Origin of the sequence: Flavobacterium cauense R2A-7, assembly GCF_000498475.1 — a bacterium.
GTDB lineage: Bacteria > Bacteroidota > Bacteroidia > Flavobacteriales > Flavobacteriaceae > Flavobacterium > Flavobacterium cauense.
Genome location: NZ_AVBI01000018.1, coordinates 1 through 57671 on the forward strand (window position 1 = coordinate 1; position 57671 = coordinate 57671).

54 protein-coding genes (1 of these 54 running past the window's edge) are annotated in these 57671 nt (G+C 40.2%); 35 read left to right on the plus strand and 19 right to left on the minus strand.

The window, feature by feature from the left end:
• Window positions 1-163: OmpA family protein (locus FCR2A7T_RS15370; RefSeq protein ID WP_165551940.1), on the plus strand; the 163-nt coding region annotated here is incomplete at its 5' end.
• A gap of 574 nt (window positions 164-737) precedes the next feature.
• Here FCR2A7T_RS15370 and FCR2A7T_RS09360 read toward each other — a convergent pair.
• From FCR2A7T_RS09360 to FCR2A7T_RS09370, 3 genes are read right to left on the minus strand one after another with little or no spacing between them, the layout of a single operon-like run.
• Window positions 738-2102 carry a DUF5689 domain-containing protein gene (locus tag FCR2A7T_RS09360; RefSeq protein ID WP_023571038.1) on the minus strand — a complete coding sequence of 455 codons (1365 nt, stop codon included), beginning with the start codon at window positions 2100-2102 and terminating at the stop codon, window positions 738-740.
• 6 nt (window positions 2103-2108) lie between these two features.
• On the minus strand, window positions 2109-2741 hold the full coding sequence (locus FCR2A7T_RS09365; RefSeq protein WP_023571039.1) for a hypothetical protein: 633 nt from the start codon (window positions 2739-2741) through the stop codon (window positions 2109-2111).
• 10 nt (window positions 2742-2751) lie between these two features.
• Window positions 2752-5550 (minus strand): TonB-dependent receptor, encoded by a 2799-nt coding sequence (locus FCR2A7T_RS09370; RefSeq protein ID WP_035118169.1) that lies wholly within the window; start codon window positions 5548-5550, stop codon window positions 2752-2754.
• A gap of 418 nt (window positions 5551-5968) precedes the next feature.
• Between FCR2A7T_RS09370 and FCR2A7T_RS09375 the strand changes: the two genes are divergently transcribed.
• The 3 genes from FCR2A7T_RS09375 (at window position 5969) to amaB (ending at window position 9355) form a co-directional block, all read left to right on the plus strand.
• Window positions 5969-7069: an endonuclease/exonuclease/phosphatase family protein gene (locus FCR2A7T_RS09375; protein ID WP_023571041.1), complete on the plus strand. Its 1101-nt coding sequence runs from the start codon at window positions 5969-5971 to the stop codon at window positions 7067-7069.
• Window positions 7070-7138: 69 nt separating this feature from the next.
• On the plus strand, window positions 7139-7675 hold the full coding sequence (locus tag FCR2A7T_RS09380; protein ID WP_023571042.1) for a 3-hydroxyanthranilate 3,4-dioxygenase: 537 nt from the start codon (window positions 7139-7141) through the stop codon (window positions 7673-7675).
• 129 nt (window positions 7676-7804) lie between these two features.
• Entirely contained in the window at window positions 7805-9355 is a 1551-nt protein-coding gene (amaB, locus tag FCR2A7T_RS09385; RefSeq protein WP_023571044.1) for an L-piperidine-6-carboxylate dehydrogenase, read from the plus strand.
• 75 nt (window positions 9356-9430) lie between these two features.
• Here the strand turns inward: amaB and FCR2A7T_RS09390 are convergent, their stop codons facing one another.
• From FCR2A7T_RS09390 to FCR2A7T_RS09400, 3 genes are read right to left on the minus strand one after another with little or no spacing between them, the layout of a single operon-like run.
• The gene (locus tag FCR2A7T_RS09390) at window positions 9431-10003 is read right to left on the minus strand and encodes a PhnA domain-containing protein (protein WP_023571045.1); all 573 of its coding nucleotides are present in this window, start codon (window positions 10001-10003) and stop codon (window positions 9431-9433) included.
• A 48-nt stretch (window positions 10004-10051) separates the two neighbouring features.
• Window positions 10052-10600, minus strand: a complete 549-nt coding sequence (locus FCR2A7T_RS09395; protein WP_023571046.1) for a DUF3575 domain-containing protein — start codon at window positions 10598-10600, stop codon at window positions 10052-10054.
• Between the two features lie 28 nt (window positions 10601-10628).
• Window positions 10629-11357, minus strand: a complete 729-nt coding sequence (locus tag FCR2A7T_RS09400) for a metallophosphoesterase family protein (RefSeq protein ID WP_023571047.1) — start codon at window positions 11355-11357, stop codon at window positions 10629-10631.
• Window positions 11358-11533: 176 nt separating this feature from the next.
• Here FCR2A7T_RS09400 and FCR2A7T_RS09405 point away from each other — a divergent pair, with 176 nt between their 5' ends.
• The 9 genes from FCR2A7T_RS09405 (at window position 11534) to FCR2A7T_RS09445 (ending at window position 19864) form a co-directional block, all read left to right on the plus strand.
• A complete protein-coding gene (locus FCR2A7T_RS09405) occupies window positions 11534-11743 on the plus strand; it encodes a hypothetical protein (protein WP_023571049.1) in 210 nt (69 codons plus the stop codon).
• A 527-nt stretch (window positions 11744-12270) separates the two neighbouring features.
• Window positions 12271-13845 (plus strand): tetratricopeptide repeat-containing sensor histidine kinase, encoded by a 1575-nt coding sequence (locus tag FCR2A7T_RS09410; RefSeq protein ID WP_158634625.1) that lies wholly within the window; start codon window positions 12271-12273, stop codon window positions 13843-13845.
• A 33-nt stretch (window positions 13846-13878) separates the two neighbouring features.
• The gene (locus tag FCR2A7T_RS09415; protein WP_023571051.1) at window positions 13879-14541 is read left to right on the plus strand and encodes a response regulator; all 663 of its coding nucleotides are present in this window, start codon (window positions 13879-13881) and stop codon (window positions 14539-14541) included.
• Window positions 14542-14675: 134 nt separating this feature from the next.
• On the plus strand, window positions 14676-15212 hold the full coding sequence (locus FCR2A7T_RS09420) for a hypothetical protein (protein ID WP_023571052.1): 537 nt from the start codon (window positions 14676-14678) through the stop codon (window positions 15210-15212).
• A 58-nt stretch (window positions 15213-15270) separates the two neighbouring features.
• Entirely contained in the window at window positions 15271-16410 is a 1140-nt protein-coding gene (locus FCR2A7T_RS09425) for a hypothetical protein (RefSeq protein ID WP_023571053.1), read from the plus strand.
• 28 nt (window positions 16411-16438) lie between these two features.
• Complete coding sequence (locus FCR2A7T_RS09430; RefSeq protein ID WP_023571054.1) at window positions 16439-17611, plus strand: carboxypeptidase-like regulatory domain-containing protein; 1173 nt, start codon at window positions 16439-16441, stop codon at window positions 17609-17611.
• Window positions 17612-17633: 22 nt separating this feature from the next.
• The gene (locus FCR2A7T_RS09435; protein ID WP_023571055.1) at window positions 17634-18242 is read left to right on the plus strand and encodes a hypothetical protein; all 609 of its coding nucleotides are present in this window, start codon (window positions 17634-17636) and stop codon (window positions 18240-18242) included.
• A gap of 8 nt (window positions 18243-18250) precedes the next feature.
• Window positions 18251-18694 carry a hypothetical protein gene (locus tag FCR2A7T_RS09440; RefSeq protein WP_023571056.1) on the plus strand — a complete coding sequence of 148 codons (444 nt, stop codon included), beginning with the start codon at window positions 18251-18253 and terminating at the stop codon, window positions 18692-18694.
• Between the two features lie 24 nt (window positions 18695-18718).
• Window positions 18719-19864, plus strand: coding sequence for a hypothetical protein (locus FCR2A7T_RS09445; protein WP_023571057.1), 1146 nt, complete (start codon window positions 18719-18721; stop codon window positions 19862-19864).
• 65 nt (window positions 19865-19929) lie between these two features.
• On the opposite strand, the gene FCR2A7T_RS09450 is transcribed toward FCR2A7T_RS09445, so the two are convergent.
• Entirely contained in the window at window positions 19930-21087 is a 1158-nt protein-coding gene (locus FCR2A7T_RS09450; protein ID WP_023571058.1) for an ATP-binding protein, read from the minus strand.
• A gap of 122 nt (window positions 21088-21209) precedes the next feature.
• Here FCR2A7T_RS09450 and FCR2A7T_RS09455 point away from each other — a divergent pair, with 122 nt between their 5' ends.
• From FCR2A7T_RS09455 to FCR2A7T_RS09495, 9 genes are all read left to right on the plus strand, one after another.
• Window positions 21210-22019 carry a DUF4382 domain-containing protein gene (locus FCR2A7T_RS09455; protein ID WP_023571059.1) on the plus strand — a complete coding sequence of 270 codons (810 nt, stop codon included), beginning with the start codon at window positions 21210-21212 and terminating at the stop codon, window positions 22017-22019.
• A gap of 152 nt (window positions 22020-22171) precedes the next feature.
• Window positions 22172-23176 carry an AAA family ATPase gene (locus FCR2A7T_RS09460; protein WP_023571060.1) on the plus strand — a complete coding sequence of 335 codons (1005 nt, stop codon included), beginning with the start codon at window positions 22172-22174 and terminating at the stop codon, window positions 23174-23176.
• Between the two features lie 91 nt (window positions 23177-23267).
• Window positions 23268-24134, plus strand: a complete 867-nt coding sequence (locus FCR2A7T_RS09465) for a DUF58 domain-containing protein (RefSeq protein WP_023571061.1) — start codon at window positions 23268-23270, stop codon at window positions 24132-24134.
• 2 nt (window positions 24135-24136) lie between these two features.
• Complete coding sequence (locus FCR2A7T_RS09470; RefSeq protein ID WP_035118106.1) at window positions 24137-25741, plus strand: hypothetical protein; 1605 nt, start codon at window positions 24137-24139, stop codon at window positions 25739-25741.
• Entirely contained in the window at window positions 25741-26742 is a 1002-nt protein-coding gene (locus FCR2A7T_RS09475) for a vWA domain-containing protein (protein WP_035118176.1), read from the plus strand. The genes FCR2A7T_RS09470 and FCR2A7T_RS09475 overlap by 1 nt, the downstream gene beginning before the upstream one ends.
• 6 nt (window positions 26743-26748) lie before the next feature.
• Entirely contained in the window at window positions 26749-27789 is a 1041-nt protein-coding gene (locus tag FCR2A7T_RS09480) for a VWA domain-containing protein (RefSeq protein ID WP_023571063.1), read from the plus strand.
• On the plus strand, window positions 27789-28538 hold the full coding sequence (locus tag FCR2A7T_RS09485) for a tetratricopeptide repeat protein (protein WP_035118108.1): 750 nt from the start codon (window positions 27789-27791) through the stop codon (window positions 28536-28538). The genes FCR2A7T_RS09480 and FCR2A7T_RS09485 overlap by 1 nt, the downstream gene beginning before the upstream one ends.
• A gap of 22 nt (window positions 28539-28560) precedes the next feature.
• On the plus strand, window positions 28561-30369 hold the full coding sequence (locus FCR2A7T_RS09490) for a BatD family protein (protein ID WP_023571065.1): 1809 nt from the start codon (window positions 28561-28563) through the stop codon (window positions 30367-30369).
• 10 nt (window positions 30370-30379) lie between these two features.
• Entirely contained in the window at window positions 30380-31123 is a 744-nt protein-coding gene (locus FCR2A7T_RS09495) for an SH3 domain-containing protein (protein ID WP_023571066.1), read from the plus strand.
• Between the two features lie 22 nt (window positions 31124-31145).
• Here FCR2A7T_RS09495 and FCR2A7T_RS09500 read toward each other — a convergent pair whose 3' ends face one another.
• Window positions 31146-31679, minus strand: coding sequence for a CvpA family protein (locus FCR2A7T_RS09500; protein ID WP_023571067.1), 534 nt, complete (start codon window positions 31677-31679; stop codon window positions 31146-31148).
• Window positions 31680-31879: 200 nt separating this feature from the next.
• On the opposite strand from FCR2A7T_RS09500, the gene FCR2A7T_RS09505 reads away from it, so the two are divergent.
• The 4 genes from FCR2A7T_RS09505 to FCR2A7T_RS09520 all read left to right on the plus strand — a co-directional run bounded on the left by FCR2A7T_RS09505 (window position 31880) and on the right by FCR2A7T_RS09520 (window position 36746).
• A complete protein-coding gene (locus tag FCR2A7T_RS09505) occupies window positions 31880-32236 on the plus strand; it encodes a hypothetical protein (protein ID WP_023571068.1) in 357 nt (118 codons plus the stop codon).
• Between the two features lie 100 nt (window positions 32237-32336).
• Entirely contained in the window at window positions 32337-33356 is a 1020-nt protein-coding gene (gene pheS / locus FCR2A7T_RS09510; protein ID WP_023571069.1) for a phenylalanine--tRNA ligase subunit alpha, read from the plus strand.
• Between the two features lie 84 nt (window positions 33357-33440).
• Window positions 33441-33848 (plus strand): hypothetical protein, encoded by a 408-nt coding sequence (locus tag FCR2A7T_RS09515; RefSeq protein ID WP_023571070.1) that lies wholly within the window; start codon window positions 33441-33443, stop codon window positions 33846-33848.
• A gap of 102 nt (window positions 33849-33950) precedes the next feature.
• Window positions 33951-36746, plus strand: coding sequence for a GH92 family glycosyl hydrolase (locus tag FCR2A7T_RS09520; RefSeq protein WP_035118110.1), 2796 nt, complete (start codon window positions 33951-33953; stop codon window positions 36744-36746).
• 69 nt (window positions 36747-36815) lie between these two features.
• Here FCR2A7T_RS09520 and FCR2A7T_RS09525 read toward each other — a convergent pair whose 3' ends face one another.
• Entirely contained in the window at window positions 36816-37790 is a 975-nt protein-coding gene (locus FCR2A7T_RS09525; RefSeq protein WP_023571073.1) for a TerC/Alx family metal homeostasis membrane protein, read from the minus strand.
• A 55-nt stretch (window positions 37791-37845) separates the two neighbouring features.
• Window positions 37846-38841 carry an NAD(P)H-dependent glycerol-3-phosphate dehydrogenase gene (locus FCR2A7T_RS09530; protein ID WP_023571074.1) on the minus strand — a complete coding sequence of 332 codons (996 nt, stop codon included), beginning with the start codon at window positions 38839-38841 and terminating at the stop codon, window positions 37846-37848.
• Window positions 38842-39308: 467 nt separating this feature from the next.
• Here FCR2A7T_RS09530 and FCR2A7T_RS14795 point away from each other — a divergent pair, with 467 nt between their 5' ends.
• Window positions 39309-40856: a T9SS type A sorting domain-containing protein gene (locus tag FCR2A7T_RS14795; protein WP_023571076.1), complete on the plus strand. Its 1548-nt coding sequence runs from the start codon at window positions 39309-39311 to the stop codon at window positions 40854-40856.
• A 34-nt stretch (window positions 40857-40890) separates the two neighbouring features.
• Here FCR2A7T_RS14795 and FCR2A7T_RS09540 read toward each other — a convergent pair whose 3' ends face one another.
• From FCR2A7T_RS09540 to FCR2A7T_RS09575, 8 genes are all read right to left on the minus strand, one after another.
• Window positions 40891-42057 (minus strand): iron-containing alcohol dehydrogenase, encoded by a 1167-nt coding sequence (locus FCR2A7T_RS09540; protein WP_023571077.1) that lies wholly within the window; start codon window positions 42055-42057, stop codon window positions 40891-40893.
• Window positions 42058-42121: 64 nt separating this feature from the next.
• Window positions 42122-42901 (minus strand): type 1 glutamine amidotransferase domain-containing protein, encoded by a 780-nt coding sequence (locus FCR2A7T_RS09545; RefSeq protein ID WP_023571078.1) that lies wholly within the window; start codon window positions 42899-42901, stop codon window positions 42122-42124.
• A gap of 102 nt (window positions 42902-43003) precedes the next feature.
• Window positions 43004-43567 (minus strand): Crp/Fnr family transcriptional regulator, encoded by a 564-nt coding sequence (locus FCR2A7T_RS09550; protein WP_023571079.1) that lies wholly within the window; start codon window positions 43565-43567, stop codon window positions 43004-43006.
• Between the two features lie 6 nt (window positions 43568-43573).
• Window positions 43574-44155, minus strand: a complete 582-nt coding sequence (gene nadD, locus FCR2A7T_RS09555; protein WP_023571080.1) for a nicotinate (nicotinamide) nucleotide adenylyltransferase — start codon at window positions 44153-44155, stop codon at window positions 43574-43576.
• A 65-nt stretch (window positions 44156-44220) separates the two neighbouring features.
• Window positions 44221-44793: a guanylate kinase gene (gmk, locus tag FCR2A7T_RS09560; protein ID WP_023571081.1), complete on the minus strand. Its 573-nt coding sequence runs from the start codon at window positions 44791-44793 to the stop codon at window positions 44221-44223.
• 45 nt (window positions 44794-44838) lie between these two features.
• Window positions 44839-45699 (minus strand): YicC/YloC family endoribonuclease, encoded by an 861-nt coding sequence (locus FCR2A7T_RS09565; RefSeq protein WP_023571082.1) that lies wholly within the window; start codon window positions 45697-45699, stop codon window positions 44839-44841.
• A gap of 87 nt (window positions 45700-45786) precedes the next feature.
• Window positions 45787-46713 carry a DMT family transporter gene (locus FCR2A7T_RS09570; RefSeq protein WP_035118113.1) on the minus strand — a complete coding sequence of 309 codons (927 nt, stop codon included), beginning with the start codon at window positions 46711-46713 and terminating at the stop codon, window positions 45787-45789.
• On the minus strand, window positions 46713-47063 hold the full coding sequence (locus FCR2A7T_RS09575) for an arsenate reductase family protein (protein WP_023571084.1): 351 nt from the start codon (window positions 47061-47063) through the stop codon (window positions 46713-46715). The genes FCR2A7T_RS09570 and FCR2A7T_RS09575 overlap by 1 nt, the downstream gene beginning before the upstream one ends.
• Window positions 47064-47173: 110 nt before the next feature.
• On the opposite strand from FCR2A7T_RS09575, the gene FCR2A7T_RS09580 reads away from it, so the two are divergent.
• Genes FCR2A7T_RS09580 through FCR2A7T_RS09590 form a run of 3 tightly spaced genes read left to right on the plus strand, consistent with a single transcriptional unit; the run spans window position 47174 to window position 49277 of the window.
• Complete coding sequence (locus FCR2A7T_RS09580) at window positions 47174-47611, plus strand: acyl-CoA thioesterase (RefSeq protein ID WP_023571085.1); 438 nt, start codon at window positions 47174-47176, stop codon at window positions 47609-47611.
• A 17-nt stretch (window positions 47612-47628) separates the two neighbouring features.
• Window positions 47629-48084 (plus strand): DinB family protein, encoded by a 456-nt coding sequence (locus FCR2A7T_RS09585; RefSeq protein ID WP_023571086.1) that lies wholly within the window; start codon window positions 47629-47631, stop codon window positions 48082-48084.
• A 32-nt stretch (window positions 48085-48116) separates the two neighbouring features.
• Complete coding sequence (locus FCR2A7T_RS09590; RefSeq protein ID WP_262493735.1) at window positions 48117-49277, plus strand: cystathionine gamma-synthase; 1161 nt, start codon at window positions 48117-48119, stop codon at window positions 49275-49277.
• A 52-nt stretch (window positions 49278-49329) separates the two neighbouring features.
• Here FCR2A7T_RS09590 and FCR2A7T_RS09595 read toward each other — a convergent pair whose 3' ends face one another.
• Window positions 49330-50112, minus strand: coding sequence for a THC0290_0291 family protein (locus FCR2A7T_RS09595; RefSeq protein WP_035118115.1), 783 nt, complete (start codon window positions 50110-50112; stop codon window positions 49330-49332).
• Between the two features lie 209 nt (window positions 50113-50321).
• Here FCR2A7T_RS09595 and porZ point away from each other — a divergent pair, with 209 nt between their 5' ends.
• The 5 genes from porZ to FCR2A7T_RS09620 form a co-directional block, all read left to right on the plus strand.
• Window positions 50322-52643, plus strand: a complete 2322-nt coding sequence (gene porZ, locus FCR2A7T_RS09600) for a type IX secretion system anionic LPS delivery protein PorZ (RefSeq protein WP_023571089.1) — start codon at window positions 50322-50324, stop codon at window positions 52641-52643.
• Complete coding sequence (gene recO, locus FCR2A7T_RS09605; RefSeq protein WP_035118117.1) at window positions 52643-53356, plus strand: DNA repair protein RecO; 714 nt, start codon at window positions 52643-52645, stop codon at window positions 53354-53356. The genes porZ and recO overlap by 1 nt, the downstream gene beginning before the upstream one ends.
• A gap of 102 nt (window positions 53357-53458) precedes the next feature.
• Window positions 53459-56917, plus strand: a complete 3459-nt coding sequence (gene ileS / locus FCR2A7T_RS09610) for an isoleucine--tRNA ligase (protein ID WP_023571091.1) — start codon at window positions 53459-53461, stop codon at window positions 56915-56917.
• Between the two features lie 8 nt (window positions 56918-56925).
• Complete coding sequence (locus FCR2A7T_RS09615) at window positions 56926-57306, plus strand: TraR/DksA family transcriptional regulator (RefSeq protein WP_023571092.1); 381 nt, start codon at window positions 56926-56928, stop codon at window positions 57304-57306.
• An 84-nt stretch (window positions 57307-57390) separates the two neighbouring features.
• Window positions 57391-57671: the 5' portion of a lipoprotein signal peptidase gene (locus tag FCR2A7T_RS09620; protein WP_023571093.1), read on the plus strand. Its footprint extends 313 nt past the window's final position; 281 of the gene's 594 nt are visible here — the first part of the coding sequence; its start codon is at window positions 57391-57393; its stop codon lies beyond the right edge, outside the window.

The window sequence follows — 57671 nt, forward strand, 5'->3', positions numbered from 1 at the left end:
TGCCAAAGCAACGGTGCAGTATGTAATCTCGAAAGGGATTGCCAAGGACCGCATCGAAGGAAAAGGCTACGGAGAGAGCGAACCGAAAGTACAGTGTGATAAGTGTACGACTGAGGAACATGCTAAAAACAGACGTTCAGAGTTCATGATTGTGAAGAAATAAACAATCGGAAAGAACATATTTAAAACAAAAAGCGCTCCGTTATGGGGCGCTTTTTTTATGCTTTTAACGATCTTAATAAAAACGCTTCAGTCTAAGAACAAAGGGTTAGGTTCTCTCACAAAGAACTGTTGGATTTGATTCAGAATTCAACAGGTTAAAACATTCCGATTTCACCTCTTTAAATTCGTAAAAGGAGAAGCTGTTTTTGTATTTACGGGAAGAATTAGAATTCATTTTGAGAAGCATTTGGTTTTAAATTTGAATCCTAAATCTTTGCATGGTGTTTTTTTGTTGTTTTCTTCTAATTTAAGGAGGTTTTATGATGGAATTATGGATTTAGTTGTGAATTCGTTTTTCTTTGTTTTAAATTGAATTATGGCTTGTGGTTTGGATTCGTTTACAGGTAGAAAAGAGATTGTGCCCATGTTTAATTAAAATTCCGATAGTTTTTGATGTTAGGTATTTTCTTTTAAGCTAATGCTTTAAATGGTTTTGGATTCTCTTTTACAGTTGCGTTTATCCCATAAAAAAACCACCCTTAAAAGAGTGGTTTTTTATTAAATCAGCAGAGAGACTACTGAAATCTGATATTGTCAATCTGAATACCTGGACGTGTTTCGGCATTTGTGGTAGACGTAGCAGCCACATCGTATGCAAAAATGATATGTCCCTGACCAGTCACGCCTGTGAAGGTGTGAACTCCTGAACTTGTGAAAGAAGATGCCCATCCTGTACCGGTGTGGTTAGAATAAGTGAAACTACTTGTAATATCTACAAGGTTTGCCGTTGGATTGGCTTGGTCAAAACTTGTTGAATAGTACACTTTCATGATAGGAGTAGTCGTTTGCGACATGTATCCGTATAAGGTTTGGAACGAAACTTTAGTAAAACTATTGAAGTCGTAAGGCATTACAAGGAAAATTTTTGTAGCACCAGAGCTGGATCCTTTTCTAGCCTGTAAGTATTTATTACTGTTGAATGAACCTACAAACCAATCATTGGTTCCCAGAACTTTTATATTGTAATAGTTAGGGAATGTAGCAGTATTCGTCGCATACGATTCGAAGGTTTCAATAACCGGATGCAATCTCGGGTTGTCCAGTTTCACATCGTTAAGCGTGCGAATCATGAATTGGTACCCACTGTTGTATTTGGTAAGTACCCCTCTGATTTTACCGTTGCCAGATGGAATGATTGCGCTCTTGAACGTAGCAAATTCACTTACACGAACATCGATTGTTGTTCCGTCTTCATCAGTAATGCTGTGGTTTGTTGCGCCTCCGATGTTATTAACACTTGGATCAAAGTATTTTTTGCCAGAAGACAAGTCGGAAAACTGAACATTATCAAACTCTATAAGTTTGTTAATATTTGCGTCGTTCTTTGCTTGTGCAACCGTCATGTGGTTTACTAAAAGGTCTTCGTCAATTTTTTGATCGTCACAACCTCTGGCGATGATTTTTTCAAATTCAACACCTGATAAACGGCCAATTTGGTTGCCATTGTATAGATTTCCTAATTCAACAGAAGCGGTTTGTGTTCTGAAGTTGTAATACAAACTGTCTAAACGAACAAAAACTTTTCTTCCTGGTTCGAATTTTGTATACAGGTTGTAGCTGTCTACCGGAATGGTAAACCCTTTTTGACCGTCTACTGAAACCAAAGAAAGGGATTTGTAGAAGTTTCCGCCTTCGTCGCTTGAGGTAACATACGCTTCAATAACGCCTACTTGTGTCTGATTGCCTTCTGCATCACGAGGATCGGCATAAAGTTGCGGATTATTATTAAGAGCAGCTCCAGAAATTTCAGCTACTTGTTTCGTTACTTCTAAGGTTGTACATTTCTCAGATAAATCCGGAGAGTTGTAATCATCACCATTAACACATCCTGCTAAAAGAGCAGAAACAAATGCGATTGAGTAAATGCTTATTTTTTTCATAAAATACTAATTTTCGTTGTAAATGAAGAAGTCATCAACCTGGTAAGCACCGTCAAGTGTTAAATCTGTACCAGAACCGGTGAATTTAAATGCGATGTGAACGTTGCCAGTGTAAGCTGAAAGATCGATAGTCGAAATTTTGAATTCATACCAAGGATCGCTTTTTACCGGAATATTAGCCTGTAAAGGTGTCCAAGTGGCCGCTGTAACATTTGTTCCGTCGTAATCCGTTGAAATTAAAACCTGCAATGAATTGTTAGGCGAATCTACATCCAAATGGTGTTGTGCCACTTTAAAGGTCAATTTTTCGTTTGGATAGTCATCCATACTAATCGCAGGCGACACTAACCAAACTTTGTTCACGGCAGCTCCCGAACCGAAAGCACTAAATTCCGCATATCCGTTTGTTACACCATTGCTTGTGAATGTTTTTTCTCTCCAAAGCCATGTTCCCGCTTCAGCAAAATTGGTCCATCCCGCAAGGTCAAGATTGGTATTGTTGGTAACCGTTTGAAAATCTTCTCTAAAGAAAGGATCTCTTACAGTTGGAATGTCATAATCGTCTTCCTTTACACAAGAGGTGAATAAACCTGCTGTTAAAGACAGGATGAAAATTGGTTTTATCAATATATTTTTCATAGTCTTATGATTAGAAGTTAATGTATAAGTTCACAAAATAGGTTCTTCCGTATCCGTAGAAATATTTAGAACCAAAAGCTGGTGTTCCGTTAACCTGATCTTGCTGTAAAGCGGTATAGGACGCTTTACGGGATTGTTCGAAACCTCCTGTTTTATATTCAACATCCAATACGTTGTTTACAGAAGCGAAGAAACCAATTGTACTTCTTGTTTTGCTGTTAATCATCCATGATTTTCCACCGGTAAGGTTCAATAAAGTGAAGGCGTCAAATTTTTCTTGCTTAAGCACTTTTCTAACGTTTTCTTCACTAGCGCCAGGATAAGATACACCTGTTGATTCGTCAATTGTAAAATTATTTGTTCTTAATATATTAGAAACATCCAAATAATTATCTGCTAAATGATTTACGTTAGCGCCAACCCACCAAAATTTAGGATCACGATATTCCAAACCGAATGAATAGGCTTGTTGTGGCATGCCCGCCTGTCTGTATCCTTTTAGATAAGTAGTGCCAAAATCTGTTAACGGATTTGTATTGGTAGCACTTGCTTGTGCATCATCGTTTACTGTTAAATGAGGATTGTTTGAGTAAATGTATTGTCCGTAAGAAGCCGCTCCAGTGACTTTAATTGTTGATGTAATTTGATATTCAACACCTAATTCAGCGCCAATATTCTTTTTGTCAATACCCGTCACGATTTCAGTGATAAAAGAATCTTCGTTACCACTTCCAACACTGGCTTCGTCAAAAAGATCTTCTGCATAGAAGAAGGATATGTCTGTAGAATTTTGAATTTTGGACATAAATCCTGTTAAACGTGCTTTAACTTTTGGTGTTCTTAATACATAACTTGCATCGGCACTGAAAATTCTTTCGCTGTCCAAATCCGGAGTAATATTGTTGTTGATTCTCGCATTAGAGAAGGTGTTTCTCATTGTTGGCGCTTTGGTCATGTACACTCCGTTGAAAGTCAACAAGTGATTTCCGGTAATTTTATAGGTTAAACCTCCTTTGAAACCAAAGTTTTCGAAAACCATTTTTGCACTTTCTCCATACGAGTTGTTTGCATAAATTCCGTTGCGGAATAATCCTTCTCTTTGGTATTGGGTACGGGAGAATGATTGTGCCAAATAGAAATCCGCTTTCTTGTAGTTGAATTTGAATTGTGTGAATCCATCAAAAACAATAGCGTTCAGGTTGTAGTTGTATCCGTAAGTATCGCCTTCTCCAACTTGTCTGTTTGGATTGTTTAAGTCGGATTGTGAAGCGTTTCCGTCATAGAATGGATCGATATCGTTAAAGAATTTACCACCCATTAAGTCCAATAGGTTTTGGAAGTTGTGTGATTTTAATTTTTTAAACGTTGCTCCTGCATTAAGGTTGATGTTGTCTGTCAATTCAGAAGTTAAGATTGAATTGGCAGTGATTTGTTTGTCATCGGTACGGTCTTCGTAAAGAACATAAGCACTGTTGCCGGATACTGTAGATTGATTGGCAACATACATGGCTGTCCAGTCAATTTGGCTGTGGTTTAAGAAATAGTCTTTTGCATTAGCCGCTCCCACATAATCGGGTTGCCAAACGTTTCCGTTGTGGTAATTTAAATAATAACTTGGTAAGTTTCTGTAGTAAGTAGGATCAGGGTTGTTTGCCAATTGGTAATCCAATCTTGAGTTTCCAACAGAACCTGACTGATACGCAACATTCGTATTCAAGGTGTTTTTAGTGTTGATTTTCCAGTAATGGCTCAACATCATGATTGGCTCCTGAATGTCTTTGTCTCTTGAGTTTCTTTTCTTTCCGTCTTGCCATCCCCAGTACGAGTTGTATTTAACGCCCATAAGATCGTTAACTTCTTTGGTGTTAGGGGAAGTTTTTCCACGGCTGTTTTCGGCGTAGATCGATGTAAAGTTCAAACTGTGTTTGTCGTTGAATTTCTTTTCAACACTTGCAAAAAGGGAGTTCGCACTGTAGTCGGTTCCTTCGAAGTAGCCTTCTTCTGCCCATCTTCTGGAAGCCGAAACCACGAATGCCCATCCTTTTTTATTCATTCCGGAAGCATGGGTTCCCATGGCTCTCCAGCTGTAATTTGTATTGGTTCCCGAGAAAGAAACTCTGTTTCCTGGTCGGTAAAAAGAAGCTCTGGTATTGATTTCTTGCGTTCCTAAAATCCCTCCGAAAGTATAATCGGATGGAGTGGAACCCATAGTGAATTCCTGATTACGGGTAGCGTCGTTTAATCCGCCCCAGTTACTCCATTGTGGTCTTCCGTCATACAGTTTGTTCATAACGATACCGTTAATCATGGTGGTACCGTATTCATTATCCAAACCTCGGATTCTGAAACGGGACTGACCCCAGTTGAATGCGGCAGCTTGTTGGTACGTGTCACGGGAAGCCTGTAAAAGTCCCGAAGTACTTTCCGAACCGCTGTTGTCGTCACCCAAATCGTTTTCGGTGATGGTTACTAACGATAACTGCTGCTCTGAAGTAATGTCTTCTTCCAAAACAACAACTCCAAGATCAAGAGTTTCTCCTTTTTTAATTTCAATTGCAAAAGTTTGCGAAGTGTAACCGCTGCTGCTGATTTGCAGTGATTGATTACCTCCGGGTAGGGCAGCAAAAGCAAATTCCCCCAATGCATTGGTTAATGCCGATTGGTTCGTGCTTTCAATGGTTGCTACAACATTTCGTAATGGTTTCTGAGTTTTTGAATCCACAACTTTACCTTTCAGGGAAGGATTTTGTTGTGCCCAGGCAAAAACGACTTGCATTACAAGTAAAGTACAAATTACAAGTTTTTTCATAAATAAAATTAAAGTTAATCCTCTGTTTATTAAAGAATAAGAGACAAAGGGGCGCAAATTTACATGATTTAAAACAACAAACAATGCTCTGACCTCATATTTTTACAAAACTTAATCATAACTTAAACATAAAATTGTATGAACGTAGAAAATTTAATGTGTCCTAAAAAATTAAAACGTTGAAAATCAAATATATAAAATTTTTTTAAATTCGAATTCTCTCACAGTTTTTCTGATATTAATTTATTAACTAAATAAAAGTAAACATTTTAGCATTATTATTTTACATTTGTTGCCCCAAATCAAAAATGGGTTGTTTTTTTCCATTTTGGTCTGGTATTTGTGTAATTGAAATCTAACAAGCCCTCTACGGCTGTTAAACCTAACTGGATTAGTAATAAAAAGGATAATTTTACTTATGAAAAATAGAATCGTAATTTTATTTGTATTGTTTTTTTCAATGACGTCACTAATGGCGCAGCAGAAAAAATTTGTTGTGCATACTGTAGCGTTTTACAATTTTGAAAACCTGTTTGACACCATCAACGGTCCTAACTTTGATGAAGAGTGGCTTCCGGATGGTGCACAAAACTGGACCGGCAAGAAGTACAAGAAGAAACTTGACAATTTAAGCCGTGTTTTGGCCGAATTGGGCACCAGCGATGTACAAAAAGAATCTCCTGTTTTAATCGGCGGGTGTGAAATCGAAAACCGTGGGGTGTTGGAAGATTTGGTGAAACATCCTACCCTGGTTAATAAAGGATACGGAATCATTCATTTCGATTCTCCGGACAAGCGTGGTATCGATGTGGCTTTGTTGTACAAGAAAAAACATTTTCAACCGTTGAGCTACAAAAACATTCCTCTGATTATTTATGAAGGAGTGGGGGACAAAAAAGATAAAAAAGATGCCGACGAAGACAAAGAAGAAAACGTAAACGTTGATAAAACAACCAAACGTATCTATACCCGCGATCAGTTATTGGTTACCGGATTGCTAGACGGTGAAGAAGTTAATATTATCGTAAACCACTGGCCATCGCGTTCCGGAGGTGAAAAGAAAAGTAGCCCGAATCGTGAGGCAGCCGGAAGATTAAACCGAAAAATTATCGATTCGTTATACGCCATCAATCCTAATGCGAAGATTATTTCCATGGGAGATTTGAACGACGGCAGTTTCAACAAAAGTGTTAAAGAAGGTGTTGGAGCTAAAGGAAAAAGAGCCGATGTGAAACCTTTGGGTATTTACAACCCGATGCAGCAAATGGCGGAAGAAGGAATCGGAACACTGGCGTATAGAGATGCCTGGGATTTGTTTGATATCATCATGGTGTCGGAACCGTTAATCCGCAACGATTACTCCTCTTGGAGATATTGGAAAGCGGGCGTGTACAACAAACCGTTCCTAGTTCAGAAATCCGGACAGTACAAAGGCTATCCGTTACGAAATTCGAATGGCGAAGTTGGCTTTAGTGACCACTTCCCGGTATACATCTATCTGATAAAAGAAGGAAAATAAAAATAATAAGGTCGGCGAAAGTCGGCCTTTTTTATTTTCGTAAATTAGCCATGCTAAAAAAATACAATTATGGGTATTTCAAAACCATTCAACCTCAATCAGTGGATTGACGAAAACCGTCATCTGCTGAAACCACCGGTAGGCAATAAAAATGTATATGTGGACTCCGAAGATTATATCGTCATGATCGTCGCCGGACCCAATGCCCGGAAAGATTATCATTACAACGAAACCGAAGAGTTGTTTTACCAGCTGGAAGGTACTATTAAAGTGGTTATTCAGGAAAACGGTGAACGTAAAGAAATGGAAATGAAAGCCGGAGACATGTACCTGCATCCCGCGCGTGTGCCGCATTCGCCGGTGCGTAGCGAAGGCTCTATCGGTTTGGTCATCGAGCGAAAAAGAGCCGGGAAAGGGTATACTGACGGCCTGCTTTGGCATTGCGACAACTGCAATCATAAATTGTACGAAGTGTATTTTGAATTGCACGACATTGAAAAGGATTTTCTGCCGCATTTCCGGCACTTTTACAATTCGAAGGACTTGCGTACTTGTTCCCAGTGCGGCACCGTAATGGACACCGATCCGCGATTTGTGGCAAAATAGGCGTATTGTACTTTTTAAATCGTAACCATCTAATTTTCTTTATGTTAGATTTAACTATTGAAGCTGTTATGGATTTAACAAAAAACAGTAACTTTGCAAAAATTTTAAAAACAGACTTAAACTAAAATAATGGCAACAACAGCAGTAGACCAATTTGGTATTCAGGAAGCCTTACAACAATTAGGCTTAAAAGAAATAAATGAAGGAACTTCTACAGGTTCCAACTGGTTTTCCAACGGAAAAATTATCGAGTCGTATTCACCGGCTACAGGCGAATTGATCGGAAAAGTAAAATCTTCTACAAAAGAAGATTACGAAACCGCAATGAGCGCAGCAGAAGAAGCCTTCAAAACATGGCGTTTGGTTCCGGCTCCAAAACGTGGCGAAATTGTTCGTCAAATGGGTGAGGAACTTAGAAAACATAAAGAAGCTTTAGGTAAATTGGTTTCCTTTGAAATGGGGAAATCGTACCAAGAAGGTTTAGGAGAAGTGCAGGAAATGATCGACATCTGTGATTTCGCAGTAGGTTTGTCCCGTCAGTTACACGGTTTAACGATGCACTCGGAGCGTCCAATGCACAGAATGTACGAGCAATGGCATCCGTTTGGCGTAGTAGGAATCATTTCTGCGTTCAACTTCCCGGTAGCGGTTTGGTCATGGAACTCAATGTTGGCTTGGATTTGTGGAGACGTTTGTATCTGGAAACCAAGTTCAAAAACACCTTTGTGTGGGGTTGCGTGTCAAAACATCATCCAAACGGTATTGGAAAGAAATAATCTTCCGGAAGGCATCAGCTGTTTAGTAGTGGGTAACGAATCAGGAGATTTAATCAATAACGACAAACGTATTCCATTGGTATCGTTTACAGGTTCTACACGAATCGGTCGTCACGTATCACAGGTTGTTGCTTCTCGTTTCGGAAACACTATCCTTGAGTTGGGTGGAAACAACGCCATCATCGTTTCAGAACATTCTGATCTTTCCATGGTATTGGTAGGAGCAGTGTTCGGAGCAGTAGGTACAGCTGGACAACGTTGTACGTCTACGCGTCGTTTAATCGTTCACGAAAGTGTGTACGACAAAACCTTAGAAGTATTAAAGGGCGCTTACGGACAGTTGAAAATCGGAAATCCATTAGACGAAACCAACCACGTTGGACCGCTAATCGATAAAGGTGCTGTTCAGGATTACTTAAATGCTATCGCAAAAGCGAAAGCTGAAGGCGGACGCGTAATCGTTGAAGGCGGTGTTTTAGAAGGCGAAGGCTACGAAAGCGGCTGTTACGTGAAACCATGTATCATTGAAGCGAAAAACGAATTCGAAATCGTACAACACGAAACATTTGCTCCGGTATTGTATGTGATGAAATACAGCACAATCGAGGAAGCAATTGCATTGCAAAACGGTGTGCCTCAAGGATTATCTTCATCAATTTTCACGAACAACATGAGAGAAATGGAATTGTTCCTTTCTGCAGCAGGATCCGATTGTGGTATCGCGAACGTAAACATCGGAACTTCCGGTGCGGAAATTGGTGGTGCTTTTGGTGGTGAAAAAGAAACCGGTGGAGGCCGTGAGTCAGGATCCGATGCTTGGAAAGCCTACATGAGAAGACAAACCAATACGATTAACTACGGAACAGCGCTTCCGTTAGCACAAGGAATCAAATTTGATTTTTAATCTAATTAAACCATATAAAAAAAAACCCGTTCCGAAATCATCAGAACGGGTTTTTTTATTTATCAGAAGTTAAACTTACTTAGTTTTCTTCACATACTGTGTAAGGATCACAATATGCTGTCCTTCCACGCGGCCTTCAATCTGTTCGGCATTGTCCCAAACCAGTTTGATGTTGTGCACTGCGGCACCACGTTTAGCGGTGAAATTAGCGCCTTTTACGTCCAAATCTTTAATTAAGACTACAGAATCCCCATCTAACAAAATATTGCCGTTAGAATCCTTGTGCACGATTTTGCCTTCGTCGTCGTCACCTTCTCCTGTTGCTTTTGCCCATTCCAAGGCTTCTTCATCCAGATACATCATTTCTAACAGGTCGTTTTTCTTTAAACGGGTCAGCATCCGCCAGGAAACAATCTGTACCGGTAAATGCTCGCTCCACATGCTGTCGGAAAGACAGTGCCAATGGTTCGGATCGGTAGTTTCCGGGTTTTCAATCTGACCCACGCAGGTTTTACAGGCTAAAATACTGTCGTTTAAGGTGTCTTTCGAATCCGGCGGAATATTGTATACCACTAAATCGTGCGGGTTGCCACACAATTCGCATTTGGAATCACTTCGGTCTTTTAGTTTTTTTTCAATTACGCTCATAATAATGTGTTTGGTGTTTATAAAAAATTATTGTGTTTTGGTGTTTATTTAAAATCGATAACCGAGGCTCAATCCGGCGTTTAGTTCCACCGCCCAGAAACGGTCGTTCACGTCTTCACTGAAATTGCGGTTAATGTTGGCATAAGGAGCGAATGCAAAATGATCGTTCCACACCCATTTGTAACCCATACCCACGCCTAAAATAAAACTGTCCAGGTCGGTTTTTTTAATATAATCGAGTTGCGTTACCTCGTCGGTCTTTTTTTCTTCGAAATCCCCAAAGCGGTATTTCAGCATGGGGGAAATGTAATACCCGCTGCTGTTCGCGCTGAAATAAAAATTGGCGTTCACAGCCACACTGTTGGTGTTGAATTTGTACCCGTCTTTTTTGATTTCCGGCCAATACGAGTAGCGATCGTTGATAAAAAGTTCGCCTCCTATGGAAAAGCCGTCTTCGATGAAATGTTCATACCCCACTTCAACCGACTGAATTACAAGGGTGTTGAAGAAGTTCATCTTTACCTCGTTTTTCTTTTGTGCGTGAACAGAAAACAGTCCGACAAACAACATTCCGAACAGTAAGCATTTATTTTTCATGGCTTCAAATTTTTTGTAAAGATACGGATTAGTTGCGACCCCGCTCCTCCGGATACAATTCCGGTAACGGTTTACTTTGCCAGAACTCTTTGGTATCCACATCCATAATGGTCAGTCGGCCTTTGAAGGCGGCACCGGTGTCGACATTCCAAACATTGGCGCGGTTTACCGGAACCGAATACCCAATGCGGGTTACAGGAGTGTGTCCGATAAAAATCTCGTCGTACAACGCCATGCGTTTCGGGTAGAAAAGATCCTTTCGCGATAAAGTTTTGTCCATGGATAAAGCGGCTTCCCATAAAGTACGGTCCCAACAGAACATGCCTTTAAAATATTCGTATTCCACCCCTTTCAGGTTGGTAAATCCGGCGTGTACAAACAAACGGTTCTGTTCGTCCAGATGATAGTCGTTCAAACGTGACAAAAATTCGATATGCGCTGCAATTTTGTCGGCTTCAACGTTTTGGTAGACTTCCACGGTCGACTGTCCGCCGTGCAAACGCCATTCGTCGTTGTCTTCCCCGTCGGACAACCATCGCAGTACCATTTCCTCATGATTCCCGCGAATAAAAAGACAATTGTGGGTTTTGTCCAATTCAATCAAATGATCAATAACGTAAGGCGTGTCGTTCCAGCCGTCTACAAAATCTCCTAAAAAAATGAGTTTGTCGTTCGGAGTCACTTTGGCCCGGTCCAAAACCTGTACTAAGGCTTTCAGTCCGCCGTGTATGTCCCCGATTACTAAGGTTCTGCTCATGAGTTGCGCTTAATTTTAGTCAAATGTCCAAAAAACAATTGGGATTATCAAACCTATCGGAAACGAATTCCGGAATTAACATTTTTTGATAAAAACCCGCAAGAGAACAATTGGCCGGGGAGATAGTTTTGCCCTGAATCTAAACCACTTCAACTAACTAAACCCACCATAAAAAAATGAAAACAATTGCTACATTATTCGCTGTTTTTCTAGTGCTTCTTTTACTTGCATCGTGTTCCAACGACGACATGCAACCGCCACAACCGCCATTGCCAAACGTTGTTCTTGAGAATACCGCAACCGATGCGATGATGCAAAGGGATTCGATTTCTAAAGAGGAGGATATTGATCCGCCAAAATTACCGACTCCTCCGATTAAAACTTAATAAATCAAATTATCTTTTTATAAAGTAGTTTAGTATTTTTGACAATATTTTACTTACAAATGAATTTTATAAGAAAAATCTTCTTAGTTATTTTATTGCTGTTAGTTTCAAATAGTTGTGTCAAAAGAGAAAGTAAATTGGCTACTAACTCTAAATTGGCAGCAATAGATAGTTTATTTCATAACATTGCTGTTGAAAAGAATAACAGACATAAAGTAGTATATCTTAAAGAGTTAAAAGATAAAATAGATTTTTTAAAATATGATACTTTGGTTAGAAAACGCTATGTAGATCTAGCGTTGCTATATTTTCAGTTAAATAGTTTAAATTCTTTTAAAAAAACATCTGAAAAAATTGAGAAGAAGGCGACTTTGAGTAGAGATACATTAGGAATAATCCAGTCGAAATGTTTTCTAGCAACGTATTACGTGACAAAATTTAAAAATGATAGTGCTTATTACTATTATTCAAAAGCTGAAAAGCTTTCTAAAAATTTTAAGGATAAACCCTTTCTTGGTTCAATATTGATGAACAAAGCAGAACTGTTAACTTACCAAAAAGATTTTACAGGTGCTGAAACATTGGCCACACAAGCACTTAGGATTGGGAGTGAGAAAAAAGACAATTCTTTGGTTTATAATTGTTATTTGATTTTAGGAAAATCATTGAAAGGATTAAATAATGATGAAACGGCTTTAGATTATTATTTAAAAGCGCTAAAGAAAACAGATGAATTGAAAGGTGACTATCAATTTTTATCTCTGAAGGCTCAAATGTATAACTATATCGCTCTATTAAAATTAAAACAAAGAGATTATAATGCTTCTATATATTTTGCGAATCAAGGATTATCATTAGATGATTTTAAAAAATCTCAACCGACAATTTACTGTTATTTGAAAAATTCATTGGCTTATTCGCAGTTTAAGCTTGGAGACAATAAAAGCTACTCTGTTTTTGAAGAAACATTGAATTTAGGGAATGATTTGAAAAATTTTCAGATTCAATTAAATTCTAAGTATAATCTTTCAGAATATTATTTATTCAAAAAAGATACTCTAAAAGCTATGCAGTATGGTACTAGTGTTTTAGCATTAGCCCATACCAACAACGTTTTCGAAGACGAACTCAAAGCGTTGGAATTGCTGGCAAAAATTGATCCGACCAACGGTGCCAATTATAATCAGCGCTATATTACGCTCAACGACAGTCTGCAAAACGTAGAGCGTGCCACGCGTAATAAATTCGCCCGAATCGAGTTTGAAACCGACGAAATCACGAATCAGAAAAATTTAGCCGAAGCCGAAAAGGATAAAATATCAGCACAACGCTGGATGATTCTTGGTTTCAGTTTGTTTTTTATCGTTTCGCTTTTATTGTTGTATGTTTCCCGTTTGCAGCGTTCCAAAAGCAGGGAGCTGCAATACCTTCAGAAACAACAGAAAGCCAGTGAGGAAATCTACCGTTTGATGTTAGACCAGCAGCAAAAAATTGAAGAAGGGAAGCAAATCGAAAAACGTCGCATTTCCAAAGAATTACACGACGGTATTATGGGCAAGCTCACCGCCATCCGTCTAAATCTCTTTGTTTTGGGTAAAAAAACCGATCCCGAAACCATCACCCGATGTCTGGAACATGTAGCCGAAATTCAGAACATCGAAAAAGAAATCCGGAAAATATCCCACGACCTGAACCAAAATCTCTTTACCGATGTGTCTGATTTTACGTTGATGGTCAATAATTTGGTCGACAATATTAAAGAACATTCCGAGATTCGTTTTAAAATCGTTGCCGACGAGAAAATCGACTGGAACAAGATAAACAGCTTAGTGAAAATGCAGGTGTACCGTATCCTCCAAGAAGCTTTGCAAAACATCGAAAAATACGCTCAAGCCAAAAATGTCGTAATCAGCATACTTGAGAAAGAGGAAAAGTTGAGTGTTACGATAACCGATGACGGCATCGGATTTGAAGTCAATTCGGCGAAAAACGGTATCGGACACAAAAATATGCGCGAACGGGCTGCCGAAATCAACGGAGAATTCACGATTTCTTCAATTGTAGGAAAAGGAACAAAAATTAATTTGATAATTCCAACATAGTTTTATACTTTCACGCGAAAATATAACACGAAAATGCCTGTTAAAATTCTTTTTGTAGATGACCATCCTTCCCAAATCCTTGGTTATAAAACCATTCTAGCCTACAATAACCGAAATCTCGAGCTTGAGTCGACCGAATGCTACAATTGCAAAGACGCTTTTTCCATACTAACAGACATGGTCAACCCGCCGGATTTCGACTTAGTTTTTTTAGACCGCAGCATGCCGGCGTTTGAAGAGCAAGGTATCTTTTCCGGAGAAGATTTGGCTGTTTTATGGAGAAAGAAATTTCCGGAAACTAAAATTGTCATTCTCACTTCGCATGCCGAATCCTTTATTATTTATGATGTTGTAAAGAAAGTTCACCCGGCAGGATTGTTAATCAAAAGCGATTTCAGTGCCGATGAATTATTGCAGGCATTCGATTTAATTATGGATGACGAAACGTATCACAGCGAAACCGTGCGCAAAGCCATTAAAGAATTACTGTCCCGTGAGGATTATCTGGACAGTATTAACCGGCAAATTATCATGCTCATTTCCCAAGGGTTTAAAACCAAGACCATTGCGGGGGAAATCAATCTGACCGAAAGTGCCGTAGAAAAGCGAAAAGCCAAGATAAAGGACTATTTCTGTATTGACAAAGGCAATGATGAAGACATTATCCGGGAAGCTAGAAAGCTGGGATTTATTTGATTTTAACATTAATTGCGGAAAAACCACAACACCGTCTTTTTTCATGAGATTACTTTTACCACATCAAATTACTGCAGAAAAATTTGAAGTTTAAAAAGTAAAAAAATCAAGAATTATTAAAAAGTAAAAAAATCATGAAAAAATTATTATTTGGGTTTGTTGCCGTTATTGCTTTTGGATTCAATGTTAATGCTCAAAAATTTACAAGTGAAGAAGTTAGAGTTGAATTAGCCAAAGGGATGGTCTCGTTTGTTGAAGGAGTAAAACCAGCATATGTAAAAGGTCAAACTTATGAAACTTTTGAGAAAACAATTATTGGTAAATGGCAAAATACCGAGAATGGAACAGCCCTGTTAAAAAAAGCATATACTTACATAAATTCATCCGTTTCTTCTGATGCTATTATAAAAACGGATTCAGGTATAGAAATTGGTAATGCGTTGTCATTTGTATATACACTACAACAAAAAAATCCAAAGGCCGATGGAGTAGAATTATTTGGAGGAACCACAGGAGATTACAATCCATATTCTTCTTTAAAAATGGCAAGTTGTAAATGGTATCAGCTTTTATGTCATTTAAATAACCTTTTAAATTTTATTGAGGATCATCAGCAGACAATTTGTGGTATTTTGTATGCATTCAATGTTCAATGTCCTAAACAACCTTAGTTATATATACAAGAACCATGTCATTGAACATGGTTCTTGTATCTTAAAAAAGTTAAATATGAAAACAAGTGTTTTATTCTTAGGATTTGGGCTCCTTTTGTGCAGTAGTTGTAAATTAATATCAGTCATCAACAACGAAAGCGTTACCACAAAAGCGGGAAGCATCAAAGTTGAAAATGTGAATTTGCCTATCGTGAGAATTAATATTGCAACAGCCAAAGAAAAAGCATTTCTTTTTGATACTGGAGCCAGTTTAAGTTTTATAAACAGTGATTCTATTTTAGATGAAAATACCGTCAGAAAAGCTTTTGCTTTCGGAACAATTAAAACTCCAGATGGTGGTAAAACCAAAAATAAGTTGTTACCGGTTCATATCGAGACCCCATGGTTTGAATCAGATAATAAAGTTGTAGGCTTTTTTCCGATTTCAAATGGGAAATGTAATTATAGGATGCCTTTTGATGGTGTTGTCGGATTGGATGTTTTTATCAATTCTGATTTGATATTAGAATTAAATAGTCAAGAGAGTGTAATTACCTCTCATAAAACTGAAAATTTTGACAAAAATCAGTTGCTGGGGTTTGAAAAAATTGATGTTGTTTTCGAGAAAAAAAGTATAAAAATACCTTTAACAATTAACGGGGAAACAAACAATTATTTGTTGGATACTGGGAATAGCAGTACATTAATCTTGCCTTATTCAAGCCACTTAGATTCTCTTTCGAACAAAAAAATAATCATTGAGGGTAAATCTCTTAGCTCATTGAAAGGCAAGTTCGGTGAAGAAGCAATTATGTTTTACGATGCTAAGATTGGATTGGGAAATCAAATTTTTAAAGCACCAGTTTTAACCCAAAAAGAGGGAAAAATATGGAATATGGGCATGGAAGCAATAAAGCAATTTAATTGGTTTATTAATTTTTCGACACAAGAAGTTTACATTAAAAGAAATTTGTTGTTACCACAAGAAATTGTTTTAAAGAAAATGTATTATTCAAGCATTGAGGGTGATAAAATTGTAGTGATGACTAAAGTAAAAGGTTCGAATCGATACAAACTTGGAGACGAAATCATTTCCGTTAACAACGAAAAAGTAACCCCTGAAAACATTTGTAAAGTGCAAAAACTCTTAAATGAAACAAATGATTGGGAAACGTTGAAAATCGAGGTTAAGCCACAGGCAAAACCACAAAGTTGATTGCTGAAACACTTTTAATCCATTCCCCATGAAAAAAGCACTGACTCTCTGCCTACTGTTTCTTTCCGTTATAACTTTTGCGGCTCCGAGAGTGGTAAACGGAAACATAAAAGACGCCACTACATTGTTACCCATTGAAAGTGTCTCCATTAGTGTTGAAAATTCCAATTTGGGAACGATTTCTAATTCGGAAGGGAAGTTTAGGTTGGTGTTTTCCGCGGATTTCAGTACGATACGATTCAGCCATCTGAATTATCAAGTCTATAGTTATACCTTGAAAACAGGGGAAACAGAAGTCGAAATTTTTCTGGAGCCAAAATCGTTCCAACTCTCCGAAGTTATTGTTCGGGCGAAACCGGTTAAGGAATTGTTGTCGGATGCTGTTAAAAATTCTAAGGAAATGCTTGAAAAATCAATTGTGTTAAATACTTATTATAGAGAATTTGTCAAAGTCAATGAAGAGTATACCAGTTTTTCTGACGGATTACTGGACTATAACATCAAACGGAAAAGCGGTGCATCGGATTTGTACGTGAACCAATGCCGGGCTGTAAAGCTGACGGATGCACCTTCGGATGAAAGAGAAAAAAATCGGGAGTCATTCTATCTTTTTGATGTCAGGAATGCGGTGTCTGAAGCCTATAATTTTAAGAATATAACCCGTATTTTAAACAGCAAAAGTTATGATTTTGAAATTGAAACGAAAGCGGATGACAAAGGGAATTCGATCGAAATAGTTACGATTCTTCCCAAAGAAGGTGTAGAAATGGATTTGTATACCGGAACCGTGGTTTTCGATGCCAAAACGAAACTGATTCTGGAGATGGACATTAAAAAATCTCCTAAGCACAAAGTTTTTGCAATGGATATTAACATTGTCATTCTCCGTTTCAAAATACATGAAGATGCCCGAAAGGCCGGTTACCGAATTGACGGCGAAAAGTACATTCTGGTTTACAATCAGAATAAACTAAATGTATACATCGACTGGAAAGAGAAATTTAACGAAACTTTCGAGTTCATGAGTGACATGGTGGTTTTCGATTACAAAGAAGGCGAATTCGAATTTGACCGCAGCAAAAGACATAAAGAGCGAAGTTTGTTCAGTGCCGGAAATCATTTTACGGAAGAGTTCTGGAAGACTAAAAACAGCCTTCTTTTAAATGAAGCGGAAGAAAAAATTCTAAGTAGACTTAACTGATTTTTGTTGTATAAGTAGGTAAATGAAAAAAAAGATTATAGCCGTTGCATTCTGCAGTTTCTTTTTTAGCTGTAAATCAACGTTAAAAACCATTAAAGGAATCAAAGATCCAAAAATAGAGAGCTACAGCGCTACCCAAAAGTATCTGCATAAAAAAGATATGGATACGGCAAGAGTTGTATACTTTAAAGACTTTAATTCTTTTGCTCAGGCTTCTAAAAAGAAATTACTGCAGGTTCCCAACGCTCTTTTTTTTGATAAAGACGGAAATTTTGTCGATTACAGAAAGTCGGCAACGGACTGTAACGCCAAAGTAGATGATTTTATTCAGGATTTGAAGACTTTTAACGAAGCCAAAAAAGATGCTACGAAAACGATTGCTGATTTGAAACAGTTAGTAGTTGGCGCAAATAAAAATCTGTTATCCGAAAAACCGGGAGAAATTACCGTTTTTATTACCTGGGCAAAATTCGCAGGAACCTTAAATAAAGAAAAAGCCTTCGATTGGGTTAAATTGCTGGAAGCGGCCAAACGAAAAGGCCTCAACGTAAATTACTATCTCTTGAACTGCGATTTCCAGGAAAACTGGAACCTGACAAAAGAAGAAAAAGAAGCGCTGGGCGTTAATTAAAAAATCAAATGAAAAACAACTATTTTTTGGCAGCAGTCGTGTTGCCCGTCTTGTCTTTTGCCCAAACCGAAACCAAAACCCTTGAGTTGGATATTCGCGGCAGAAGTTGTATCGGAGGATTGGGTGTCTGCTCAACAACAGCACCGGAACTTAATAAAACCAGTATGAAAAATTTTAACATAACGAAACAATCGCCCAATACCCTTGAACTTCAAATAGAAACTGACAAGCTTTCCGTGGAAGAACAAAAGCTGTTTTTCGGAAAAGAATATTCAAAAATCACCCCAAATGAAGTCCTGGAATTCATTCAGGATGAGGATTTTATTTTTGATACCGACACCCTGCTTTATCTGGGATTTGATGTCAAATACCGCCTGCTCAAAAAAGGCAAGTATCCGATTGCGATCACAAAAGATAAAGTCGCTGTAACCCTTACTTTATCGGAAGGTTAAAAACAAAATAATGCTGCTATCCGCATGAAAAAAATCCAATATTCATTCGTTTTTCTGCTGTTTTTTCTGCTCCATCAAATGCAGGCGAATGTTGTTTACGATGCTAAAAACGAACCGAATGAAATTGTTGCCGAAATGACAACTGCCATTCGACGTGTCCAAAAAGAACACCATAGCAAAAACGAACAACTGAGCCGTCAATTAACAGCCCTGAACAATCAGTTAGCGGCAGAATCCAACCGGGATCGGAAACTGGATTTTCTGATTCAAAAAGACGAAATCAAAGAACAAATGCGGTTGCTGCAGTTGGAAACCAATAGTGAAATATCCAAAATCCGTTATCTGAAAGGATTGCAGGTCATCAAAACCTTATACGAAAAAGTGCTGAGCCTGGACCATCATTTCGCTTCGGTGCGGACGCTGAATGAAATCAATAAAATATCAAACCCTAATCAGTACCCCGAATACAGCAAGTTAAAAGAAGTAGTAAACGCCAAAAAAGACAAGAAAACAAGCCTTGATTTAACTTCTGTATTGGGTACTAATACCATTGTTTCGGTAGTGCAAACGTTTACCAACATGATTGCTTCGAGTCTGACCAAAGAGGAAAAGGAAAAAGAACTGGCCAATGTGGATTGCATACTCGATTTCACCCTTCGGATGCAAAACGATTTGAATACCATTTATTTTGAAACGGCTTTCTTGCAAACCAGTAACGAAAAAATAAAACAGGAAATTGAATTGCTTTTTAAGGATTATACCAAACCGATTGGTTATGTTGCCACGCTGGAAAATTGCCGAACCAATGACGATTGGGAAACCATCACCCAAAAAATGGAAGAGTATCTCACCAAGATGAAAACCACCACCGGAACTTCACAATACAAAATGCAGGTCAACATGGAATTTCCCATTGACCGTTTGTTGCAGTTCATAAATCAGTACAATAATTTCATCGATCAGGGCGGAAAATTCTACGAGAAATTCAAAATCATCCTCAACAGTTACGAAAACGCCAAACAATGCGAAACCAAACTGCCGCTCGAATACAAAAAACTAAAAGCCGATATCGATGTGGCGATTAACAAGTTCAACGTGGCCTACAAACCGGTGGAAGTCAACGGCACCAAAATGAAAGAAATCCTATACGGACTCAACGAATTCGATTAAATGATACAATTAATTATCACTTTTATTGTCTATACGCTAAACCTGTTGCTGCGTTGTTTTGCCGTTTAGTTGTATTTCACTTTCCGCAAAATACGCATCACTTCCTTAAACGACACATAAACCGAGGAATGCTCGCGTGCCTTTAAAAACGGTTTCGCGTCAATCAGTTTCTGCTTGGCCTCCTCAAAGCCGTTGAGGTAACAAATCATCAGCGTCGAAGGTAGGTTTTCTAGGTCTTTTTCTTCCCGTGCCGATAAAACCAACCCTTTTTGCAGCTTCGCAATAAGCGTTAAGTTCGTATTGTAAATGTGGTACAGCATTTTCCGGTTGTATTCCGGCGGTTCAAACAACATTTCCGTGTCCATTTTGTAATACCCGTTTTCATAAAAATGAAGTGTCACCTTCTCCAGCGGATAATAACTCGTTTTATCGTTCAGCCCCAACGGAACATATTCGGTAATCGTGAAATTGTTTTCGGTATACTCTACTGTAACTTCGTCTAAGGCCGAGTAAAACAGTTTCACCTGTTCGTTAATCAGCTCGATGTCCACGCGGGAAAAGAAGGTTTTATCGCGCACTCGCTTTTTGTTGCCCGCCCAACACACCACGAAAAGTTCCTTAAACACCTTGTACTTTGGGTTCATGTCCTTGTGGCGGTTGTTCATAAAATCAATTACGCCTTCCAAGGTATGGGCAATGCTGTTGCGTGAGTTGTTTTCAATACTGATAACGGTTTCGGTATTCAGGTTTTTAGCCTTAATCGACATCGGAATCTCGTTGGTCGTTTCCACCGGAATCGTATTACTGCCCCGGCGCACAAAAACGCTTTTCGCGGCAATCGTGTGAATCCCTTTTTTAAACGACGAAATTTTGTTGTTCGGTTTGATGGTAACCAGTCCCACCACCTTGTCTTTGGGTAAATTCGGGAACGGAACGTTTTCGTATTGAATTTTCGGCGGATTTTCCAAAAAGGCATTCACCAGATTCTGAATCCGGCTGTCGTCAAAAAAATCATCGCCCACGATTTCATTGTCCTGATCTTCCACACCCACCACGATATACGAATTGTTCATTGGATTCGAATTCGAAAGCGCACAAATGTGTTTCAGAAACTTCGCTTTGCCTTCTTTGGTGTGTAAATTAAGCTGGCGTTTCTTGTCATAAAAACTGCTTTCATCATTGTGAGCCAGCAGGTTTTTAATAAGAAGACGCTTGTTGATCATCTCGAAAAAGGGTTAAATCTTAAACTGTAAAATTTTTATAAAGTTCGTTAATTTTTGTTAACGTTTGTAAGATGCGCTTTAAAGGGAACGTTATGAAAGTACTAATTTTAAAACAGATTCTCATGAAAAATTTAAAAAAGTATTTGATGCTTGTTTTGATTATCGCCTCGTTCTCTACCTTCCTGATAGGCTGTAATGATGAGGATGATACTAGTACGCAAGGCACTTCAAAAGTAACGGTGCGTATGACCGATGCCCCTGGTGATTATGATGAGGTGAATGTTGAGGTTTTAGATGTGATGATTAAAAACAATTCCGACGCCTCGGAAGACGGATGGGTAAGCATCGGAAATATCCAGCCCGGCATTTATAACCTGTTGGATTTAACAGGAGGAATTAATGTTTTATTAGCGGATAACGAAGTGCCGTCCGGTTATCTGGGACAGCTTCGTTTGGTTTTAGGCGATGAAAATACCGTAGTAAAAGATGGCGTAACTTATGCTTTAAATACCCCAAGCGCCCAACAATCCGGATTGAAATTACAGATCAATCAAACCCTGCAGGCGGGAGCCACCTATAATTTCCTTTTGGATTTCGACGTAGAACATTCCGTGGTAGTGGAAGCCGGCGGTTCCGGGAATTACAACCTGCATCCGGTAATCCGAGTGACTACAGCAGCCACTTCAGGCGTTATTAAAGGAACGGTTTTGCCAATTACAGTGCAAACCTTAGCGTCGGTTGAGGTAAACGGAACGGTGGTTTCGGCCTATACCAACGAGCAAGGCGTGTTTCAGTTAAGCGGAATTCCGTCCGGAACGTATACCGTAACCTTAACTCCGGATGTTGCTTCGGGACTGGCAGTTTTAACCGTGGATAATGTAGTGGTGGTTAACGGAGAAGTAACCAATATGGGAAGTCTCAACCTGCCATAAGTTAAAAAGAAATAAAAATTTTATTAAAAGACAGCTAAAACCAAGGCTGTCTTTTGTTTTTTAACCAATTATTAACAACTAAAGACTAAATTAATTATCAATTTGCATTGTTAAAATATCTTATTAATTTCACGGCTCAAAAAAACACACAAATGGACGATACAACAACTACTCTGGACATTAGAGCAATTAATGAAAAAATAGAGAGAGAAAGTGCTTTTATTGACCTTCTGACCATGGAGATGAACAAGACAATTGTAGGTCAGAAAACGATGATTGAACGTTTACTTATCGGGCTTTTGGCTCAGGGGCATATTTTGTTGGAAGGGGTACCCGGATTGGCAAAAACTTTAGCCATCAATACTCTGTCACAAGCGGTACACGGCTCTTTCAGCAGAATTCAGTTTACCCCCGATTTGCTTCCTGCCGACGTGGTAGGAACCATGATTTACAATATGAAAGTGAACGACTTTTCGATTAAGAAAGGTCCGATCTTCGCGAATTTCGTCCTTGCCGACGAGATCAACCGTGCTCCTGCAAAGGTACAATCCGCTTTACTGGAAGCGATGCAGGAAAAACAAGTCACCATTGGCGACGAAACCTTCAAATTAGACAAACCGTTCTTGGTTATGGCGACGCAAAACCCGGTGGAGCAGGAAGGAACCTATCCGTTACCGGAAGCGCAAGTCGACCGTTTCATGCTGAAAGTGGTAATCGATTACCCTAAAATGGAAGACGAGCGCATGGTCATCCGTCAAAACCTAAACGGAGGATTCGAAAAAATCAATCAGGTCGTTTCTTTAGATCAGATCTTACGTGCCCAACAAGCCGTTCGTGAAGTGTATATGGACGAGAAAATCGAAAAATATATTTTGGATATCATTTTCGCCACGCGTTACCCTGAAAAATACAAGTTGGCCGACTTAAAACCGTTAATCAGTTTCGGTGCTTCGCCTCGTGGAAGTATCAACCTGGCTTTGGCGGCGAAATGTTACGCGTTTATCAAACGTCGCGGCTATGTAATTCCGGAAGACGTACGCGCCGTGGTGCACGATGTGTTGCGTCACCGTATCGGGATTACTTACGAAGCGGAAGCGGAAAACGTGACTTCGGTAGACATCATCAACAAAATAGTTAACGAGGTTGAAGTACCTTAATCAGTTGACAGTTTTTAGTATTCAGTAATCAGTTGCTCTGCGCAACGTATTTAACTGACCACTGACCACTTGACCACTGACCACTGACACTATGGATACCAAAGAATTACTTAAAAAAGTACGGAAAATCGAAATCAAAACCCGAAGATTGAGCGATCATATCTTTTCGGGCGAATACCACACGTCGTTTAAAGGTCGTGGGATGACGTTTTCGGAAGTGCGCCAATACCAATTTGGCGATGATGTTCGTGCGATCGACTGGAACGTAACGGCGCGCTACAACGAACCGTACGTAAAAGTGTTCGAAGAAGAACGCGAACTGACGATGATGCTGATGGTAGACATTTCCGGATCGGAAAGCTTCGGAACCAAAAACCAGCTGAAAAGTGAAATCGTTACTGAAATTGCGGCTACCATGGCGTTTTCGGCTACCCAGAACAATGATAAAATCGGACTGATTTTGTTCTCCGACCAAATCGAATTGTTCATTCCGCCCAAAAAAGGAAAATCACACGTGCTGCGCATTATCCGGGAATTAATTGAATTTGAGCCGAAAAGCAAGAAAACCGATTTGTCTCAGGCTCTGAAATTCCTTTCCGGAGTACAGAAAAAGAAAGCCATCGTATTCGTGATTTCCGATTTCATGTCGGCCGATTACGAACATACCTTAAAAATTGCGGGAAAAAAACACGATGTTACCGGGGTTCGCGTATATGATGTGCGCGAAGAAACCCTGCCCAATATCGGAATGGTAACTGTGGAAGATGCCGAAACCGGAGAAATTATGGTGGTAAACACCAATTCGAAAGCGGTGCGCACGGAATACGAGAAAAATTATCAGGACAACGTGAAATATTTTAAGGAAACTTTTTCCCGTTGCGGTTCCGGAACGGTAAGTACGCGTGTTGACGAAAGTTATGTGAAAAAATTATTGGGCTATTTCAAAGCTAGAACATAAAAATGAGTAAACAACTTTACATATTTCTTTTTGTACTGATGACCTCGCTGGGTTTTGCACAACAACCGGTGCAAACCAGTGTCGATTCGACCAAAATTAAGATTGGCTCCCAATTCAACCTAACCTTGAAGGTAAAAGGAACCAAACAAACCCGTGTGGCTTTTCCGGAAACGAAAAATATCGGGCAATTGGAGGTTTTGGAATCCTATCCGGTCGATACCATTAAAAAAGAATCCACCTACGAGTTCATCAAAAAATACGGATTAACCCAATTCGATTCCGGGAGTTATGTGATTCCGAGAATTCCGGTGTTAATCGGAAACCGTCAGTTTTTATCGGATTCTGCGGTAGTTGAGGTGAATAATGTGGTGGTGGATACGCTCAAACAAAAGATGTACGACATCAAACCGATTGTGGAAGTTAAAGATCCGTCGTCCAATTTCTGGTGGTATTTGTTGGGAATTGTAGTTTTGGGCGGATTAGGATTTTTAGGGTATTGGTTGTATAAAAAATATAAGAACCGTCCGAAAGAAGAAGAGGTAATCTACGCTTCGCCGATTGAAAAAGCGACCAGTTTGTTACAGAATTTAGAGAAAAAATCCCTTTTGGAACAAGGCGATGTAAAATCGTATTATTCTGAAATGACCGATATTACGCGTACTTACATCGAAGAAACGGTGCAGATTCCGGCGATGGAAAGTACTACCGACGAACTTTTGGAAGCAATGAAAAAAGCGTCGATGAAAAAGAAAATGGGTATCCGTCAGGAAACGATGGAAACCTTTGAAAAAATTCTGAAAAACGCTGATTTGGTGAAATTCGCCAAGTCCAAACCGATGGATTTTGAAATTACCGAAGACCGTAAAAACATCGAAAAAATCATACTCACCATCGATAAGGCGCTTCCGAAAGAAATTGAACAAGACGAAACCGATTCGGATTACGCCCGACAACAGGAAGAACTCAAACGCAGAAAAATCAAAAAGCGAAATACCACAATAGGTTTCGTGGCCGGATTCACTATTTTCTTTATCCTCGGGTCGGTATTCTTTAACGGAATCAACCTTTTTGGAAGTTCAACCAAAAAATTATACGAAAAAGACTGGATTACGAGCGAATACGGGAATCCCGGAATTATCATTTCGACACCCGAAGTGTTAAAACGAAAAGAGGCGACCAAAGAAGTACCGAAAGCCGTAATGGCGATGGTGAAAGAAATGCAGATATTCGAATTTGGCGGGTACTTCGACGATTATTATATTGCCGTAAGCACGTTGAAATACAAAAAAGAAACTCAAATCGATTTGGATAAAGCACTCGAAGGCGGTTTGCAGGCGATGGAATTGAAAGGCGCACAGGATATCATCGTAAAAACCGAAGATTTCAACACCGGAGAAGGTTTGTCGGGAAGAAAGGCCTACGGAACGATGAACATGTTGGACGGCATCACCAAAAAATCCACGAAACTGTATTACGAATTCGTAATGTTCAGTCAGGATGGCGGTTTGCAACAGGTATTAACCATGTACAAGGAAGGGGATGAATTCGGACAGAAAATCACGGCCCGAATTTTAGAATCAGTCGAACTTAGAAAAGCAGCGCCATGATGAAGAACATCACATTTGCCAATCCGGAATTCTTTTGGCTGTTTTTGGTTTTACCGATAGCCATAGGATGGTATTTCTGGAAAAGAAAAACGCAATCGGCCACTTTGAAGGTAAGTTCTGTGAAAGGATTCAAAGCGGCACATTCGGTGCTGCCGAAACTAAAACCAATACTGTTTGTCTTGCGTATGTTGGCATTGGCGGCGTTAATTGTTGCTTTGGCACGACCACAGTCGACCGACGTAACTAATAAATCGAGAACCACACGTGGCATCGATATCGTAATGGCGATTGACGTTTCCGGAAGTATGCTCGCCAAAGATTTGAAACCGAATCGTATGGAAGCCCTGAAAAGGGTAGCGTCCGAATTCGTGGAGCAACGACCGAACGACCGAATCGGCTTGGTGGTGTATGCCGCAGAAGCCTATACCAAAACACCGGTTACCAGCGATAAAGCAGTTGTTTTGCAGGCACTTGACGGTGTGAAATACGACAATGTATTGCAGGACGGAACCGGAATTGGAGTGGGACTGGCTACAGCGGTGAACCGACTAAAAGACAGCAAAGCAAAAAGTAAAGTCATTATCCTATTGACCGACGGGGTGAACAATTCCGGGTTTATCGATCCGCGAATGGCTTCGGAAATCGCGAAAGAATTTGGTATAAAAGTGTACACCATCGGAATCGGAACCAACGGTATGGCGGAATTTCCGTATGCCATTGCACCAAACGGACAGTTTTTGTTCAAGATGATGAAGGTGGAAATTGATGAAAAACTGATGAAAGAAATCGCTTTGATGACCGACGGAAAGTATTTCAGAGCCACCAGTAACAAAAGTTTAGAGTCTATTTACAGCGAAATCAATAAGCTCGAAACCACCGAAGTACAGGAGCAACGTTTTTACAATTACGATGAAAAATACCGTGCACTGGCCTTATTGGCTTTTGGTTTTTTAATGTTGGAATTATTGTTAAGAAAGACCCTGTTTAGAGGTTTTATATAAGTTATCATGGAGAATTTCGAATTTGACGAACCGAAATATTTTTATTTATTAGCAATCCTTCCGGTGTTGCTGGTGCTTTTTTTGGTCAATTTGTATTGGCAACGCAAAAAGCAGCGGGAATTTGGCGATTTGGAGTTGCTGAAAAAACTAAGCCCTGAAAAATCGACGTTCAAACCGGTTTTGAAATTGGTAGTGGTTTTATTAGGACTTGCTGCATTGGTTCTGGCGTTGGTGAATCCGAAAATCGGAACCAAAATGGAAACCGTGAAGCGTCAGGGCGTAGACATTGTTTTTGCCGTGGATATTTCCAAAAGTATGCTGGCCGAAGACATCGCACCCAACCGCTTGGAGAAAAGCAAACAGGTTGTTTCGCAAATCATCAATCAATTGGGTTCTGACCGAATCGGAATTGTGGGTTATGCAGGCAGCGCCTATCCGGTTTTGCCGATAACGACCGATTACAGCGTGGCCAAAATGTACCTGCAAAGCATGAATACCGATATGGTTTCCTCTCAAGGGACCGCTTTGGGTGAAGCGCTGAAATTAGCAAGTTCCTATTTTGATGACCCGCAAACCAGCAAGTTAATCATCATGCTTTCCGATGGGGAAGATCACGGAGAAGGATTTGAGGAAGCGTTGGAAGAAATCAAGGATAAAAAAATAAGAGTGGTAACCATCGGTATTGGAACTGAAAAAGGAGGCCCGATTCCGTTGCGCTATAACGGTGTTATCGAAAGTTTCAAGAAAGATCAGAACGGCGAAACCGTAATCACAAAATTGTATCCGGAAACCCTGAAAACCATTGCTAAAAATGCAAATGGAGGTTATGTTTTCGGAGGAAGTACGAAAGAAGTACTCGATTTTGTGAAGAAAGCGTTGGACAATATGGAAAAAACCGATTTCGAAAGCCAACAGATTGCCGATTTCGAGTCGCAGTTTCAGTGGTTTTTAGGCATTGCCTTTTTCCTATTACTGATAGACGTTTTCTTTTTGGAACGAAAAACCGCCTGGGTGAAGAAGTTGAATTTATTTAATGAAAAAGAATAATGAAGCAGTTACTTAAATATGGCTTGTTGCTTTTTTCGGTGGTGCTTTTTGCGCAGAAGAAAGATAAAAACCTGCCGCAGGGAAATGAGAAATTTGCTGAAAAACAGTACGCCGAAGCCGAAGCCGATTACCGAATTTCTCAATTTGGAAATCCGCGCCGCGCTACCGCTTCCTATAATTTAGGAAATGCGATTTACCGTCAGAACCAACCCAGTGAAGCCAAACATTCCTATCTGGAAGCGATTGAGAATGCCAAAGGCAAACGTCAGAAACACAAAGCCTTTCATAATTTGGGTAACGTACTGATGACGGAAAAAAATTATGAGGGTGCTGTGGAGGCGTATAAAAACGCCCTGCGCAACAATCCCAACGATGAGGAAACCCGTTATAATTATGCGTTGGCAAAACAAAAACTAAAAGAAAATCCGCCTAAAAAAGACGATAAAGACAAGGATAAGGACAAAAATAAAGATCAGGACAAACAGCAACAGCCGAAAGACAATAAGGACGATAAAAAAGACCAAAAAGATCAAAATCAGGATAAGAAAGACGATCCTAAAAATCCAGATAAAAAAGAAGGAAAAGGCGATGAGGACAAACAACCTCAAAAACCTCAACCCAGCGGTACTTCCAAACAACGCATGGAAAATTTGCTGGATGCTTTAAACAATGAAGAAAAGAAAATTCAGGATAAAGTAAAAGGGAAGGAAGTAAAAGGAAGACCCACCCGAAATGATAAAGACTGGTAAGCTGTTAATGATGAATGTACGAATGAAAAACTATATTTTTCTCTTATTACTAACCGTTCAAGGGGTGTTTGCTCAGGTGGAATTTAAAGCCACGGTGAGTAAGAACAACATTGGAATTAACGAACGTTTGCGCATTGATTTTACGATGAACGACGACGGCGATAATTTTGAAGCCCCATCTTTCGAAGGATTTAAAGTTTTCGGAGGCCCGAATCAGTCGGTCAATTATTCTTGGGTGAACGGCAGAAAATCCTTCAGTAAATCGTATTCGTTTTTTTTAGCACCCACCAAAAAAGGAACCTTTGTCATCAAACCCGCTTCAATTGAAATAGCCGGAAAAATTTACAAAACCAATCCGGTTAAAATTACCGTTGGAAATGCTGTGGCACAACCGGAACCTGAAGAAGAGGAAGATCCGTTTGCCATTATTTTCGGAAACCAACGCCAACGCCAGCAACAGCAGCAAATTCCGCCGCCGTTAAAAGGTGGAGACGGGGTACATCTTGTAGCAGAAATTTCCAATTCCAATCCGTATTTAAACGAACCCATTACCGCGGTTTACAAACTGTATGTGAGTCCTTATGTGAGTGTGAGTGATTTCCGCGAAACGGCGAGTCCGAAATACAACAATTTCTGGAGTCAAAGTATCGATGTGAAAAACTTAGCGGTACAAATGGGCAAATACAACGGAGAAGATTATCGTTATGTAGTGCTTAGAAAAACCGTTTTGTATCCACAGAAATCGGGCAAATTACAAATAGAACCCCTAACATTAGACATTACCATGCAGGCGCCTACAGGACGTCGTGATGTTTTCGGAAGAATGGAAATCAGTAATGGGACCAAAAGGGTTTCTGCCGGGGCGAAAACAATCTTCGTAAAGGCGCTGCCTGAATCTGGGAAACCCGAAAGTTTTACCGGAGCAGTGGGTAATTTCGATTTTAGGGTAAAACCTTCCAAAACCACTTTAAAGTCGGGTGAATCCATGCAAATTGAGGTAAGCGCGGCAGGAAAAGGCAACATGAAACTGTTTACGCTACCCAAACCAATTGTTCCGAGCGCTTTGGAAATGTACGATCCGGAGCATAAAGAAAATGTTACCACGCCTTTAACCGGAACACAGGGAACAATATCGGATACGTATACCATTGTGCCGCAGTATAAAGGAAATTATACGATTAAGCCAATTGCGTTTTCGTATTTCGATCTGAACACCAAAACCTATAAAACCATAACTTCCGAAGAAATTCACATCAATGTGTTGGACGGACCGATGCCAACCGCGGGTGATGATACGGCTTCGGCAGCAAAACAAACTGTAACCAAGAGCGATCAGTTTGCGTTTATCAAATCCAAAACCGAATTGACTCCGGTGAAAACCGATGATTTTTTGGGGTCGACCTTGTTTTATTCCTTGTTGTTCGCACCGTTTTTAATCATCCCGATTATCGTTCTGGCGAAGAAGAAAAAAGAAGCAATCGACAGTGATGTGGTCGGAAATAAAATCCGTCAGTCGAATAAACTGGCGAAAAAATTCCTTTCGGAAGCCAGCAAACAATTGGGCAATAAAGAACCGTTTTACGATGCGATGGAACGTGCGTTGCACAACTTCCTGAAAGCCAAACTGCATATTGAAACTTCGGAAATGAGTAAAGAGAATATTCAGGAATTACTGGTGTCGAAAAAGGCACAAACCGAAACCGTTTCCGATTTTATGAAACTGATGGATAACTGTGAATTTGCCCGTTACGCACCGTCTACCAGTGTGGCTATGCAACAGGATTACGATAAAGCAGTGGGCGTGATTTCCGAATTAAGTAAGCAGATTTAATTTTTAAGCGATGAAAAAGATATTCTATATCCTTGTATTGATTTCTCAGGTCTTTTACGCGCAATCGGCTTTCGAGAAAGGAAACGAGTTGTACAAAAAAGAAAAATACGAGGAAGCAGCAGTGTTGTATGAAGGGATAGTGAAATCCGGACAACAATCGGCCGAACTGTATTTCAATTTAGGTAATACCTATTACAAACTGCATAAAGTCGCTCCGGCGGTCTACAATTATGAAAAAGCATTGTTGCTGAGCCCTGATGATGCCGAAATCCAAACAAATCTGAAATTCGCGCAAAAAATGGCGATAGACGAAATAAAAGTCGTTCCCAAGGTTGGTTTTTCCAAAATGATTAATGATGCTTTAGACGTCTTCCATTACGATACCTGGGCAGGAATTGCCACGGGATTGTCGGGATTGTTTCTATTGTTTTTCATTGGTTATTATTTCGGAAGTACTTCATTGCTAAAGCGTACTTTTTTTGTGGGAATGATTGTGGTTCTGTTTTTTATCCTGATTAGTGTCGCTTCGGCGATTACGGAACGAAACAATTATAAAAACGAAAGACCGGCGATTGTTTTTGCGGAAGTGGTTTCGGTGAAAAGTGAACCTAAAACCAATGCTCCGGAAGCCTTTGTGTTACATGAAGGGGCCAAAGTGTTTGTCTTGGAAAACCAGGACAAATGGCGCAAAGTTCAACTAACCGACGAAACCGAAGGCTGGATTGAGAAAGACGCAATTAAGGAGTTGAAGTAATCAGTATTCAGTAGGTTAGTGATTAGTGTTCAGTTGATTCAGAATTTGCTACTACACTTTCTTTTAAATCTGCAAACCAATCCGTCAGCACAGGCAATAAGAATTCCGAAGTTTTCAAAATAGGATTAAACAGTAACGAATTTTCCTGAGTTTCTTTTGAAATCAGCATGTTGTTGAGATTCACTTTCTGGAACAAACTCAGCACAACACCCAAAATCAATACGGTTTTGATTACCGCAAAAAGCCCTCCGCCTAAAGTGTTGAGCCAGCCTACAAACGCAAAATTGGCAACGCCGGTTAGCATTTTCGCCAATAAATGAATGGCAACCACTACGACAATAAGGGTTAAAACAAAAGCAGTAACCTGAATGGTTTTCGGCGACCATGACACCACGCTTCCCACCGCAGAACGGACCAAATAGGAAAATTTAATCGCTACATAAATCCCTACGAATAACGAAATCAGCGACGCCAGCTCCACGAAAAGGCCGTTGCGCAAACCTTTAATCAGTCCGAATACCAAAAGTGCTGCCAGTACAATGTCGATAAAACCCATAGTTATAGAAAATATAAAATAGAATATAGATGAAAGAGCAAAGATAGCAGAACAGAAAGAAATACAGGGAAAAGTAAAAAAGAGGAAGAAAAGACTTTTGTTAAGATTCCGATTCTCAGTTTGCAACTTAGTATCTTTGCAAATCAATTTTATGAAGAATGGACTCATAATTCATAATTTCTAATTCATAATTTCAAAACATGTCAAGAGACGAACAATTAAAAACCCGCTGGGATGCAGTGGTCACTATACTTTCCAACCAATTCGCCGATGGTGAAACTCTGGATTTGGATGCCATTATTTATTTAATCGGACTACAGGAATTGGGGCAACTCAACCGAACATTCAAAAAAGACGAAAAGCTCAACCTGATGCACATCGCTATCTGTCGTTTGCTGGAGCCTTACGGGTACTATGAATTTGCCTTTTTCGACGAAGACCGTTGGCCGCATTATACCGTAAAAGAAGAGTTGCCGCCTTTAAAAGCCGGAGAACAATCGGTTTTAATGAAAGAAGCGATTGTGAATTATTTTCTGGAAAAAGAACTGATAAAGTAATCATCCGATAACAGAATGTGGATTTAAGGTGTAAAACTTCCAACTTCTAACTTCTAACTTCCAACTTTTTCCTAAATTTGCATCCAATTATTGCATGAAGATGATAGACAAGATTAAAGAACATATTGGTGAAGCGCAGGCTTTTACCACCGACAACAAAGATGCTTTAGAGGTTTTCCGAATCAAGTTTTTAGGAAGCAAAGGCTTGTTGAAAGACCTTTTCGCCGAATTTAAAAACGTACCGAACGATCAGAAAAAAGAATTCGGTCAGGTAATCAATTTGCTGAAAACCACCGCGGAAGACAAGGTGAAAGCCATTCAGGACGCTTTGGAAAGCAAAGAGGTTTCCGGTGGCATCTATGGCGATTTAACCCGTCCGGGCGAACCTTTGGTAATCGGGTCGCGTCATCCTATTTCTTTGGTAAAAAATCAAATCGTCGATATTTTCTCGAACATCGGTTTCAACGTATCCGAAGGTCCGGAAATCGAAGACGACTGGCATAATTTCACCGCATTGAACCTTCCGGAGTACCATCCGGCGCGTGACATGCAGGACACGTTCTTCATTCAAACCAATCCGGATGTGTTGTTGCGCACGCACACCTCATCGGTACAGGTGCGCTACATGGAAGGCAACAAACCGCCCATCCGTACGATTTCACCGGGACGTGTGTTCCGTAACGAAGCCGTTTCATCGCGTTCCCACTGTATTTTCCATCAGGTGGAAGGTTTGTACATTGATCAAAACGTATCGTTTGCCGATTTAAAACAAACGTTGTTATATTTTACCAAGGAAATGTTCGGAAAATCAAAAATCCGTTTACGTCCGAGTTATTTCCCGTTCACCGAGCCAAGTGCTGAGGTAGATATCTATTGGGGTTTAAAAACCGAAACCGATTACCGTATCACCAAAGGAACCGGCTGGCTGGAAATCATGGGTTGCGGTATGGTCGATCCGAATGTTTTGAAAAACTGTGGCATTGATGCCGACAAATACAACGGATTCGCTTTCGGTATGGGTATCGAGCGTATCGCGATGTTGTTGTACCAAATCGGCGATATCCGAATGTTCTATGAAAACGACGTTCGTTTCCTGGAACAATTCAAATCCAGTATATAAGTAATATTGTCATTTCGACGAAGGAGAAATCTCATTAGCAATGAGGTTTTTCTTTTTTAGGAAAATAATTTTAATTCAAGTTCAATGCAAAAAGATATCATCATCCCCAAAGTAGAAAACGTATACGTAGCCGCCGTTCAGGAATGGAACGACGATTTTATGGAAAATTCCTGGTATGCCTATTTGGTAAATGATAACGATACCAAACTGGAAATGGCCATCGTGGTTTCCAGAGCGTACGGACAAATTAACGGGGAAGACCGCAAAACCGGAACATTTCGCCATGCTTTTAAAGAAGTGGAACCCAATTCGGCTGTAAAAATCGAATTGCTGGAAAACAATGTCTTACAGTTAAACAACGAGTTTTTGGTTACGTTTTTTATCGGCGATAAACTATACGATAAAAGCTATGTTTTCAGAGCGAATGCTATTAACGACCGCGCAATGACTGATGTACCGGTGATGAACAAACGGGGTGTGTTGATCAAGTAATTTTGACAAAACTACAGTTTTACGGGAAGTAAATCACAAAATCACTTCCGGCTGTTCCTGAAATATTTGCTACTTTAGAGAAATTTTTCAGAATAACAGCGAATGAAAAAAACAGCTTTTCTATGCATAGCGGCTTTGCTTTCAGTAAGTGCCTTTTCACAAAAAAATAATTTTGCCCAGCACGTCAATCCGTTTATCGGAACGGGCGGTCATGGGCATGCCTTTCCGGGAGCTACCGTGCCTTTCGGAATGGTGCAACTCTCTCCCGATACCCGCATCGACGGCAGTTGGGACGGTTGTGGCGGTTATCATTATTCGGATAACGTGATTTACGGTTTTTCACATACCCATTTAAACGGTGTAGGGGTTTCCGATTTCGGCGATATCATGCTGATGCCTACCATGGGCGAACCGTCTTTCGATAACAAAGACTATTCTTCACCATTTTCACATACAAATGAAAAAGCATCTGCCGGTTTTTATGCCGTGAAACTGGATAAACACAACATCGATGTCCGTTTGACGACCTCAACCCGAGTGGGTTTTCATGAATATACCTTCAACAAAAACGGTATTGCCAACATAATCCTCGATTTAAACCATCGCGACAAATTATTGCAGGGAGAAGTGAAAATTATCGACAGTAAAACCATCGAAATTCTGCGAAGAAGCGAAGCCTGGGCGCGCGACCAATACGTTTTCGCCCGAATCGAATTCAATGTTCCGATGCAGATTACCAAATCAAAAGTCACAGGCAGTTCCTTAGCCGGTGTTTATTCCGGAACCGAAGTAGCAATTAGTTTTTCCAAAGCGGTTAAAAAAGGGGAAAAGATTTTAGTGAAAGTAGCCTTGTCACCAACAGGTTATGAAGGTGCAAAATTGAACATGAGCGAAATCAAACACTGGGATTTCGAAAAAGTAAAAAAAGACGCTGAAACACTTTGGAACAAAGAATTGTCTAAAATTGAAGTGACTTCAACGGATAATGAGAAACAGACCATTTTTTATACAGCACTCTATCATACAATGATGCAGCCCAATATTGCCGAAGATCTGGACGGCAAATACCGAGGCCGTGACAATAAAATTCATGTGGCCGATACTTTTGATTATTACACCGTGTTCTCGCTTTGGGATACGTTCCGTGGCGCACATCCGTTGTATACGTTAATCGACAAAAAAAGAACCGCAGATTATATCAACACGTTCCTCAAACAATACGAACAGGGCGGAAGATTGCCGGTTTGGGAATTGGCGTCCAATGAAACGGATTGCATGATTGGATATCATTCGGTTTCGGTAATCGCGGATGCGATGGCTAAGAGAATCAAAGGATTCGATTATGAAAAAGCATTTGAAGCGGCGAAACATTCGGCCATGCTGGATCACTTGGGACTGGAAGCCTACAAGGAAAACGGTTTTATTTCGATTGATGACGAACACGAAAGTGTTTCCAAAACGCTGGAATATGCCTACGACGACTGGTGTATCGCGCAAATGGCGCAAATACTGAATAAAACGGAAGACTATCTGTATTTCATGAAACGTTCGCAAAGCTGGAAAAACCTTTTTGATGCCGAAACAGGATTCATGCGCCCGAAGAAAAACGGCGGATGGGACAAACCTTTCGACCCAAGAGAGGTGAACAATAATTTTACCGAAGGCAATTCATGGCAGTATTCGTTTTTTGTACCGCAGGACATTTCGGGTATGATTGATGCGTATGGCGGCGCGGCTAAATTCGAAGCCAAACTGGACGAGATGTTCACAGCGCCTTCTGCCACTACCGGTCGCGAACAGGTGGATATTACCGGATTGATCGGACAATATGCACACGGAAACGAGCCAAGCCATCACATGGCGTACTTGTATAATTACATCGGGAAATATGAAAAAACCAATGCCAAAATAAAATACATTCTGGATACTTTCTACAAAAACACTCCGGACGGTTTGATTGGTAATGAAGACTGTGGACAGATGAGCGCTTGGTATGTATTGAGTTCCATGGGGATTTACGCGGTGACTCCGGGTAATGGTCATTATACCACGACTACGCCTTATTTCAACAAAATAAAAGTCAAACTTGACAATAATCAATCAAAAACTATTGTAAAAGGTGAACCAAGAAACCTTTTTTTAAGTTCCGATTTAAAAACGGAGTTCAACGTTATAAAAACTACGAAAGGGGCACCGATTGTCACTGTTCCGGTAATAGAGGCGCCGAGCAAGACATTTAAAGAAAAAATAACCATTGCGATGCGTGCTGCCGAAGGCGATGTCATTTTTTATTCCGTGGACAATACTAAAGAACTAAAGAAATATGTGCAGCCTTTCGAAATCGATAAAACCAGCACACTATTTGCCTATGCTATGAATGGGGATGGCGTGAACAGCAATACGATTTCGGCGACATTTTTCAAAAAGCCAAACCATTTCACAATTGTCATTCAATCAAAATACACACCGCAATACCATGCCGGCGGTCCGGAAGGTTTAATCGATGGGGTTTTAGGTAACGAAAATTGGCGAAAAGGCGACTGGCAAGGCTATCAGGGACAAGATTTTGAAGCAGTGATCGATTTGAAGCAAGAACAAAGTATTTCTCAGATTTCCGCACGGTTTCTGCAGGATACGCGCGCCTGGATCCTGATGCCCACTAAAGTGGAGTATTACGTTTCCAATGATAATGTGAATTTCCAATTGGCGGCAACGGTAAACAATACGTTGGACGCAAAAGAGTACGATACTAAAATTATCGCTTTCGACGGGAAAATTAATGAAAGAAAGGCGCGTTACGTGAAAGTGAAAGCCTATAGCTTCGGAAAGTTGCCGGAATGGCATCAGGGTGCCGGTTATGATGCGTACATATTTATTGATGAAATTACCGTAAAGTAATATCGGTTCATACCAAAAAAGGCACGAAAATTTAAAACTTTCGTGCCTTTTTTGATTTATTGGGGATGATTACTCTTTAACCGGAAACAGTAACGAGGCAATTACCGAAAGCAACAATACGCTACCTACAATCGTCAGTGACATCGGTGATGAAATATGATAGAACGGGGCGATAATCATCTTTATCCCGATAAAAGCCAAAATAACGGCTAATCCGTACTTTAAACGGCTGAACATATACATGAAGTTTGCCAATAGAAAATACAGCGCTCTAAGGCCTAAAATTGCAAAAATGTTGGAGGTGTAAAGGATAAACGGATCATTAGGGGCAATCGCAAAAATCGCCGGGATACTGTCGACTGCGAAAATCAAGTCGGTAAATTCGATTACGGCTACCACAACCAATAGCGGTGTCGCCATTTTTACGCCGTTTTCAATGGTGAAAAATTTATCGCCGTCGTAGTTTTCACTTACCTTGAAAAAACGATGTACCAAACGGGCTCCGGGACTTTTGGTAAAATCTTTATCGCCTTCGTCAGATTCGGAAAACCACGATTTTATACCGGCAAAAATCAGGAAAAGCCCGAAAACGGAAAGAATTACATTGATTTTTACCAATTGACCGAAAATGTCGGTTTCCGGAAGATAGGTCATGTTAATCAGTTCCACACCGGTGAAAATGAAGATTGCACGGAACACTAACGCACCGATAATCCCCCAAAACAATACTTTGTGATGGAGTTCTTTTGCGACATTGAAAAACCCGAAAACCAAAATGAAAACGAAAAGGTTGTCGACTGAAAGTGCTTTTTCAATCCAATAGGCGGATTGAAACTGCGCAAATTTTTCCACTCCCATGTAATAGTAAATAACCCCACTGAATCCCATGGCCAGTGAAATCCATAATACGGACCACATGAGTGCTTCGCGGTTGGAAACTACGTGGGTGTTTTTATTGAAAACGCCCAAATCCAATAAAAGCATGGCAAGAATTACAATGGTAAATGCGGTTAGAATCCCAGGGTGGTTGATTAAATTATCCATTTCGTTTGCAGATTTATTCTGTGAAAATTAGTTGAAAACAAGAGTCGGAGGGAAACTAATCCAGTTTGTCGGTTAATTTCTTAAATACTTTTTTGGGTTCTTTACCTTCGTATAAGATGTCGTAAACCGCATCAATTATTGGGGTTTTGGCTTTGTATTCTTCATTTAGTTTATGAGCACTTTTGGTAGCATAATAGCCTTCCGCCACCATACTCATTTCCATTTGAGCTGATTTTACCGTATAGCCTTTCCCAATCATATTTCCGAACATTCGATTACGGGAAAAAATGGAATAACCGGTTACCAATAAGTCACCTAAATAGGCTGAATCGTTAATGTTACGCTTCATTTTGTGGACTTTCTTGATGTATTTTTTCATCTCGCGGATGGCGTTACTCATCAATAAGGCCTGGAAATTGTCACCATAGCCCAAACCATGCGCAATTCCGGCTGCAATGGAATAGATGTTTTTTAACATCGCGGCATATTCCGTTCCGATAATATCATCGGAGGTTTTGGTTTTGATGTAATGACTGTTCAGGTTTTTAGCCATGGTTTTCGCTTTCTCATCGTCACCACACGCAATGGTAAGGTAGGAAAGACGTTCCAGCGCCACTTCTTCCGCGTGACATGGACCGGTAATTACACCAATATTGTCATAAGGAATGTGGTAGGTTTTATGGAAATGTTCTCCCACAATCAAACTGGTTTCGGGAACAATCCCTTTAATGGCTGAAAAAATTACTTTTCCTTCCAGACTTACGGTTAAATTTTCCAGTTCACCCTTCAAAAACGCGGAAGGAATGGCAAAAATGACATAATCTGCATAAGCCACCGCTTCGTTTATGTTGCTTGTAAGTTTTAGTTTATTGGTATCGAACTCAACTGAACTCAGGTAATTAGGGTTGTGTCGGTTGATTTTTATATGCTCAATGGCGTAGGTATTTCGCATGTACCACGCGATTTCCGGAAGGTTTACGCAAAGCATTTTTGCAATTGCTGTTGCCCAGCTTCCGCCGCCAATTACCGCAAATTTTGGGGTGTTACTCATCTTGATTATCAAATTTGTAACTTCAAAAGTACTCAAATTTGATGAAAGTCAAAAATGACGTTTTGTTTTTGGAGATTTCTGTTGGAATCATTTTTTAATCCGAAAATTTGCCTAACATGGCTTTGTTGCTGGGAAATTTTTGAAATACGTGACGCTTTTCCATTGTTGTTTTTGCGTTTGATTGGCAAACCGCTTTTTAAATTTAACATTAGATTATGATTTGACAAGGCAATGAATCGTTTTTACCGCCGTTATTGATAAAGTTGTTTGCAACTGCCGATTTGGTTTCAAGAGAATAATGATCTTTTTAAAACGTAATTGCGGCAAACATCAGTAAGAAAATCGATTTGAAGTTAGGTTAGAATTAGTTAATATTTTTGTTTTTGGTGAGAAAGGCGCTTTAGGAATTTATTTCGAAGCGCCTTTCGTTTTTTTAACTTATTTTTGCTGAGCGATTTATAACAGGAATGAAGGCGATTTTAAAAGTTTACGTTTGTTTTTTTACCGTGTTTTCGTTGTATGGGCAAGCGCCTCAAATTTCCTATGGGACACCCAATACCTTTCCCGTTAATCAAGCGATTGTGCCCTTGCTTCCAGTCAATTCGGGTGGGGCGGTTCCCAATCAGCCATTGGTTTCGACTTTCGCCGGTTCGGGAGCAATTGCGTCAAATGATGCGATAGGTACCGCAGCAGGGTTTAATTACCCGACAGTAGTGGTTATGGATCATTTCAATAATTTGATAGTGGTCGACCGAAGCAATCATAAAATCCGAAAAATAACACCCGACGGAACGGTTACCACAATAGCCGGAACCGGAGCAATCGGCGCTCTTGACGGACCAGGGCTTACAGCTACTTTCCGTTATCCCGATGGTGCAGCAGTAGATTCTCAGGGAAATATTTTTATCTCCGATCAAAGCAATCATAAAATAAGGAAGATTGACATCAATGGTGTGGTTTCCACTTTTGCGGGTTCCGGTGTTGCCGGTTTTTTAGATGCAACAGGAACAGCCGCTAAATTTTATTATCCTGCCGGAATGGCCATAGATACTAACGATAATTTATATGTAGCCGATTACAGCAACCACAGGATCCGAAAAATAACATCGGGCGGAGTGGTAAGCACTTATGCCGGACTAGCGAGTGCCGGCGCTACCGACGGAAATTTGACTGTTGCAAAATTCAACGGACCCACCGGCGTGGGAGTTGATACCGATGGAAATGTTTTCGTGGCGGATTACTACAATCAAAAAATCCGAAAAATTTCTGTTTCAGGCGATGTTTCTACCGTAGCGGGAACCGGAAGTGCCGGTGCAGCAGACGGACTGTCAACAATGGCTTCTTTTAATTATCCGGCAATTGTGGCGGTAGATTCGAATAACAATCTGTTCATTACGGATGAAGGAAACAATAAAATCCGAAAAGTAAATGTATCTGGTGACGTAAGTACTTTTGCGGGTTCAGGAACTGTTGGTTCTGCGGATGCTGAAACTTCATCCGCAACGTTTAACAGTCCGACGGGGGTTTGTGTTGCTAATGGAGGAATTGTTTATGTTGCCGATTATGCCAACCATAAAATCCGAAAAATAACCACTTACGGCTATAGTGTTATACCTGCATTACCTGACGGATTGGCCCTGAATCCTGTTACCGGTGAAATTTCGGGAACACCAACACAGGTAGCCTTAATGACCGATTATACCATTACTGCGACCAATGCCTCCGGCAGCAGCTCGTTTGTTGTGAGCATTGAAGTAGGAACCTTGGGAGCAGAAGCGTTTACTTTAAATCGACTAATTGTTTATCCCAATCCGGTTAACGATAAACTCTATGTTACGACCGGCGTTAACGTGACCAAGATTTCTGTTTTTAATGCTTTAGGACAGAAAATACAAGAATTTGATTCTGAAGCGGCAACACATTCACTGGACTTTCATGCTTTTTCAAAAGGTACTTATTTGCTGAAAATAGAAACAGTATCGGGAATAAAAGAAATTCTCATTATAAAACAATAACAGAAAACGCTCCAAATCGGAGCGTTTTCTGTTATTAATAGCTCATCTCCACGATGGCTCTTACTTTTTCCGGAGTAATATTTTGTTTTTCTCCCAAGGCTTTCCAACCGCGTTCTTCGAAACGGGTTACTATAAAATCAGCGGTGGACTGATATTCTGCAGTGTTTTCAGAAAGTTTGGTCAGCATGCCCATCTTATGGAAGAAATCTACTGTTTTTTCAATGGCTTTTTCGGCTTTTTCCTCAACGGAAGTGCCTTGAACACCAAAAACACGTTCGCCAAATTGTGACAGTTTTTCTTTTTTGGTGTCGAACATCACACGGTACAGATTCGGACCAATAATCGCCAAAGTTCTGGCATGATCAATCTCGTATAAAGCCGTCAGTTCGTGTCCGATCATGTGCGTTGCCCAATCGGTTGGAACCCCTTTTTGAATCAATCCGTTTAAGGCCATGGTAGCGCACCACATATAATTCGATGCCAGTTTGTAATCGGTTGGATTTTCCACCACATCAGGGCCGATTTCCACTAAGGTTTGCAAAATGCTTTCCGCAATCCGATCCTGAAGCAACGCATCGTGCTGATAGGTTAGGTATTGTTCCATCACGTGGGTAAAAGCATCCACCACACCGTTTTGGATTTGTTTTTTCGGAAGGGAAGCAATCACTGTAGGATCGCAAATGGAAAATTTCGGAAACAAAGCACTGCCGCCAAAAGAAAGTTTTTCCTGGGTTTCATTGATGGTAACAACTGCACCTGAGTTCATTTCGCTTCCGGTAGCCGGTAACGTCAATACGGTTCCAAACGGAATCACTTGCGATGCGTCTTTAATCAGTAAACGTTTGTGCAGGATGTCCATCGGATTACCGTCAAATTTTACGGCGGCTGAGATGAATTTCACGCCGTCAATCACGCTTCCGCCACCTACCGCCAGAATGAAACCAATGTTTTGTTCGCGGATGATGGCTACGGCTTTCATTAGCGTTTCATAACGCGGATTGGGTTCAATACCCCCAAATTCTAAGATATCAACGTTAGGAAGTGCGGCTTTTACCTGTTCGTAAACACCATTTTTAAAGATGCTTCCACCTCCATAGGCCAATAAGATTTTAGTGTTTTGCGGAACCAATTCCGCCAGTTTTGCGATTTGTCCTTTGCCAAAGACATAGTTGGTAGGATTGTATAATTCGAAGTTTAGCATAGTGTAATGTTTTATGTAAAATTACAAAACGAGTGTTGTGACAGTCGTAAAAATGTGTTAACAATTACGGATTTACCTTTTTTAATTCGGTTAACATCGCTTCGCCGACTCCTTTTGCGGATTGCGGATTCTGACCGGTAACCAATCTCTCGTCAACGGTAACGTGTTTTTGCCAAAGTCCGGATTTTTCAAATTGGGCACCGCGTTCCATCAGTTTTGTTTCCAAAGCAAACGGAACCACTTTTTCTAATTTTACCGCGGCTTCTTCTTCGTTGGTAAAGGCGTTTACCTTTTTACCGTCAACAAGATATTTACCATTGCTTAGTTTAATATTTACTAAACCGGCCGGACCGTGACATACCGCTCCAACAACACCATTATTCTCATAAATGGCGGTTGCAATCTTTGAAATTTCCACATTATCTGCAAAATCCCACATAGCGCCGTGACCTCCGGCATAATAAATGGCCACATAGTCTTTCGGATTTACTTCGGATGGTTTAAGAGAATGGTCGATTTTATCGTGGTATGTTTTGTCTTCCCAAAATAATTTGTTTACCGGATCGCTTAAATCTAAACCGTCAACAGGAGGTTTTCCGCCTTTCGGACTTACAAAATCAATGGTGTATTTGTCTTTCAAAACTTCCCAGGCGTGGGTAACTTCCCCAAGGTAATAGCCGGTGGATTCTCCGGTGTTTCCTTTTTTATCGTGGCTTGTAACCACAAATAAGATTTTCTTTTCCATCTTCTTTGAATTTTTAGGTTGTGCGTTTACTGTAAATGAGTTTAATATTGTGATAATTAATATAATAGCGATACTGCCGAAACTGATTATTTTTTTCATAACCGATCTTTTTAAAATTGTTTTACAAAGTTCGGAAGAATTACGCGTTCGGGAAAAGGTAAAAAATCACAAAAATGAAGTGACAATTGTCACACGATTTTATTACGAACTGAATCGGCTCAGGGTTTCGCGGGAAACACCAAGATAAGAAGCGATTAGTTTTTTGGGGACTTTTTGGAAAAGCGAAGGGTAGAGCTGCAGCAGTTTTTCATAGCGTTCCTTCGGGTTGTTATTGAGCGTGGACAGGATGCGCTGTTGCAAAGCGATGTAACCGGCATTGGATTTCTTTCTGAAAAAATGCTCAATTTTATGCATTTCGGCACACAATTTTTCGCGATGGTACAACGAAAGACAAAGAACTTCACTGTCTTCGATGCAATCCACATTTATGGTGGCTTCTGTTTGGTTGAAATAGGCGTTGTAATCGGTTATCCACCAGTCGGAAAGCGCAAACTGAAGAATGTGTTCTTTCCCGTCCTGATCCACATGATAGGCTTTCAGACAACCGGAGAGCACGAAAAAATCATTGGGAACGGTTTCCTTTTCCTGAACCAGAAACTGATGTTTTTTAAATTTCCTTGAGGTGAAATGCGACAGGATATACTCAAATTCACCATCGGTAAGCGGTGTTATTTTTTCTATCTGCTGTCGTAATAACGTACTCATCGGGCGTTATTTTCGGTAAAATAAATTATGGTCGATGTACTCCCAAACTTTATGCGGTACCATCGGACGAATGTTTTTTCCTTTTTTGATGCCTTCGCGGATAAAGGTCGACGACAATTCCAGAATCGGAGCGCCTACGCGATGGATTTTTGGATGGTTGACAAATTGGGCGTCAATTTCACCGGAAGCCGCTCTCGGATACACGTAAATGTCGTGATTTTGGAGAATAACTTCGTAGTTTTTCCACTTGTGCAGTGAATTCAGATTGTCTTCGCCCATAATCAGGCAAAATTCATGATTGGGGAACTTCTCCTGCAAGTGTGCCAGTGTATTGACGGTATAATTGGGCTGCGTTAGTTTGAATTCAATGTCGGAGGGCTTGATTTTTGGATAGTCTTCCGTCGCCAGATGGACCATGTGCAAACGGTGGTAGTCGTCCAAAAGCGAACTTTTTTGTTTGTGCGGATTGTGTGGCGTAACGACCATCCAAATCTGATTCAAATCGGAATGTTCTGCCATATGGTTGGCGATAATCAGATGCCCGATGTGAATGGGATTAAAGGTGCCGAAATAGAGTCCGATTTTCATTTTTTATAAGGGATAAGTAATTTGGGAAAAGGGATAAGTAAAAATTTCTTATCCCTTTTCTCTTGTCACTTTTTTACAAAATTCTTTACCAATTCATACGCTTCTTGCTTCGCCACATCCAAATCGTAATTTTTAATAATCGTATCAAATTGCGGCGCCGTTGCCAGTTCGACGTGGGCTTTGGCGATACGCATGTTGATTTTGTCTTCGCTTTCGGTAGAACGTTCTTTCAAACGACGTTTCAGTTCATCCACACTTGGTGGTTTTACAAAAACGGCCAAAGTTTCTTCCGGGAATTTTGATTTGATACGCAAACCTCCGGCCACATCGATGTCGAAAATCACGTTTTTGCCTTTGGCCCAAATGCGTTCCACTTCACTTTTCAGCGTACCGTAGAAGTTGTCGCGGTAGACTTCTTCCCATTCAACGAAATCTTCATTTTTGATGTGTTGCTTGAAATCGGCAATCGACATGAAATAGTAATCCTTTCCGTTTACTTCTTCTCCTCGTGGTTCACGGGTAGCGGCCGAAATGGAAAATTCCAGATTCAGATCTTCTAATCCTAATAAATGACGAACTATAGTAGTTTTTCCCGATCCCGAAGGAGCCGAGAAGACGATTAATTTTCCTTTACTCATTGTTGTGTTGTTTTTTGCCGGACAATCGGTCTAAGCGGTATGCTATTATAAAACGTTTAAAACCTGCTCTTTTATTTTTTCTAGTTCGTCTTTCATCTGAACGACTAATTTTTGCATCCCGGCGTGATTCGATTTAGAACCCATCGTATTGATTTCACGACCCATTTCCTGCGTGATGAAACCTAATTTCCGTCCGTTGGCTTCGTTTCCGTTCAAGGTTTCGATGAAATAATCCAAATGGTTGGTCAGGCGTACTTTTTCTTCGGTGATGTCTAATTTCTCCAAATAATAGATTAATTCCTGTTCGAATCGGTTTTCGTCTACATTCACTTTCAGTTCGTCAATAGCGGTCTGCAATTTACTTTTGATGTTCAGAATACGCTCCGGATCTAAAGCCAAAGCCAAATCCATGTACATGCGAATGTTGGCAATGCGCAATTGGAATTCTTTTTCTAATGACGCACCTTCAGCAATTCGGAAAGTGTTGATGTTGTTTAAAGCCTCGTCAATAACGGTTAGGATTTGTTTCCATTCGTTTTCGTCGATTTCATCGCGTTCTGTTTTTAAAGCGTCGGGCATACGAACGGCCATTTTCATCAGTTCCGTTTCATCGGCATCGGCTAAAATAGCGCGCATTTGAGACATATAGGCTTTTACAATCGGGGCATTGATTTTGGTAGAGGTTTCCTCTCCGGTTACTTCGATGTAAAGCGAAAAATCAACTTTTCCGCGTTCCAGACTTTGGGAAATCTGATTGCGAAGGCCCAATTCCATCTCGCGGTATACTGAAGGCATACGAACGTTCAGGTCCAAGCCTTTGCTGTTTAATGATTTTACTTCTACTGTGATTTTTTTGGTAGCCAACTGAAGGGTTGCCTTGCCAAATCCGGTCATCGATTGTATCATGTTTTTCTAAATAGACTTCAAAGATAAAGAAAAGTGTTCAGTAATCAGTGATCAGTGATCAGTGATCGGTGTTCAGTTAATTAATTATTAGTGTTGGCTTGGGTCGGTTCCCGACAGCGATTCTTCGATTACTTCCGGTTTTTTATGAATTACCAGATACACACCGGCAAAAATCAATACTGCCGAACCAATTTTAACCCAACCCAAATCGTCTTTTCCCAACCCGATGGCAAAAATCGAGGCAAAAACCGGTTGCAGGTAGATAAAAACGGCAACGGTAGTGGGTCTTAACTCTCGCATGGACAACAGGTTCAGCAAATAGGTGAAGAAGGTGGAAAACACTACCACGAATCCTGTTTTCCAGAAGATGTCCATTGGAACCGCACTCCAGTCGACCGCCTGAAACTCACTCCATCCAAACGGAATCACCATCAGAAACCCGAACAGGTAAATCCATTTTACAAACGAAAAGGCGTTGTATTTGTCCATCAGTTTTTTTACGATAATCAGATAGAAACCATAAGAAACAGCATTCACAAAAACCAATAAATTACCCAAACTGGCATTTGGCGCATTCACCATCGACTTTCCGTACAAAATAAGGGTGATTGTACCGGCCAATCCCAAAAGGATTCCGAGTATTTTTTTATTTTGCATCCGTTCTTTCATGATGATTGCCGATAAAATCAAAACAATCATTGGGGTGGTCACCATCAGCACCGCTCCCATAATCGGCGAGGTATAACTCAGTCCTTTAAAAAACGTCAGCATGTTAAAGGCTACTCCGAAAAATGCCGCGGCAAGAATACGCGGAAAGTCTTTTTTATCGATTTTTTCCGTTTTTACGAACAAAGCTGCCAGCCAAAATAAAAGGGTTGAACCACCCACACGTAAAAAAATAAAGCCGAAAGCGTCAATATATTTAGGCATTACGTCTTTGGCAATCGTGAATGTAACTCCGTAAATTAAGGCTACGGTCCAGGCAGCCATTAAGGCATAGGCTCTTTTCGACATTAACTTAAAACTTTGGTTACTTCGAGGATGTTTTTCTGACTGTTGCCGATGTATATTTTACCGTCAATGATAAATACCGGACGGCTCAGGAAGGTGTAATGTTCCAAAAGGTATTTTTTGTAATCGGCTTCCGTAAGGTTTTTGTTTTTTAAATCCATTGACTTGTACAATTGGGCTTTTTTGCTGAAAAGCGCTTCATAGCTGCCCGAAAGCTGGTACATTTCTTCCAGTTGTTCCGGAGTAATAGGGTCCTGACGAATGTCCTGAAAGACCAAACGATCGGTGTTGGGTAAGGATTTGATGATTTTTCGGCACGTGTCGCACGAAGCGAGATAATATATTTTGTTCATGAGCAATCTTTTTACAAAAGTAGGCTTTTCGTTAAAATAGATTTAATTTAAATGCCACTAAAGCACTCAAGCGGATAATTCTCTTTATTTTTGAATAAACTTTAAAGGAGATGAGTGTTTTTACTAAAGAAATTTCGATTCGCTGGGCAGATTTAGATCCGAATTTCCATATGCGTCACAGTGCTTATTATGATTTTGGCGCCCAGCATCGTATAGAAATTCTTGAAGAACAAGGATTGACCATGCGAATCATGCAACAGCAACATTTTGGTCCGGTATTGTTTCGGGAAGAGTGTGTTTTCCGAAAAGAAATTCATTTGGGCGATATCATTACCATCAGTACCAAAATAGGGAAAATGAAAGACGATGCTTCCCGTTGGACGATTGTGCACGAACTGAAAAACCAGCTGGGTGAATTGTGTGCGGTACTTAGTGTTGACGGTGCCTGGATGGATACCAAACTGCGCAAATTGGCCAGTCCGACCCCGGAAATCGCCAAGGAAGTGATGCACGCTTTTCCGAAGACCGAAGATTTTGTTTTGCTTTAATCAATCAAACATATACTATGCAATCTACATTTGACATTAACCTGTCCAGCAGGAATATTCTGCTGAAGTTTCTTGAAAATAATTCACTGGAGCAACTAAATACGATTCCCGAAGGCTTTAGCAACAACCTGATTTGGAACATTGGGCATATTGTTGTGGTGCAGCAAATGCTCGTGTACAATTTGTCCGGTTTACCAATGTTTATTTCCGATGAAATGGTGGAGAAATACAAAAAAGGAACCAAACCTGAAACGCCTGTTACACAAGAAGAGGTTGAGCAACTGAAGAAGTTGCTTTACGCTACGCTGGAACAAACGAAACAAGATTTCGCTAATGGTGTTTTCAAAGAATATAAAGCCTTTACCACCATGTCGGGATTTAATATAAGAAATGCACAGGAAGCTATGGAGTTTAACAATTATCACGAAGGGGTTCATACCGGAGTAATGATGAGGATTCACAAGTTTTTATAATCCTGAAATAAGCAGTAAATTTACAGTCTAAAATAAAAATCATGAAATTTAATACGAAAGTTATACACGGAGGACAACACCATGACCCGAGTACGGGAGCGGTAATGCCACCGGTTTATCAAACGTCTACGTTTGTTCAGACCAGTCCCGGAAAACCGTTAAATCCGGATTACGAATACAGTAGAGCGGCAAACCCAACCCGTACGGCATTGGAACATGCTTTGGCCAGTATCGAAAACGGAACGCGCGGATTAGCTTTTTCATCGGGATTGGCAGCGACTGATTGTGTTTTACGCGGACTGAAAGCCGGCGACGAAGTAATTGCGATGGACGATTTGTACGGCGGAACATACCGAATGTTCACCCGCATTTATAAAGAATCCGGAATTGTGTTCCATTTTGTGGATATGAATGATCTTGAGAAATTCCAATCGTTAATCAACGACAATACCCGATTGGTTTGGGTGGAAACGCCAACCAATCCGTTGATGAAATTGGCGGATATCGCTGCGATTGCAGACATCACTAAAAAACATCCCAATATCTTATTTGCGGTAGATAATACTTTCGCAACCCCATATCTGCAAAAACCGTTAGATTTGGGTGCCGATATTGTAATGCATTCTGCTACGAAATACTTGGGCGGTCACTCCGACGTGATTGCCGGCGCTTTAATCGTAAAAGATGAAGAGCTGGGAAGTCAGTTGCATTTTCAGCAATTTGCTACCGGAGCTACATTGGGTCCGCAAGATTCGTTTTTGGTGTTAAGAGGAATCAAAACCCTGCATTTACGTGTGCAACGTCATTGTGAAAACGGGGCAAAAATCGCTGAATTTTTACTTAACCATCCTAAAGTGGAATGCGTTTACTATCCAGGATTACCTTCACATCCGTTCCATGAGATTGCCAAAAAACAAATGATTGGCGGTTTTGGCGGAATGGTAACCTTTACGTTCAAATCGGGTGCAAAACAAGATGCAATTGCCTTTTTGGAAAAACTAAAGGTGTTTACCTTAGCGGAATCCTTAGGCGGAGTGGAATCCTTAGCGAATCATCCGGCCTTGATGACACATGCGTCGATTCCGGAAGACAAACGAAAAGAAATCGGAATCACGGATGATTTGGTTCGTTTGAGTGTTGGAGTGGAAGATGCTGATGATTTGATAGAAGATTTAAAACAGGCATTGGCCTAAAAATAAAAACCACGCTGAAAAGCGTGGTTTTTTTATATTCATTTTTTTTCTATTAATTCAAATAGTAAATGTATCCGAAGTTTAACCAAACCAACCATTCGTTGGCTTTGTTTTCTTTGTAAATGTTAGGGTCCGGATTTAAACCGTCTACCCAGTTGGAGAAATAATACTGCCAACGTAAGTCAAGCATTAAATCGGAAAGTTCTGTTAGTTTGTATCGTGTACCTACACTCGCTACAACCGACCATGTACTTCCGCTATCGTTAGAAACCCCACCGATGTATTTTGTCGGTAAAACACCCGGCTGATCCAAACGTCCTCTTGAGGAACTGGCTTCCGGACTAAAATAGGTGAAATGTGCTCCTAAACTCACGAAAGGACCGAAAGATCCGTCAGTAGCGGTAAAATCTCTAATACTTAATGGGAAATATTCTAATTGCATCCCGATATCCGTGTTGGATGCAACACCTCTCATCGCTCTTAATTGTTGCGCCATTACAGAGTTTTTCTTGGAATCAACCCATTGACCAAAGTGTTGAAGCTGTGTTTTATTGTAAGAAAGCTCTGTTCTTAATTTGAAGTGATCATTGAAATACGTCTCCGGGGTATAACAGTTACATTCCGCTCTGTAGGAAAAATTCAAATAGTGAATAAGACCTATTCCGTAACCGGTATTACCGGTATTTGTTTTTAAATCGTATCGTTCACCATAATCTGACATAAACATAACAGGACCTGCAATCGCTCCAATTTCATGGGAAAAACCGAATTGGGCTCTAACAGCGCTACTACTACCTAGGGCAACTAGCAGGATAAATAAAATTTTTCTGGGCATTTTACTTTATTTTAGGTCAATATCCGACAAATATATAAAAACAAACCACACTTTAAAAAAAAAGTAAAAAAAAGACTTTTAAAAAAATGTAAATTTAACAGGCTTGTGCCGGTGCGATTTGATATTTGTTTAAAATATTTTGCATCAAATTATATAAAAATCTCCAAAAAAGTCGTTTTACGCTATATTTGTACTACAAACTGTCATCGATGAAAAAAATAGTCAGCTTTTTTCTATTAACTTTTTTCTCTTTAAATTCTTTTTCACAACAAAATCAGTTGTGGAGAGGTTTTTTTTCCTATACTGCTATAAAGGATCTGTCACAAAATAGCGATAAGGTTTATGCAGCTTCTGAAAATGCGGTGTTTTCTAAAAATACCATCACCAATGAATTGCAGACAGTCAATTCGGTGAATGATTTTAAAGCCGATATCATTTCTTCATTTCATTATAGCCCTACATATAAAAAAATACTGGTGGGCAACCAGAATGGCTTGCTTTTGGTGGTTAATGAAACGGATGGTGCTGTTTTAAATGTGATTGATATTCTAAATAAGGCTACCATTCCACCCAACAGAAAAAAAATCAACCATATTTACGAATATCAGGGAAAGGCATACCTGTCCTGTGATTTTGGAATTTGCGTATTCGATTTGGCAACTTCCCAATTTGGCGATACTTATTTCATAGGACCAGCCGGTGAAGAGCTAAAAGTTTTCCAAACTACAGTTTTTAATGGTTTCATTTATGCGGTAACCGAGTTAAATGGAATTCGAAGAGCCGATTATACAAGTCCGAATCTCGTTGATTTCAGTCAGTGGTCTACATTTGATGCGGGGTATTGGAGCGGAATTGTAACTTTTCAAAATCAATTGATAGCTTCTCTTACAAACAATAAAGTCTATAAATATGCTGGCGGAAGCTTTCAGGAGATTGCCAATGTGGGACAGCCAATTGTTGATTTGAGGGAATTTGAAAATCGATTGGTTTTTACTTCAGCCAATCATGTTTACGTTTACGATGCCCAATTGTTGCCTTTGGTGCACATTACACAAATTCCTGATGTCGCTTCTACGTTTACTTGTGCTACCGTAATTGGAGATAAGATCTTTGTGGGAACGGCAGATAAAGGAATGTATCAGACCACGCTGGCCAATAGTGTTGCATTTGAAGATATTACTCCGGACGGTCCTGTGCGTAATAAGTTGTTTAGGATAAAAAAAGCAGACAACTTTCTTTGGGCAGCTTATGGCGGGTATACAAAGCAATACAATCCTTATGAATATTGTTGTGGGACGACTAGCCAATATGAAATCAGCAAGTTCAGCGATCAAAACGGATGGAACACCATTCCTTTTTCGGATCTTTTAGGTGCTCGGGCCATTTCTGATATTGCGATAAATCCGAGCAATTCAAACCAGGTCTATTTTACTTCTTTTTTCTCGGGATTACTTAAGGTGGAAGGGAATAACAATCAGATAACACTGTATAATCAGTCGAATACTGGTCCTAATGGATTGGAATCACTGGTTTTATCTCCGCCCAATCCGTCCTATATCGATGTTAGGATTAACGGTCCGGCATTCGACAAAAACGGTAATTTATGGATGACCAACAGTCTTGTTGAAAATGCCATAAAAGTATTGAAAAGAGACGGGAGTTGGCAATCGTATACGCTGAATAATATCACCATGAATCCTGACAACGACGATTATGCAGGCATTAAGATTGATAAAAATGGAACAAAATGGATTGCATCCTACAGAAACGGCGTAATTGGATTTAATGAAAATTACGGGAATAAATTCCTGTTGATAAAAACCGGCACGGGTTCCGGAAACCTTCCGGATAACGATGTGCGCAGTATTGCGGTGGATCACAGAAACCAATTATGGATTGGGACTTTTGCCGGATTGCGTATTTTGTCCAGTGTGGATCGCTTTTTAACCGATACCGCTTTAGAAACGAATTCCGTCATTATTTTAGACGACAATCTGGCTCAGGAATTATTCTATCAGCAGAGTATTATGGATATCGAAGTAGACGGCGCCAACAATAAATGGGTTTCCGTAGAGGGTGCCGGAGCTTTTTTGGTCTCTTCCAACGGACAGCAAACGCTCTATCATTTCACCAAAGAAAATTCTCCTTTGCCAAGTAATAACATTCTCGACATCGAAATTGACGGTTCCACCGGCGAAGTTTTTTTTGCTACCGACAGAGGATTGGTTTCTTTTCAGGGCGTTTCAACCAAACCTCAGGACGACTTGAACAATGTATTTGTGTATCCGAATCCGGTTCGTCCGGAATACAATGGAACCGTTAAAATCAGCGGTTTGATTGATAAAGCCAATGTCAAAATTACGGATATCGAAGGGAATTTGGTATATGAAACCACTTCCGAAGGCGGTACCATCGAATGGGATACCCGTGCTTTCGGAAAACATAAGGTTGCTTCCGGGGTGTACATGATTTTTATTGCTGCGCAGGACGGTGCGGAAACGAAAGTCAAAAAAGTCATGATTATCCGATAATGCTCGTCAAAACCAAAGCGATAGTTTTAAGTGCTCTGAAGTATCAGGAAAAAAGCCTGATAGTCAAATGTTTTACGCAATCTGACGGGTTGAAATCGTATTTTGTGCCGAGTGCTTTTTCGGGAAAGAAATCCAATCAGAAAATCGCCTATTTTCAACCGTTAACGATTCTCGAAATCGAAGCAAACCATAAGAATAAAGGCACTTTGGAGTATTTTAAGGAAATTCGGTTGGCTTCCCCGTATCATTCCATAAACACCGATGTTTTTAAGAGCACTATTGTGATTTTTTTGTCGGAAATGTTGCATCACAGTATTCGTGAAGAAGAAAAAAACGACACCTTGTTTTCTTTTCTGGAAACCGCATTACTTTGGCTTGATACTCATGAAGAAATGGCTAATTTTCACTTGATTTTGTTGTTAGAAATTACCAAATTCCTTGGTTTTTATCCCGATTTATCTGAAAAAGAACTGTCTTTTTTTGAACTTTCGGAAGGCATTTTTACACCCTATCACGGCATCAGTTGTCTTTCCGAACACGAGACGTTTCTGTTCAAGAAGCTTATCGGTTTAAAATTCGATTCTGATCAGAAAATCTTCGCCGGAACCGAACGTCAAATCCTGTTGAAAATCCTGTTGGATTATTATTCCGCTCATCTTGATGGCTTTAAAAAACCGAAATCCCTCGAAGTCCTCAAAGAAGTTTTCTCGTAAACCACACAAAAATCATTAGTTACCGTCGTATTTTGTGTTAGTATTAACGCAGAATTATTCAAAAATTAGTACTTTCGCGCATTGATTTAAGAAAACGACAAAATGAGTACAAAATTCACTGAATACAAAGGACTTGATTTGCCAACCGTGGCTTCTGAAGTGCTTGATTTTTGGAAAAAACAAAACATCTTTGAGCAAAGTGTAACGTCCCGTGAGGGCGCGACTCCGTATGTGTTTTTTGAAGGGCCGCCTTCAGCAAATGGCTTACCGGGGATTCACCACGTGATGGCCCGTGCAATTAAGGATATTTTTTGTCGCTATAAAACCCAAAAAGGGTTTCAGGTAAAGCGTAAAGCCGGTTGGGATACACACGGATTGCCGGTAGAATTGGGTACCGAAAAAGAATTGGGCATCACCAAGGAAGATATCGGAAAAACCATTTCCATTGCCGAATACAACGAAGCGTGTAAGCGAACCGTAATGCGGTACACCGACGTGTGGAACGACCTGACCGAAAAAATGGGCTATTGGGTGGATATGGAAGATCCGTATGTAACCTACAAATCCAAATACATGGAAACCGTTTGGTGGTTGCTGAAACAGATTTACAACAAAGATTTATTATACAAAGGCTACACAATTCAGCCGTATTCGCCAAAAGCAGGAACGGGATTGTCTTCGCATGAGGTGAATCAACCGGGTTCGTACCGCGATGTGACCGATACTACGATTGTGGCACAGTTTAAAGTGCTGGAAAATCAAAGAAAATTAACCTTCGCCAAATTCTACGATTACATCACGACCAACAATTTAAAACAATACAAGTTTGAAGCGTTGGAACTGGATGAAATCCACTTTTTGGCTTGGACGACTACGCCTTGGACGTTACCAAGTAATACGGCTTTAACAGTTGGTCCGAAAATCGAATATGTTTTAGTAAAAACCTTTAATCAATACACTTTTCAGCCGATAAACATCATTTTGGCGAAAAATCTGGTGGCGAAACAGTTGTCTAAAAATTATTTTGAAACCAGTGAAGCTGCCGATTTTGAAAACTTCAAAGAAGGTGATAAAAAAATTCCTTTTGAAATTTTAGCCGAATGTAAAGGAGAAGATTTAGTCGGCATTCAATACGAACAATTGTTGCCATATACCTTGCCGTACCAAAATCCTGAAAATGCGTTTCGTGTGATTTCAGGAGATTTCGTGACTACCGAAGACGGAACCGGAATCGTACACACGGCGCCGACATTTGGTGCCGATGATGCGAAAGTGGCCAAAGAAGCATCTCCGGAAGTGCCGCCAATGTTAGTGTTGGACGAAAACGGAAACCCAGTGCCGTTGGTGGATTTACAAGGTAGATTTATCGCAGAAATGGGTGACATGGCTGGGAAATACGTGAAAAACGAATACTACAACGAAGGGGAAGCGCCCGAGAAATCGGTAGATGTGGAAATTGCCATTCGTTTAAAAGAAGAAAACAAAGCCTTTAAGGTAGAGAAATACGTGCACAGTTATCCACACTGCTGGAGAACCGACAAACCAATTTTATACTATCCGTTGGATTCCTGGTTCATAAAAGTAACCGAAGTAAAAGACCGTATGTTTGATTTGAACGAAACCATTAACTGGAAGCCAAAAGCTACCGGAGAAGGGCGTTTCGGAAACTGGTTGAAAAATGCCAACGACTGGAACTTATCCCGTTCAAGATATTGGGGAATTCCATTGCCGTTATGGAGAACGGATGAAGGAACGGAAACCGTTTGCATTGGCTCGGTGGAAGAATTGTACAACGAAATTGAAAAAGCGATTGCGGCTGGTTTCATGAGCGAAAATCCATTCAAAGGCTTCGTTATTGGAAACATGGACGAATCGAATTACGATTTGGTAGACTTGCATAAAAATGTCGTGGATAACATTGTTTTGGTGTCTGCATCAGGAAAACCAATGAAACGCGAAACGGATTTGATCGACGTTTGGTTTGATTCGGGAGCGATGCCGTATGCACAATGGCATTATCCGTTTGAAAATAAGGAGTTAATCGAGGAAAATAAAGCCTTCCCGGCCGATTTTATCGCTGAAGGAGTAGATCAGACCAGAGGTTGGTTCTATACGTTACACGCTATCGGAACCTTGGTTTTTGATCAGGTAGCGTATAAAAATGTAGTGTCTAACGGTTTGGTGTTGGATAAAAACGGTCAAAAAATGTCCAAACGTTTGGGTAATGCGGTAGATCCGTTTACGACTTTAGCCGAATACGGTCCGGATGCCACACGTTGGTACATGATTGCCAATGCAAATCCATGGGATAACTTGAAGTTCGACATTGAAGGCGTGGCAGAAGTTCGCCGTAAATTCTTCGGAACATTATATAATACGTATTCGTTCTTTGCGTTATATGCGAACATTGACGGATTTAATTACAGTGAATCGGAAGTGCCGTTGAATGAAAGACCGGAGATTGACCGTTGGATTTTATCCGAATTGCATACGTTAATCCAAACCGTTGATGAAGCCTATGCCGAGTACGAGCCAACAAAAGCAGCACGTGCGATTTCAGATTTCGTTCAGGAAAATTTGAGTAACTGGTACGTGCGTTTGTGTCGTCGTCGCTTCTGGAAAGGTGATTACGCGCAAGATAAAATCGCGGCGTATCAGACATTATATACATGTTTGCTAACCATTTCGAAGCTTGGAGCGCCAATTGCGCCATTCTTTATGGATAAACTTTACCGTGATTTAACGCAGGCTACACACGGTGAAAAATTCGAAAGCGTACATTTGGCGGAGTTTCCGAAACACGTTGAAAACTTTGTTGATAAATCGTTAGAAAGCAAAATGTTGAAAGCGCAAACGGTTTCGTCATTGGTATTGTCGCTTCGTAAAAAAGAGATGATTAAAGTGCGTCAACCGCTGCAAAAGGTTATGATTCCTGTACTTGACGAAAATCAACGTGCTGAAATCGAAGCGGTTTCCGACCTGATAAAGGCCGAAGTGAATGTAAAAGAAGTACAGTTGTTGGATGACGCTTCCGGTATATTGGTGAAACAAATTAAGCCTAATTTTAAAGCATTAGGACCACGATTCGGTAAAGATATGGGTTTGATTTCCAAGGAAATACAGAATTTTTCACAGGAACAGATTGCCGAATTGGAAAGAGAAGGTAGTTTAGCGCTTGTTATTTCAGGAAATAGTGTTACCTTAACACTTGAAGATGTGGAGATTTCTTCACAGGATATTGAGGGTTGGTTAGTAGCGAATTCCGGTGGCATAACGGTTGCGTTGGACATCACAATTTCAGATGCTTTACGAAAAGAAGGAATTGCCCGAGAATTGGTGAATCGAATCCAAAATATCCGAAAAGATTCAGGTTTTGAAGTGACCGACAGGATTAAAGTGACAATGCAAAAGGACGGCATGATTCAGGAAGCCGTAAACGATAACGAAGCATACATTAAGTCCGAGACGTTAACCGAAGAGCTTGTTTTTGAAGACCGTATCGAAAATGGTACGGAAATTGAGTTTGATGACCTAAAAACAAGAATATTAATTTCAAAATAAGAGAAATTATGGTGGATGAACAAATAAGATATTCCGATTCGGACTTAGCAGAGTTCAAAGAATTGATCCAGATGAAATTGGAAAAAGCGAAAAACGATTTGGATTTAATACGAAGCGCTTACTTGAACGACTTAAACAACGGTACCGATGATACCTCACCAACGTTTAAAGCTTTCGAAGAAGGTAGCGAAACCATGTCTAAAGAGGCCAATTCACAGCTTGCCATTCGTCAGGAGAAATTCATTCGCGATTTGAAAAATGCATTAATCCGAATAGAGAACAAAACGTACGGAATTTGTAAAGTAACAGGAAAATTAATCAATAAAGAAAGATTGAAACTGGTTCCTCATGCAACCATGAGCATTGAAGCCAAGAACTTGCAACGTTAATCTTTTCAAAAAATACGAAACGCTCCACCCGGAGCGTTTTTTATATGGTATAATTCCCTTATTTTTGTGACCAAATCGAGCAAAATGTCATTAAAGAAAGCTTATTTACTGGTAATTCTGATTTTGGTTGTCGACCAAATCTCTAAAATATACATCAAAACCAATTTTCAGTTGGACGAGGAAGTCAAAGTATTTGATTGGTTCCGGATTCATTTTATTGAAAATTCCGGTATGGCGTGGGGTGCAGAAATTCCGGGGACCTTCGGAAAACTGTTATTGACGACTTTCCGTATCGTTGCCGTAGGCGGAATCGGATACTGGTTGTACGATGCCGTAAAAAAACATTCCTCAAACTTTTTAATCGT

What these genes read in the sequence shown, in the direction of transcription:
- FCR2A7T_RS09440 (WP_023571056.1), top strand. Translation starts at nt 18,251, where the DNA reads ATGAAAAACAACTATTTTTTGGCAGCAGTCGTGTTGCCCGTCTTGTCT.
- FCR2A7T_RS14795 (WP_023571076.1), top strand. Translation starts at nt 39,309, where the DNA reads ATGAAGGCGATTTTAAAAGTTTACGTTTGTTTTTTTACCGTGTTTTCG.
- FCR2A7T_RS09480 (WP_023571063.1), top strand. Translation starts at nt 26,749, where the DNA reads ATGGAGAATTTCGAATTTGACGAACCGAAATATTTTTATTTATTAGCA.
- FCR2A7T_RS09380 (WP_023571042.1), top strand. Translation starts at nt 7,139, where the DNA reads ATGGGTATTTCAAAACCATTCAACCTCAATCAGTGGATTGACGAAAAC.
- FCR2A7T_RS09575 (WP_023571084.1), bottom strand. Translation starts at nt 47,063, where the DNA reads ATGAACAAAATATATTATCTCGCTTCGTGCGACACGTGCCGAAAAATC.
- FCR2A7T_RS09595 (WP_035118115.1), bottom strand. Translation starts at nt 50,112, where the DNA reads ATGCCCAGAAAAATTTTATTTATCCTGCTAGTTGCCCTAGGTAGTAGT.
- FCR2A7T_RS09465 (WP_023571061.1), top strand. Translation starts at nt 23,268, where the DNA reads ATGGATACCAAAGAATTACTTAAAAAAGTACGGAAAATCGAAATCAAA.
- FCR2A7T_RS09445 (WP_023571057.1), top strand. Translation starts at nt 18,719, where the DNA reads ATGAAAAAAATCCAATATTCATTCGTTTTTCTGCTGTTTTTTCTGCTC.
- FCR2A7T_RS09585 (WP_023571086.1), top strand. Translation starts at nt 47,629, where the DNA reads ATGCAATCTACATTTGACATTAACCTGTCCAGCAGGAATATTCTGCTG.
- FCR2A7T_RS09360 (WP_023571038.1), bottom strand. Translation starts at nt 2,102, where the DNA reads ATGAAAAAAATAAGCATTTACTCAATCGCATTTGTTTCTGCTCTTTTA.
- FCR2A7T_RS09580 (WP_023571085.1), top strand. Translation starts at nt 47,174, where the DNA reads ATGAGTGTTTTTACTAAAGAAATTTCGATTCGCTGGGCAGATTTAGAT.
- FCR2A7T_RS09430 (WP_023571054.1), top strand. Translation starts at nt 16,439, where the DNA reads ATGAAAAAAGCACTGACTCTCTGCCTACTGTTTCTTTCCGTTATAACT.
- FCR2A7T_RS09470 (WP_035118106.1), top strand. Translation starts at nt 24,137, where the DNA reads ATGAGTAAACAACTTTACATATTTCTTTTTGTACTGATGACCTCGCTG.
- FCR2A7T_RS09450 (WP_023571058.1), bottom strand. Translation starts at nt 21,087, where the DNA reads ATGATCAACAAGCGTCTTCTTATTAAAAACCTGCTGGCTCACAATGAT.
- FCR2A7T_RS09490 (WP_023571065.1), top strand. Translation starts at nt 28,561, where the DNA reads ATGAAAAACTATATTTTTCTCTTATTACTAACCGTTCAAGGGGTGTTT.
- FCR2A7T_RS09530 (WP_023571074.1), bottom strand. Translation starts at nt 38,841, where the DNA reads ATGAGTAACACCCCAAAATTTGCGGTAATTGGCGGCGGAAGCTGGGCA.
- nadD (WP_023571080.1), bottom strand. Translation starts at nt 44,155, where the DNA reads ATGAAAATCGGACTCTATTTCGGCACCTTTAATCCCATTCACATCGGG.
- FCR2A7T_RS09545 (WP_023571078.1), bottom strand. Translation starts at nt 42,901, where the DNA reads ATGAAAAAAATAATCAGTTTCGGCAGTATCGCTATTATATTAATTATC.
- FCR2A7T_RS09390 (WP_023571045.1), bottom strand. Translation starts at nt 10,003, where the DNA reads ATGAGCGTAATTGAAAAAAAACTAAAAGACCGAAGTGATTCCAAATGC.
- pheS (WP_023571069.1), top strand. Translation starts at nt 32,337, where the DNA reads ATGATAGACAAGATTAAAGAACATATTGGTGAAGCGCAGGCTTTTACC.
- ileS (WP_023571091.1), top strand. Translation starts at nt 53,459, where the DNA reads ATGAGTACAAAATTCACTGAATACAAAGGACTTGATTTGCCAACCGTG.
- porZ (WP_023571089.1), top strand. Translation starts at nt 50,322, where the DNA reads ATGAAAAAAATAGTCAGCTTTTTTCTATTAACTTTTTTCTCTTTAAAT.
- FCR2A7T_RS09540 (WP_023571077.1), bottom strand. Translation starts at nt 42,057, where the DNA reads ATGCTAAACTTCGAATTATACAATCCTACCAACTATGTCTTTGGCAAA.
- FCR2A7T_RS09520 (WP_035118110.1), top strand. Translation starts at nt 33,951, where the DNA reads ATGAAAAAAACAGCTTTTCTATGCATAGCGGCTTTGCTTTCAGTAAGT.
- FCR2A7T_RS09460 (WP_023571060.1), top strand. Translation starts at nt 22,172, where the DNA reads ATGGACGATACAACAACTACTCTGGACATTAGAGCAATTAATGAAAAA.
- FCR2A7T_RS09435 (WP_023571055.1), top strand. Translation starts at nt 17,634, where the DNA reads ATGAAAAAAAAGATTATAGCCGTTGCATTCTGCAGTTTCTTTTTTAGC.
- FCR2A7T_RS09425 (WP_023571053.1), top strand. Translation starts at nt 15,271, where the DNA reads ATGAAAACAAGTGTTTTATTCTTAGGATTTGGGCTCCTTTTGTGCAGT.
- FCR2A7T_RS09410 (WP_158634625.1), top strand. Translation starts at nt 12,271, where the DNA reads ATGAACAAAGCAGAACTGTTAACTTACCAAAAAGATTTTACAGGTGCT.
- FCR2A7T_RS09415 (WP_023571051.1), top strand. Translation starts at nt 13,879, where the DNA reads ATGCCTGTTAAAATTCTTTTTGTAGATGACCATCCTTCCCAAATCCTT.
- FCR2A7T_RS09550 (WP_023571079.1), bottom strand. Translation starts at nt 43,567, where the DNA reads ATGAGTACGTTATTACGACAGCAGATAGAAAAAATAACACCGCTTACC.
- FCR2A7T_RS09400 (WP_023571047.1), bottom strand. Translation starts at nt 11,357, where the DNA reads ATGAGCAGAACCTTAGTAATCGGGGACATACACGGCGGACTGAAAGCC.
- FCR2A7T_RS09570 (WP_035118113.1), bottom strand. Translation starts at nt 46,713, where the DNA reads ATGTCGAAAAGAGCCTATGCCTTAATGGCTGCCTGGACCGTAGCCTTA.
- FCR2A7T_RS09365 (WP_023571039.1), bottom strand. Translation starts at nt 2,741, where the DNA reads ATGAAAAATATATTGATAAAACCAATTTTCATCCTGTCTTTAACAGCA.
- gmk (WP_023571081.1), bottom strand. Translation starts at nt 44,793, where the DNA reads ATGAGTAAAGGAAAATTAATCGTCTTCTCGGCTCCTTCGGGATCGGGA.
- FCR2A7T_RS09405 (WP_023571049.1), top strand. Translation starts at nt 11,534, where the DNA reads ATGAAAACAATTGCTACATTATTCGCTGTTTTTCTAGTGCTTCTTTTA.
- FCR2A7T_RS09500 (WP_023571067.1), bottom strand. Translation starts at nt 31,679, where the DNA reads ATGGGTTTTATCGACATTGTACTGGCAGCACTTTTGGTATTCGGACTG.
- FCR2A7T_RS09420 (WP_023571052.1), top strand. Translation starts at nt 14,676, where the DNA reads ATGAAAAAATTATTATTTGGGTTTGTTGCCGTTATTGCTTTTGGATTC.
- FCR2A7T_RS09515 (WP_023571070.1), top strand. Translation starts at nt 33,441, where the DNA reads ATGCAAAAAGATATCATCATCCCCAAAGTAGAAAACGTATACGTAGCC.
- FCR2A7T_RS09475 (WP_035118176.1), top strand. Translation starts at nt 25,741, where the DNA reads ATGAAGAACATCACATTTGCCAATCCGGAATTCTTTTGGCTGTTTTTG.
- FCR2A7T_RS09505 (WP_023571068.1), top strand. Translation starts at nt 31,880, where the DNA reads ATGTCAAGAGACGAACAATTAAAAACCCGCTGGGATGCAGTGGTCACT.
- FCR2A7T_RS09525 (WP_023571073.1), bottom strand. Translation starts at nt 37,790, where the DNA reads ATGGATAATTTAATCAACCACCCTGGGATTCTAACCGCATTTACCATT.
- FCR2A7T_RS09375 (WP_023571041.1), top strand. Translation starts at nt 5,969, where the DNA reads ATGAAAAATAGAATCGTAATTTTATTTGTATTGTTTTTTTCAATGACG.
- FCR2A7T_RS09565 (WP_023571082.1), bottom strand. Translation starts at nt 45,699, where the DNA reads ATGATACAATCGATGACCGGATTTGGCAAGGCAACCCTTCAGTTGGCT.
- FCR2A7T_RS09455 (WP_023571059.1), top strand. Translation starts at nt 21,210, where the DNA reads ATGAAAAATTTAAAAAAGTATTTGATGCTTGTTTTGATTATCGCCTCG.
- FCR2A7T_RS09485 (WP_035118108.1), top strand. Translation starts at nt 27,789, where the DNA reads ATGAAGCAGTTACTTAAATATGGCTTGTTGCTTTTTTCGGTGGTGCTT.
- FCR2A7T_RS09395 (WP_023571046.1), bottom strand. Translation starts at nt 10,600, where the DNA reads ATGAAAAATAAATGCTTACTGTTCGGAATGTTGTTTGTCGGACTGTTT.
- recO (WP_035118117.1), top strand. Translation starts at nt 52,643, where the DNA reads ATGCTCGTCAAAACCAAAGCGATAGTTTTAAGTGCTCTGAAGTATCAG.
- FCR2A7T_RS09495 (WP_023571066.1), top strand. Translation starts at nt 30,380, where the DNA reads ATGAAAAAGATATTCTATATCCTTGTATTGATTTCTCAGGTCTTTTAC.
- FCR2A7T_RS09370 (WP_035118169.1), bottom strand. Translation starts at nt 5,550, where the DNA reads ATGAAAAAACTTGTAATTTGTACTTTACTTGTAATGCAAGTCGTTTTT.
- FCR2A7T_RS09615 (WP_023571092.1), top strand. Translation starts at nt 56,926, where the DNA reads ATGGTGGATGAACAAATAAGATATTCCGATTCGGACTTAGCAGAGTTC.
- amaB (WP_023571044.1), top strand. Translation starts at nt 7,805, where the DNA reads ATGGCAACAACAGCAGTAGACCAATTTGGTATTCAGGAAGCCTTACAA.